General features: G+C 47.3%; 52 protein-coding genes and 1 other RNA gene (2 of these 53 cut by a window edge). 19 read left to right on the top strand and 34 right to left on the bottom strand.

The window, feature by feature from the left end:
- From ACYVGO_RS16420 to ACYVGO_RS16400, 5 genes are all read right to left on the bottom strand, one after another.
- On the bottom strand, positions 1-1,328 hold the 5' portion of the coding sequence (locus ACYVGO_RS16420; RefSeq protein WP_460970207.1) for a dihydrolipoyl dehydrogenase family protein. The gene continues 22 nt to the left of window position 1, outside the view; the window shows 1,328 of its 1,350 coding nt (coding positions 1-1,328); its start codon is at positions 1,326-1,328; its stop codon lies beyond the left edge, outside the window.
- A gap of 122 nt (positions 1,329-1,450) precedes the next feature.
- A complete protein-coding gene (locus ACYVGO_RS16415) occupies positions 1,451-3,082 on the bottom strand; it encodes an ABC-F family ATP-binding cassette domain-containing protein (protein WP_142772306.1) in 1,632 nt (543 codons plus the stop codon).
- A 145-nt stretch (positions 3,083-3,227) separates the two neighbouring features.
- A complete protein-coding gene (locus tag ACYVGO_RS16410) occupies positions 3,228-4,307 on the bottom strand; it encodes a formylglycine-generating enzyme family protein (protein WP_460970206.1) in 1,080 nt (359 codons plus the stop codon).
- Between the two features lie 196 nt (positions 4,308-4,503).
- Positions 4,504-6,102, bottom strand: a complete 1,599-nt coding sequence (locus tag ACYVGO_RS16405) for a sulfatase family protein (protein WP_460970205.1) — start codon at positions 6,100-6,102, stop codon at positions 4,504-4,506.
- 121 nt (positions 6,103-6,223) lie between these two features.
- A complete protein-coding gene (locus tag ACYVGO_RS16400) occupies positions 6,224-7,153 on the bottom strand; it encodes an EamA/RhaT family transporter (protein ID WP_460970204.1) in 930 nt (309 codons plus the stop codon).
- Positions 7,154-7,246: 93 nt separating this feature from the next.
- Here ACYVGO_RS16400 and ACYVGO_RS16395 point away from each other — a divergent pair, with 93 nt between their 5' ends.
- Together ACYVGO_RS16395 and ACYVGO_RS16390 are read left to right on the top strand one after the other, a co-directional pair.
- Positions 7,247-7,918 (top strand): outer membrane beta-barrel protein, encoded by a 672-nt coding sequence (locus ACYVGO_RS16395; RefSeq protein WP_460970203.1) that lies wholly within the window; start codon positions 7,247-7,249, stop codon positions 7,916-7,918.
- Between the two features lie 74 nt (positions 7,919-7,992).
- Positions 7,993-9,120: a serine hydrolase domain-containing protein gene (locus tag ACYVGO_RS16390; RefSeq protein ID WP_460970202.1), complete on the top strand. Its 1,128-nt coding sequence runs from the start codon at positions 7,993-7,995 to the stop codon at positions 9,118-9,120.
- A 200-nt stretch (positions 9,121-9,320) separates the two neighbouring features.
- Here ACYVGO_RS16390 and ACYVGO_RS16385 read toward each other — a convergent pair whose 3' ends face one another.
- Positions 9,321-9,929, bottom strand: a complete 609-nt coding sequence (locus ACYVGO_RS16385) for a MarR family winged helix-turn-helix transcriptional regulator (protein ID WP_460970201.1) — start codon at positions 9,927-9,929, stop codon at positions 9,321-9,323.
- 102 nt (positions 9,930-10,031) lie between these two features.
- Here ACYVGO_RS16385 and ACYVGO_RS16380 point away from each other — a divergent pair, with 102 nt between their 5' ends.
- The 3 genes from ACYVGO_RS16380 (at position 10,032) to ACYVGO_RS16370 (ending at position 11,943) form a co-directional block, all read left to right on the top strand.
- Positions 10,032-10,400 (top strand): VOC family protein, encoded by a 369-nt coding sequence (locus ACYVGO_RS16380; RefSeq protein WP_460970200.1) that lies wholly within the window; start codon positions 10,032-10,034, stop codon positions 10,398-10,400.
- 318 nt (positions 10,401-10,718) lie between these two features.
- Complete coding sequence (locus tag ACYVGO_RS16375) at positions 10,719-11,258, top strand: GrpB family protein (protein WP_142772294.1); 540 nt, start codon at positions 10,719-10,721, stop codon at positions 11,256-11,258.
- Positions 11,259-11,388: 130 nt separating this feature from the next.
- Complete coding sequence (locus ACYVGO_RS16370; protein WP_460970199.1) at positions 11,389-11,943, top strand: hypothetical protein; 555 nt, start codon at positions 11,389-11,391, stop codon at positions 11,941-11,943.
- Between the two features lie 112 nt (positions 11,944-12,055).
- On the opposite strand, the gene ACYVGO_RS16365 is transcribed toward ACYVGO_RS16370, so the two are convergent.
- Positions 12,056-13,231: an NAD(P)-binding domain-containing protein gene (locus ACYVGO_RS16365; RefSeq protein ID WP_460970198.1), complete on the bottom strand. Its 1,176-nt coding sequence runs from the start codon at positions 13,229-13,231 to the stop codon at positions 12,056-12,058.
- 255 nt (positions 13,232-13,486) lie between these two features.
- Between ACYVGO_RS16365 and ACYVGO_RS16360 the strand changes: the two genes are divergently transcribed.
- Positions 13,487-14,242, top strand: coding sequence for a hypothetical protein (locus tag ACYVGO_RS16360; protein ID WP_460970197.1), 756 nt, complete (start codon positions 13,487-13,489; stop codon positions 14,240-14,242).
- Between the two features lie 246 nt (positions 14,243-14,488).
- Here ACYVGO_RS16360 and ACYVGO_RS16355 read toward each other — a convergent pair whose 3' ends face one another.
- Positions 14,489-15,232 carry an EcsC family protein gene (locus tag ACYVGO_RS16355; protein ID WP_142772291.1) on the bottom strand — a complete coding sequence of 248 codons (744 nt, stop codon included), beginning with the start codon at positions 15,230-15,232 and terminating at the stop codon, positions 14,489-14,491.
- A gap of 107 nt (positions 15,233-15,339) precedes the next feature.
- Between ACYVGO_RS16355 and ACYVGO_RS16350 the strand changes: the two genes are divergently transcribed.
- Positions 15,340-16,059 (top strand): murein L,D-transpeptidase catalytic domain family protein, encoded by a 720-nt coding sequence (locus tag ACYVGO_RS16350; protein WP_142772290.1) that lies wholly within the window; start codon positions 15,340-15,342, stop codon positions 16,057-16,059.
- Here ACYVGO_RS16350 and ACYVGO_RS16345 read toward each other — a convergent pair.
- The 4 genes from ACYVGO_RS16345 to ACYVGO_RS16330 form a co-directional block, all read right to left on the bottom strand.
- Positions 16,029-17,252 (bottom strand): L,D-transpeptidase family protein, encoded by a 1,224-nt coding sequence (locus tag ACYVGO_RS16345; RefSeq protein ID WP_460970196.1) that lies wholly within the window; start codon positions 17,250-17,252, stop codon positions 16,029-16,031. The two genes, ACYVGO_RS16350 and ACYVGO_RS16345, sit on opposite strands and share 31 nt — an antisense overlap.
- A gap of 112 nt (positions 17,253-17,364) precedes the next feature.
- The gene (locus ACYVGO_RS16340) at positions 17,365-17,610 is read right to left on the bottom strand and encodes a hypothetical protein (RefSeq protein ID WP_142772288.1); all 246 of its coding nucleotides are present in this window, start codon (positions 17,608-17,610) and stop codon (positions 17,365-17,367) included.
- A gap of 76 nt (positions 17,611-17,686) precedes the next feature.
- Positions 17,687-18,280 (bottom strand): fasciclin domain-containing protein, encoded by a 594-nt coding sequence (locus tag ACYVGO_RS16335; protein ID WP_460970195.1) that lies wholly within the window; start codon positions 18,278-18,280, stop codon positions 17,687-17,689.
- A 216-nt stretch (positions 18,281-18,496) separates the two neighbouring features.
- Positions 18,497-20,896, bottom strand: coding sequence for a gliding motility-associated C-terminal domain-containing protein (locus ACYVGO_RS16330; RefSeq protein WP_460970194.1), 2,400 nt, complete (start codon positions 20,894-20,896; stop codon positions 18,497-18,499).
- A 427-nt stretch (positions 20,897-21,323) separates the two neighbouring features.
- Here ACYVGO_RS16330 and ACYVGO_RS16325 point away from each other — a divergent pair, with 427 nt between their 5' ends.
- Together ACYVGO_RS16325 and ACYVGO_RS16320 are read left to right on the top strand one after the other, a co-directional pair.
- Positions 21,324-22,115, top strand: a complete 792-nt coding sequence (locus ACYVGO_RS16325) for a DUF1801 domain-containing protein (RefSeq protein ID WP_460970193.1) — start codon at positions 21,324-21,326, stop codon at positions 22,113-22,115.
- Between the two features lie 18 nt (positions 22,116-22,133).
- On the top strand, positions 22,134-22,553 hold the full coding sequence (locus ACYVGO_RS16320) for a DUF1801 domain-containing protein (RefSeq protein WP_460970192.1): 420 nt from the start codon (positions 22,134-22,136) through the stop codon (positions 22,551-22,553).
- 97 nt (positions 22,554-22,650) lie between these two features.
- Here ACYVGO_RS16320 and ACYVGO_RS16315 read toward each other — a convergent pair whose 3' ends face one another.
- The 3 genes from ACYVGO_RS16315 to ACYVGO_RS16305 form a co-directional block, all read right to left on the bottom strand.
- Positions 22,651-23,925 (bottom strand): RNA polymerase sigma factor, encoded by a 1,275-nt coding sequence (locus ACYVGO_RS16315; RefSeq protein WP_460970191.1) that lies wholly within the window; start codon positions 23,923-23,925, stop codon positions 22,651-22,653.
- A gap of 21 nt (positions 23,926-23,946) precedes the next feature.
- Positions 23,947-24,354, bottom strand: coding sequence for a DUF1761 domain-containing protein (locus ACYVGO_RS16310; protein WP_142772283.1), 408 nt, complete (start codon positions 24,352-24,354; stop codon positions 23,947-23,949).
- 87 nt (positions 24,355-24,441) lie between these two features.
- Entirely contained in the window at positions 24,442-24,795 is a 354-nt protein-coding gene (locus ACYVGO_RS16305; protein ID WP_460970190.1) for a YciI family protein, read from the bottom strand.
- 209 nt (positions 24,796-25,004) lie between these two features.
- Between ACYVGO_RS16305 and ACYVGO_RS16300 the strand changes: the two genes are divergently transcribed.
- Positions 25,005-25,472, top strand: a complete 468-nt coding sequence (locus ACYVGO_RS16300) for an FKBP-type peptidyl-prolyl cis-trans isomerase (protein WP_142772281.1) — start codon at positions 25,005-25,007, stop codon at positions 25,470-25,472.
- Positions 25,473-25,595: 123 nt separating this feature from the next.
- The gene (locus ACYVGO_RS16295; RefSeq protein ID WP_460970189.1) at positions 25,596-26,546 is read left to right on the top strand and encodes an L-threonylcarbamoyladenylate synthase; all 951 of its coding nucleotides are present in this window, start codon (positions 25,596-25,598) and stop codon (positions 26,544-26,546) included.
- Positions 26,547-26,559: 13 nt separating this feature from the next.
- Here the strand turns inward: ACYVGO_RS16295 and ACYVGO_RS16290 are convergent, their stop codons facing one another.
- The 5 genes from ACYVGO_RS16290 to ACYVGO_RS16270 form a co-directional block, all read right to left on the bottom strand.
- A complete protein-coding gene (locus tag ACYVGO_RS16290; protein WP_460970188.1) occupies positions 26,560-27,633 on the bottom strand; it encodes a phosphotransferase family protein in 1,074 nt (357 codons plus the stop codon).
- Between the two features lie 67 nt (positions 27,634-27,700).
- The gene (locus ACYVGO_RS16285; protein WP_460970187.1) at positions 27,701-28,429 is read right to left on the bottom strand and encodes a porin family protein; all 729 of its coding nucleotides are present in this window, start codon (positions 28,427-28,429) and stop codon (positions 27,701-27,703) included.
- A 176-nt stretch (positions 28,430-28,605) separates the two neighbouring features.
- Positions 28,606-29,235, bottom strand: a complete 630-nt coding sequence (locus ACYVGO_RS16280) for a response regulator (protein WP_460970186.1) — start codon at positions 29,233-29,235, stop codon at positions 28,606-28,608.
- Positions 29,236-29,307: 72 nt separating this feature from the next.
- A complete protein-coding gene (locus tag ACYVGO_RS16275) occupies positions 29,308-30,570 on the bottom strand; it encodes an acyl-CoA dehydrogenase family protein (RefSeq protein ID WP_460970185.1) in 1,263 nt (420 codons plus the stop codon).
- Positions 30,571-30,590: 20 nt separating this feature from the next.
- Positions 30,591-31,535: a 1-aminocyclopropane-1-carboxylate deaminase/D-cysteine desulfhydrase gene (locus tag ACYVGO_RS16270; RefSeq protein ID WP_460970184.1), complete on the bottom strand. Its 945-nt coding sequence runs from the start codon at positions 31,533-31,535 to the stop codon at positions 30,591-30,593.
- Between the two features lie 67 nt (positions 31,536-31,602).
- Between ACYVGO_RS16270 and ACYVGO_RS16265 the strand changes: the two genes are divergently transcribed.
- From ACYVGO_RS16265 to ACYVGO_RS16245, 5 genes are all read left to right on the top strand, one after another.
- Positions 31,603-32,628: an RluA family pseudouridine synthase gene (locus tag ACYVGO_RS16265; protein WP_460970183.1), complete on the top strand. Its 1,026-nt coding sequence runs from the start codon at positions 31,603-31,605 to the stop codon at positions 32,626-32,628.
- 85 nt (positions 32,629-32,713) lie between these two features.
- The gene (locus ACYVGO_RS16260; RefSeq protein ID WP_142772275.1) at positions 32,714-33,166 is read left to right on the top strand and encodes a GNAT family N-acetyltransferase; all 453 of its coding nucleotides are present in this window, start codon (positions 32,714-32,716) and stop codon (positions 33,164-33,166) included.
- 149 nt (positions 33,167-33,315) lie between these two features.
- A complete protein-coding gene (locus tag ACYVGO_RS16255; protein WP_460970182.1) occupies positions 33,316-35,574 on the top strand; it encodes a transglycosylase domain-containing protein in 2,259 nt (752 codons plus the stop codon).
- An 11-nt stretch (positions 35,575-35,585) separates the two neighbouring features.
- Complete coding sequence (locus tag ACYVGO_RS16250; RefSeq protein ID WP_142772273.1) at positions 35,586-35,957, top strand: hypothetical protein; 372 nt, start codon at positions 35,586-35,588, stop codon at positions 35,955-35,957.
- 279 nt (positions 35,958-36,236) lie between these two features.
- Positions 36,237-36,581, top strand: coding sequence for a Fic family protein (locus ACYVGO_RS16245; RefSeq protein WP_460970181.1), 345 nt, complete (start codon positions 36,237-36,239; stop codon positions 36,579-36,581).
- Here ACYVGO_RS16245 and ACYVGO_RS16240 read toward each other — a convergent pair.
- Together ACYVGO_RS16240 and ACYVGO_RS16235 are read right to left on the bottom strand one after the other, a co-directional pair.
- Positions 36,565-36,717 (bottom strand): hypothetical protein, encoded by a 153-nt coding sequence (locus ACYVGO_RS16240; protein WP_460970180.1) that lies wholly within the window; start codon positions 36,715-36,717, stop codon positions 36,565-36,567. The genes ACYVGO_RS16245 and ACYVGO_RS16240 overlap by 17 nt on opposite strands.
- Positions 36,718-36,793: 76 nt before the next feature.
- On the bottom strand, positions 36,794-37,426 hold the full coding sequence (locus tag ACYVGO_RS16235; RefSeq protein ID WP_460970179.1) for an NAD(P)-dependent oxidoreductase: 633 nt from the start codon (positions 37,424-37,426) through the stop codon (positions 36,794-36,796).
- A gap of 365 nt (positions 37,427-37,791) precedes the next feature.
- On the opposite strand from ACYVGO_RS16235, the gene ACYVGO_RS16230 reads away from it, so the two are divergent.
- Entirely contained in the window at positions 37,792-38,787 is a 996-nt protein-coding gene (locus tag ACYVGO_RS16230) for a PDDEXK nuclease domain-containing protein (RefSeq protein ID WP_460970178.1), read from the top strand.
- Between the two features lie 110 nt (positions 38,788-38,897).
- Here the strand turns inward: ACYVGO_RS16230 and trmD are convergent, their stop codons facing one another.
- From trmD to ACYVGO_RS16170, 12 genes are all read right to left on the bottom strand, one after another.
- On the bottom strand, positions 38,898-39,572 hold the full coding sequence (gene trmD / locus ACYVGO_RS16225; RefSeq protein WP_142772270.1) for a tRNA (guanosine(37)-N1)-methyltransferase TrmD: 675 nt from the start codon (positions 39,570-39,572) through the stop codon (positions 38,898-38,900).
- On the bottom strand, positions 39,562-40,146 hold the full coding sequence (gene rimM / locus ACYVGO_RS16220; RefSeq protein WP_460970177.1) for a ribosome maturation factor RimM: 585 nt from the start codon (positions 40,144-40,146) through the stop codon (positions 39,562-39,564). The genes trmD and rimM overlap by 11 nt, the downstream gene beginning before the upstream one ends.
- Positions 40,147-40,294: 148 nt before the next feature.
- On the bottom strand, positions 40,295-40,999 hold the full coding sequence (locus ACYVGO_RS16215; protein ID WP_142772268.1) for a 30S ribosomal protein S16: 705 nt from the start codon (positions 40,997-40,999) through the stop codon (positions 40,295-40,297).
- 157 nt (positions 41,000-41,156) lie between these two features.
- Positions 41,157-41,634, bottom strand: an RNA gene (rnpB, locus tag ACYVGO_RS16210) — RNase P RNA component class A.
- Positions 41,635-41,765: 131 nt separating this feature from the next.
- Positions 41,766-43,418 (bottom strand): RagB/SusD family nutrient uptake outer membrane protein, encoded by a 1,653-nt coding sequence (locus ACYVGO_RS16205; RefSeq protein WP_142772267.1) that lies wholly within the window; start codon positions 43,416-43,418, stop codon positions 41,766-41,768.
- 27 nt (positions 43,419-43,445) lie between these two features.
- Complete coding sequence (locus tag ACYVGO_RS16200) at positions 43,446-46,637, bottom strand: SusC/RagA family TonB-linked outer membrane protein (protein ID WP_460970176.1); 3,192 nt, start codon at positions 46,635-46,637, stop codon at positions 43,446-43,448.
- A 791-nt stretch (positions 46,638-47,428) separates the two neighbouring features.
- Positions 47,429-48,844 (bottom strand): DUF4403 family protein, encoded by a 1,416-nt coding sequence (locus tag ACYVGO_RS16195; protein ID WP_460970175.1) that lies wholly within the window; start codon positions 48,842-48,844, stop codon positions 47,429-47,431.
- A gap of 121 nt (positions 48,845-48,965) precedes the next feature.
- Positions 48,966-49,988 (bottom strand): Smr/MutS family protein, encoded by a 1,023-nt coding sequence (locus ACYVGO_RS16190; RefSeq protein ID WP_142772264.1) that lies wholly within the window; start codon positions 49,986-49,988, stop codon positions 48,966-48,968.
- A gap of 125 nt (positions 49,989-50,113) precedes the next feature.
- Positions 50,114-50,896 carry an ethanolamine ammonia-lyase subunit EutC gene (gene eutC, locus ACYVGO_RS16185; RefSeq protein ID WP_460970174.1) on the bottom strand — a complete coding sequence of 261 codons (783 nt, stop codon included), beginning with the start codon at positions 50,894-50,896 and terminating at the stop codon, positions 50,114-50,116.
- 83 nt (positions 50,897-50,979) lie between these two features.
- Positions 50,980-52,359, bottom strand: coding sequence for an ethanolamine ammonia-lyase subunit EutB (locus ACYVGO_RS16180; RefSeq protein ID WP_460970173.1), 1,380 nt, complete (start codon positions 52,357-52,359; stop codon positions 50,980-50,982).
- A 64-nt stretch (positions 52,360-52,423) separates the two neighbouring features.
- Positions 52,424-53,770, bottom strand: a complete 1,347-nt coding sequence (eat, locus tag ACYVGO_RS16175) for an ethanolamine permease (RefSeq protein ID WP_460970171.1) — start codon at positions 53,768-53,770, stop codon at positions 52,424-52,426.
- Between the two features lie 94 nt (positions 53,771-53,864).
- Positions 53,865-56,375 carry a phosphocholine-specific phospholipase C gene (locus ACYVGO_RS16170; protein ID WP_460970169.1) on the bottom strand — a complete coding sequence of 837 codons (2,511 nt, stop codon included), beginning with the start codon at positions 56,373-56,375 and terminating at the stop codon, positions 53,865-53,867.
- 66 nt (positions 56,376-56,441) lie between these two features.
- Here ACYVGO_RS16170 and ACYVGO_RS16165 point away from each other — a divergent pair, with 66 nt between their 5' ends.
- Complete coding sequence (locus tag ACYVGO_RS16165; RefSeq protein ID WP_460970167.1) at positions 56,442-56,930, top strand: EamA family transporter; 489 nt, start codon at positions 56,442-56,444, stop codon at positions 56,928-56,930.
- Between the two features lie 81 nt (positions 56,931-57,011).
- Positions 57,012-57,671 carry the start of a helix-turn-helix domain-containing protein gene (locus tag ACYVGO_RS16160; RefSeq protein ID WP_460970165.1) on the top strand. The gene runs 1,815 nt beyond the window's last position, so the window shows 660 of its 2,475 coding nt (coding positions 1-660); the start codon lies at positions 57,012-57,014; its stop codon lies off the right edge, out of view.

Below are 57,671 nucleotides of genomic sequence, written 5' to 3'. Positions count from 1 at the left end.
AAATCCGATCCATGTGTAGGATACGCAAACAACGTTTTTCCCAGATCTTTTGCCGAGATACCATGTTTCATGGCCAGCGTGAACAGGTTGATGAGTTCATCGCTACCGGAACCCAGTAGATGCGCTCCCAGAATCTGATCGGTTTCAGCGTCGACCAGCGTTTTGAAGCCTGTGAATTCCTCGTTAATACGTCGGCTATTATACCAATCCGTCGTTTCCTGAAAGGTCACCTTTACGTTTCGACCCTGTTCTTTAGCCTGTTCTTCCGTCAGGCCAACCGACGATAACGTTGGTATAGTAAAGACAGCCGATGGAACCGGGTCATTTGTATAGGTTTGCTTATTTCCATTCAGGATATTTTCCGCCACAATCTTGCCTTCATAGGAAGCCAGTGGCGTAAGGGGTAGTCCTTTGTCAGATGCATCTCCGCAAACATAAACGGCCGGATTCGACACGCTTTGCAGGAATTCATTGACGGTTACCCCTTTTTCATTCACCTCAACGCCAGCCTTTTCTAATGCCAATTCGGCCACATCGGCAACCCGACCAGCTCCATGAACAACCAATTGGGTTGAAACAGCGTGAACTTTCCCCTTTTGCTTATAGGCTACGGTAAGCTTACCCGCTTCGCCTTTTACGTCGGTTACACTGGCTTCCAGTTCAATCTTAATTCCAACTGCTTCCATTGCCTTCACCAACAGCTTAACTAAATCAGCGTCGAATCCTTCCAATGGCCGTTTACCCTGGTGAAGAATCGTTACGTTTGATCCGGCACGAGCCGCTACATGCGCAAATTCAAAAGCAATGTAGCCTCCCCCAATCATGACGATTTCTTCTGGAAGATCAGCAAGTTCCATAAAACCGGTACTATCGGTCAGTAATTCTTCCCCAGGAATACCAAGTGGTTTTGGTCGCTGACCGGTAGCAATGACAATGTGCTTCGCTTGTAGGACATGATCATCAACACGAACCGTGTTTTCAGATACGAACGTAGCCGCTCCATGAAAGATGACAATCCCCTCATCAGCAAATTGCTTTTCTGTTCGTTCCGGTACCGACTCTACGAATGTTTTTTTGAATTGAATGAGGTCAGGCCAGTTGATAGACGCCTTGCCCTGAACCCCTTTGCCAACCAGTTGCTCCGACCGGGCAATGATTTCGGCGGCTCCCACCAGTACTTTTTTAGGATCACATCCCCGCTGCGAGCACGTGCCGCCAAAGGGTAATTTATCAATAACGGCCACGGTTTTACCCGCCTGACGAGCGGCTTCCGCAACTGTTTTTCCGGCCGAGCCCGTACCGATAACAACAAGATCAAACGACTGCATAGAGTAATGACTGGTAGCTTTGTAGGGTATAACTACCAAACACACCTCAGTGGCTAAAAAGAAAATGGATAATCCGGCAAATTTGGCGGATTATCCATTTTCTAAATTGGTTATATTATGACTTACGCTACCGCTGCATACAGTTCCTCACGCTGCGCTTTCACGCGTTCGTCGGTAAGGAATTCGTCGTAGGTCATCAGTTTGTCGAGGATGCCCGCTGGGGTGATTTCGATGATGCGGTTAGCTACCGTCTGTACGAACTGGTGATCGTGCGAGGTGAACAGAATCGGTCCTTTGAAGTCAATCAAACCATTGTTAAGCGATTCGATGGATTCGAGGTCAAGGTGGTTGGTGGGTTCGTCGAGCATCAGGAAGTTAGCGCCCGACAGCATCATTTTCGACAGCATACACCGCACTTTTTCACCCCCGCTCAGAACGGTTGCCTTCTTCAGCGATTCTTCGCCCGAGAACAGCATCCGGCCCAGGAAACCCCGGATAAAGCTCTCGTCTTTCTCCACCGAATATTGCCGTAGCCAATCAACTAAGTTGAGGTCGGTTTTGAAGAATTTCTCTTTTTCAGCATCCGTCGGGAAATACGACATGGTGATCGTGACACCCCATTTAAACGAACCTGAATCAGCCTTGCGTTCGCCCGCCAGAATATCCATTAAGGCCGACACCGCCAGTCCGTCGCGACTAAACAGGAAAATCTTGTCCTGCTTATTCATGGTAAACGACAGATTTTCAAACAGTTTCGTACCGTCTTCAGCCGTATAGGTCAGATTTTCGACCGTCAGAATCTGATCGCCGGGTTCGCGTTCTGCTTTGAAGTTTACGTACGGATACTTCCGGGATGAAGGCTGAATATCTTCGAGCGTAAGTTTTTCGAGCAACTTACCCCGGCTCGTCGCCTGCTTGGATTTCGATGCGTTGGCCGAGAAGCGCCGGATAAACTCTTCAAGTTCTTTACGCTTATCTTCCGTTTTCTTGTTCTGATCCTGGCGCTGTTTCAGAGCCAGCTGGCTCGACTCATACCAGAATGAGTAGTTCCCCGCAAACAGCTTCACTTTGCTGAAATCAACATCCACAATTTGGGTACAGACCTGATCCAAAAAGTGCCTGTCGTGCGAAACCACAATAACCGTATTGTTGAAATTTGCCAGGAAATTTTCGAGCCAGCCTACCGATTCTACATCAAGATTGTTGGTCGGCTCGTCAAGCAGGAGTACATCGGGATTGCCGAAGAGCGCCTGAGCCAACAGAACCCGTACTTTTTCTGAGCCATTCAGATCGCTCATCAACGAATAATGCAGGTCTTCTTTGATGCCCAGACCCGATAGTAGCGTAGCCGCATCCGATTCGGCATCCCAGCCATTCATTTCGGCAAACTCTGATTCGAGTTCGGCTGCTTTTTCGCCATCAGCATCCGTAAATTCTTCTTTTGCGTAGAGGATATCTTTTTCCTGCATGATGTCATACAGGCGTTTGTTGCCCATAATGACCGTTTGCAGCACCGGAAACTCATCGTATGCCGACTGATTCTGATTCAGCACCGACATCCGCTCGCCGGGTGACAGGGACACATTACCCGTTTGGGGTTCAATTTCGCCCGACAGAATCTTTAATAGGGTTGACTTACCCGCTCCGTTAGCGCCGATAACGCCATAACAGTTGCCGGATGTGAATTTTATAGTTACGTCGTCGAAAAGCACCCGCTTACCGTAGCGAAGTGAGACGTTTTGTACCGATAGCATGACGTGATTTTTCGTTCAGATTGAACTGCAAAGATACTAAATTTTAGCGGGATTCTGGGGGAGTGATAGAACGCAGATCTGTATGATCATTATGATTTACACGGATAAAAATCATAATGATCGTACAGATCCGCGTTCCATTCTTTTACTTATCCCGCACGCAGCGAAACCCAAGATTATTACTCCCGCTACTTACTTCACCTTTACCCCGACTACCTGCCTTATAACGAATGCAATACTCATCGCTACACAGGAACGAGCCGCCCCGTTGCACACGCTTCACGGCACCGGGTTCGTCGAGATCGTAGCTGTCCGATGGGCCTTGCGGGTCATTTTTGACCAATTTTGTGTAGTAGTCAGGCCGATAGAAATCCTGGCACCATTCCCACACATTGCCATCCATGTCGTACAAACCATAGGGATTAGCTGGGAAAGATTTCACGGGTGCAACACCCACAAAGCCATCTTCGGTCGTGTTATGATCGGGGAAACTGCCCTGATAGATGTTAGCGACCCATTTGCCGGTAGGCTTTAACTCATCGCCCCAATAGTAGGTGTGGTTGCCTTTGCCACCCTGGGCGGCAAATTCCCATTCGGCTTCGGTGGGCAGGCGTTTCCCGGCCCATTTCGCGTAGGCAAGGGCGTCGTCGTAACTTACATGAATAACGGGCTCGTTCTCATGGCCTTTTATAGAACTGTTTGGGCCTTTAGGATGCTGCCAGCTTGCGCCTTTTACATATTCCCACCAGCGTAACGGATTTTCCAGCGATACTTTCTGAGCAGGTGGCGTAAAAACAGCCGATCCTGGTACGAGTTGCTCAGCCGGAACACCCGGATAGTCACTCGGATTCAGCGGGCGTTCGGAGATGGTTCTGTAGCCTGTTGCCGCGACAAATTTGGCAAACTCGGCATTGGTGACTTCATGCTCGTCCATCCAGAAACCTTTTACAGTAACCGAGTGAACCGGCCGTGCATCCGGAAATTCATCGGCTCCCATCAAGAACGTACCGCCCGGAATCAACACCATCCCGGCCGTACTACCTGCTCCCGATCCGGTACCAGTGGCTGCATTTCGAATAGCGGCCGACCGAGACGGCATGCCTTTTGCAATGCAGGCTGCCGCAGAGTCGGCCGCAGCCTGTTCTTTCGATGCCTGATTCGTTGAATTGCATCCGGCTAGAAGTGTAAATCCTACTAAAACAGCTATAACATATTTCCCACACATATCAGTTATTCAATTAGCGGCTAAACACTTACCACGTTTAACAGCTAGAAAGTGATCTTTTCAGTTTTTTGTCATGGCTCCGGCCACCCGGCTCGACGCAAGGAGAGATCTCAAGCTGGCCGATTTGATATCTCTCCTTGCGTCGAGCCGGGTGGCCGGAGCCATGACAAAAAAACGAGATAAAAAACTCCGCTTATCAAAGCTTACTCTCAAATAACTTGAGCGCTTCATCATCTTTGTATTTCACGATCTGCTCTTTCAGCTTCGTTTTCAGCGAGGCTGTTATGGCTTCGTACCCCTTCGCGCCATAGAGGTTCTTTAAATTCTGAGGGTCTTTCTGGATGTCATACAACTCCCAGAAATCATCGGGGCCGTAAAAACGAGCCAGGGTGTAACGATCAGTTCGTAACCCAAAATGGGGAGCTACGTGGTGTGGCTGCGGGTATTCGTAATAATGGTAATAGGCCTGATCGCGCCAGCCTTTCTTCTGCCCTTTCAGCAAGGGCAGAAACGATTCACCCTGAATATAGTCTGGGATAGCGGTGCCGGTTAAATTGAGTAGCGTGGGTGCCCAGTCGACATTGGAAACCACCTGCCGAACCTGGCTACCGGGTTTGATGACGCCTGGATACCGAATAACAAAGGGAGTTTTTAACGATTCTTCGTAGATCCACCGCTTATCGAACCAACCGTGTTCGCCCAGATAAAATCCCTGATCTGACGTATAAACGACAATCGTATTTTTCGCCAGTCCGCTTTTATCCAGGTAATCGAGCAACTTACCAATGTTTCGATCCAATGAATTTGCCACCGACAGGTAATCTTTCATGTAGCGCTGGTATTTCCATTCGACTAACGCTTTACCGCTGAGTTTCTTTTCGTCAAACTCTTTACTGATTTTGTTTTCGTAATATTCGTAAAATGGCTTTTTCTGCTCGGGGGTAAACCGATTATAGGAAGCCATGGCCCCTTTGGCGTCATAATCGGCATGTACCTTTAAATCATTCTTCAGGAGCATGGTCTTATCAATACTCATGTCCTGTTTTTGTGCCGCCGTACGTCCTTCGTACTTGTCATAAAACGTAGCGGGTAGCGGAAAGGTGACGTTATCATAAGCGCCCAGATCTTCGATGGCCGGTAACCATTCCCGGTGCGTCGCCTTATGACCCACGACCAGAAAGAATGGCTTTGAGGCATCCCGGTGATCAAGCCAGTCGGTGGATAAGCTCGTTACCACGTCGGTAACATAGCCCATGCGTCGGGTTGTCTTATTATTGGAATCGACAAAATCGGAATTGTAATAACTACCATGTCCCGGTAGTATGTTCAGATAATCGAAGCCATGTGGCAGGCTCCCCAGGTGCATTTTGCCAACCCAGGCGGTCTGGTAGCCATTTTTTTGCAGCTCCTCCGTAAAAACGGGCTGATTGATATCAAACACTTTCTCATTGAATTTATAGCCATTCCGGTGCGAAAACTGGCCTGTCAGCAACGTAGCCCGGCTAGGCCCGCAGATGGAATTGGCTACCACATTGTTATATAGAATGGCGCCTTCGCGAGCTATTCGGTCGATGTTGGGTGTTTTAGCCAATTTACTTCCATAGGCACTAATGGCCTGGGAGGTATGATCGTCCGAAATAATGAAAATAATGTTAGGGGGTACCGGTGCGCCGGAGCGGGCATTCTGGCGGGCTGGAAGGGCAGCTTCTGGATTTTGGATAGCACAAACCGAGATGGTCAGTAAGGCCAGTACCAGTAATGGGCCAGATAGGGAGTAGAAACGTTTTGTTGTCATGTAGTTAAATGCAATAGTCGCAAAAGAGTCCACTAAGAATACAAAGATTACCTGTTTCTTTGCGTTTTTATGGATATGATAAGCGCTGGCATCCCTGTTTTTACTTTCTGAAGCACCCTCTTTACACAAGTGCTGCCAGCTCCTGCCATGAGATCAGCCCAATAGCCAAAATGGCTAGCGCCAGGCCAATCTTATTCGCCGTTGAGAGCTGCTCCCGAAAAAACAAAGCGGCCACGAGGGCAGCCAGCACAATTACTCCGATGTTGTAGAGCGGATACACAAAAGCGCCATTGCTGCCAAAGGCCGACAGGGCTAGCAATAGCGTATAGAAACTCAGAAAATTGGGCACACCTAACGTAACTGCACCAATCAGGTTGCGCGGCTGAAAGGTTTCTTTGCCCTGAATCAATCGGATCACCAGCATCAGCAAACCGGCGACAATGGCTCCCAATACCATCGTTAGGGTTACCTGAATAGTTTTATCGGCCGACGGTATGTAATGAATATTCATGTAGTTGATCATGGTGTTAGTAGCTCCGTAGAACAAAAACACCGCAACGGGTAATAATACATTAGCGCCTAGCCGACGCGAAGTTGACGTCGTTGGCAAGTCTGACTTAGCAACTGGCGATTCTTTTTTATAGGTACTCAATCCCACAGCAATTACAGCCATTACCAGGCCCAGGTAGTTCAGTGCATCAAACATTTTGCCGCCCGCTTTAAAAATGAACAGACTGAAACAGACTGGAATAACCAGAGATAGGTTGTTGGCCAGCGACGTAGCCGTGATACCCATGCGCTGGGTGGACGCCCCCGATAGCAGAAAGGTCAGAATAAAGCCAACACCCAGACCGAAAGCCAGCCAGGTCCAGGTTTGAGAAAAATCGATTGAGAAGGATTGACCAGCGGGCAACAGCAACAGTCCCGTCAGAAAGCAAACCGGATAGTTGAAGACGATTGCCTGAAACGTATTGACATCGTAGCGCGGAAACACCCGAAAATTCAGCAGCAGCAGCACCGAAAGCACGATGCTAAGACCTAAAAAGAGCATGAGCGTAGTTGTGGTCTGGTAATTTTGGGGCTAAGTTAACCGGTCGATTCGGTTGTAAGTGTATCTTTCCATCCCTCAACTGGCCGTTTTACGATGAACAGGAAGCTGACTTTTCTGGTTGCCCTTTTCTTTTGTTCAATTAGTCAATCGTTAGCACAGCAGACGCTTTCGGTTTCGGCGACGCTATCGCCAACATTTTCCCACACCTTATACAATTACCGGTACTTTTATCCGGAAAGCGATGGGCAGATTGTGGAGCCTGTCTATATAAGTGGCAGTCGCTGGTCAACGGGATATTCAATTGGTGCATCGGTGCACTATACCTACGCACCCGGCTGGTCGGTTTCGTCGGGTATCTGGTTTCAGCAACTTTCCCTCCGACAGGCGCGACAGGCAGTAGCGGGCGAAGGTACCGTTTCACTACGAAATCGGGTTATTCGCTTTCCTCTGCTCCTGAATTATTATTCCTCGACCCAGCGTCTATCACCTTATTTTTCGGTAGGCCTGTTTGTCGATTTGCCAATAACCTCACGCGTGGTTGTCACGCGAACCGGTGAGTCAACACAATATCTTCGGCTCCTATCAACTCCCCGACCCATTTTTCATGGAATGCTGGGTGCCGGGGTCCGGTATAAACTAACGAGTCGGTACACACTCATAGCGCAACCCACCTGGACCTACAAGTTTGGGCAATTAGGAGGTGCCAGCACAAATGATTCATCAGTTGAACTTAGCATACAGACGCAGCTGGCTTATACATTTTAACAGATTGGCAAATAACTGACGCAACAATAGGCTACTCGTTGACTCTTTTACGCATAAACACACTTCCCTGGCTTATGAAAACGCGTTTCTGGCTTTCCCTCAAAACTAGCGTGCTGGTGATGCTGACCTGGTCTACAGGCCCAATGGTTCAGGCTCAGAACAAGCTGCCTGATCCCCAGCCCGCCCAGGTTGACCAGTTCATTACCCGTCATATGGATAGCGCCAACGTGCCGGGCCTATCGATAGCTATTATTCGCGCGAATAAACTTGTCTATAGCAAAGGCTACGGCCTCACTAAAGCCGACTCAACGCAACGGGTTACATCGGCCACCATCTTCGATGCGGCTTCGTTAAGCAAGCCCGTATTCGCATACGCCGTACTACAACTGGTGGAAGAGCGCTTGCTTGATTTAGATAAGCCGCTTTATGAATACCTCCCCTATCCAGACGTTGCTGCCGACGAACGGTACAAAAAGATTACAGCCCGAATGGTATTGAGCCATCGGACGGGATTCCCGAACTGGCGTAAAAACAGGCGATCATCGGAACTAGCCATGCGCTGGGCACCCGGCGAACGCTTTGGTTACTCGGGCGAGGGCTTCGTTTATCTGCAAAAAGTGGTTGAAAAAATTACCGGAAAACCGCTGAATGACCTGATGACAAAACGGGTATTTATTCCCTTGCAAATGACCCGCAGTAGTTACGTCTGGCAACCCACGTTCGACGCTAATTTTGCTTACCCGCACGATCAGGAAGGGAAACCAGAACCCAAATACAAATCCAATCAGGCCAATACAGCCTATTCTCTACAAACTACCGCCGACGATTATGCCCGGTTTCTACTGGCTATCTTAACGCCCAGGGGCTTGACAGTAACGACAGTGAACCAGATGCTGACATCTCAGGGGCGGTTACCCAAAACGTTTTCAGGCACATCTGATTTACTTTCACCAACGCTGAGCTGGGGATTAGGATTTGGCTTGGAACACAGCCCGAAAGCCGATTTTTTCTGGCACTGGGGCGACAACGACACCTACAAATGTTACGTAACCGGCTGCGCGAAAAGCCAGGATGCCGTGGTCTATTTCACCAATTCAACCAACGGCCTTACATTGATCGGCGATATAACCCGCCAGTTTATGGGATTCGACCCAACAACGGTTTCGTTTTTGGGCTATAAGCCTTATAGAAAGGGGCAATAAGCATGTAGGCTGTAGCAAAATGCACGCCCCGAAGGCGGGTTTGAAGCCCAACCAACACCATGTTCTGTCAAGCAAACCCTCGAAAGCTTTAATTTTTTCCATTGATTATCAGGTCGTCAAAAACACACAACACATCCGAGACAGGGTGTGAAGGGGCACCTGGCTGTAGGGTGATGAAAGAACCACCCTACAGCCAGGTGCTATCCATTTTCGTTTTTTTTTTTATCCTCTAACCACTGTTTGGCAAGCGAAGCTTCAACGGGCTGTAGCAATTGGATGCACAGCTGTACTTGTTCTTCGGCTAATCCGCCAAAACACATTTCGTTCACTTCACTCAACTTTTGGTAGCAGGCGGCTAATACGCTTGCCCCTTCTTTGGTCAGCTCTAACCGCTTAGTCCGCTTATCTAGCTTATCACCCTGTTCTACGATTAGTTCAGCTTTCTTTAATCGGTCGAGAATCAACAAGCCTGATGACAGCTCGTTGAAATTGGCCAAAATGACATCCGTTTTCTTTGGAGTTGACGTATTGGCAATGGAGTTGAGGTATAAAAACTCGTCGAACGTACTGATACCGCAGTCCTTAAAGGCTCCCATAACATATAGATTATGAAGCCTGGCAATCCTACCTACCAGCTTCGTGAGTATGCTGGCGCTGTCAGGAGGAACGGGAGATTGCCAAAAGGTAACCTTTTTGGTTTTCTGCTCCTGATTAACCAGGTAGTCTTGACAAAACTGGCTTAGTCCAGCCTTGGGGTTTTCTTCCTCATACTTCGCCCATAGGTTAATCAACTCCACAGTCTTATTCATATATATCATATTTGATGTAAATATAATAAAAAACAGCACCAATGATTAAATATAATTACAAATGCTGTAAATTTGAACAAATAACATCATACATGATATAATATGGAAGATTTAAAAGTAAAGGGTTTAACAGGGATAATCATGTCATCGCCTGAGCCGGACCGGTTAGTCAAATTTTACAACGAAGTGTTAGGTATCCCATTGGCACTTAATCGTCATGGGAACACGCCCGACCATTGGGAGTGCGATTATAATGGCATCCATTATGCTGTACTTAAACGAAAAGTGAACGAGCAGCCAAACGAGAATATCGTACTCTCTTTCGCTGTGGATGATATAGAGCGTTTTATAACCACACACAACATTAAGATGATTCATCCTATTATGGACTTAGGAGATGGAGCTTATATAGCTAGCTTCAAAGATCCTGATGGCAACATACTGCGCTTTTGGATGGACAAGAAGCAATAATAACAGATAAACTTATGAAGTGGCACAACCCTCCATCTGGATCTGATGCGTATTAGTCAGACAAAGGGGCTGATTGTACTAACTTCATAAGCTATTAGGCCGATTTTGTGTTTCGCTCCGCGTGGGGTTATTTTCGGGTGTTCAGTCGAGTTACGTCCTCACCAGCACCTGGCAACACGATGTATATCGTGTTGCTTTGGCTACTTAGTCTATTACAATGAAAACAAACGCTAGTCCCTCATTTGACGGGGCCCAGAACAATGTGCTGGCTTATGCCTATTGAAGCAAGTTGGCGGGTACTGCAATTTAAACTAAACCATGTTGATTCAAGACTATACAGCGGATTGGCTAACAGATTTCAATGAATTAAAAAAAGTACTCCATGAGGCTTTATTTGATCTAACCGTTTCCATAGAACACGTAGGTAGTACCTCAATTCCCGAATTAGCCGCAAAACCAATTATTGATATCGATCTAGTTTTTAGCAGCAGGCTAGAATTTCATGAACTAACCAAAAGATTAAGAAAAATTGGCTACTATCATAATGGAAATCAAGGCATTCCTAATCGGGAAGTGTTTAAGCGAGACACAATTACTGCAAAACATCCCGTATTAGATTTCATCAGCCATCACCTATACGCTTGCCCAACAGATAGTGAAGAATTACAAAAACATATTTTATTTAGAGATTATCTTAGTAGAAATAAAGAAGCGAGGATTTACTATCAAACGTTGAAATATGAAATTGCCGACGAAGCGAAACAAGACCGAAAGAAATATGCGCAATTGAAAGAACGTAAAGCCAGCGATTTCATCAACCACATTATTGAAATTGCCAAAAATACGAACGCTACCTAGTGCATTGGCAATAGAATTGAGTAACGAATTGCAAACGAGATATATCCAGAGCGGTTTTTTATAAACAAACCAACATATATCATCGATTCTTATAGTTGCGCAAAGCCACAACCGTTAAATTCGTTCAATCATGGATGTTCGACTTGCCCTTTTGGCCGTGTGCCTTTGTTTCAGTCAATGCCGCCAGCAGGGAAATGCCCCTACTCCCACTGAGTTGACAATTAAATTTGTTGACGAATTAAGGCCACAACTCGTAGGAACCTGGGAGATTCGGCAAGCTCAGGTCAGTCATAAGAATCTGGTTCCGGTCTACTATTCAACGGGGATCACAAAAGACACACTCCTTCAGGATGTAGCAACACTTAACCTGTGGCCTTCATCGGAAAAACAGATTGATGGCCGCATTCTTGAACTAGAAGGCACCCTACAGTTTCGAGCCACGGAGTACCCAATCAAAGCTAAACTGTGGCCGCGTCAAAACGACCCCAAGTCAAAAGGAACACTATTTTTAAACTTTGCCTATAAAGAATCCGGCGTTACCCTGATACCTCAGGAGGTGGATTATCTGCAAAGTATTGGCCTGATCGGTGATAATTTCTCCGTTGAAACTGTTTTGGGTGAACCCACAATGACGTGGCGAGGCTTAAATCGCGCTATTATATCTGCAAGTTTTTACAGGAAGTGATGCTTTGGCCAACTAGAACTAACCACTAAGCCTTGACTTATGGGATCGTGGTACCCAGAGTGGCTTATAGTGTGCTTCCCAGATTACACGTACCTAATTAAAGAATGGGCACTCAGGCTTTCGCGCTGGGTAGCTGACGTTTTTCAATTGATACAAGGGCCTGGCCAATCAGTTGTGCAGCCGTGCGTACAGCTACCGTAAAGCCAAAGAAAGGTCCGAACGATTGACCAGCCGGAAAGCTACTAAAATACAGGCCTGAGATGCTGCTTTGGAAATTCAGGTCGAGTAAGGGGAATCCGTTCCGGGTAACCAATACATCCTGGAGCGATGCCGACAAAAAAGGCAACCGCGCCACATTGACCTGATAACCAGTCGCCAGTATGACTTCATCGACGTCAATCTGCTCTCCGGAACTCAACGTTATTCGTAGCGAATGGTCAGGTTGCAGAATGGCTGATACAACCTCCGTGCGCGGATGCAACGTTATGCCAGGCAGGCAAACACGCTTTTCGAGCCAGGGCTCTACTTTTAGCCGTCCTTCGGCCCAAAGCTTGTACCGATATTGATCCTGCTCCTCAGCCGATAACTCACGAAACCAGCCCGGTTGGTCAACCATGTGTTCGACCAGGGTTTCAACCCACGACCAATCCGCTTCCTCAAAACGGGGTGTATCATGGCGGTAACTGATGTGAGTATGCGAAGCACCCGCTTCCTGTAACAAAGCCGCCGACTCAAACGCGCTTTGTCGTCCACCAATCAGCAAAACCCGCTTACCCTTATACACATCCATGTCAACGGCATCGCAGCTATGCTGGTAACGCCCCGCTGGTAATAGCGTCACCAGAGTAGCGGGAGAATGAGCAAAATATTGAAAGCCAGTGGCGATCACCGCCTGCTTCGCCCGAACGGTATTGCCGTTATCCAGTTTGGCCACAAACCCGTGTTCATCCTGGCTTAACAGACAAACATAGCTTGGTGTCACGGAAATGCCGGCTTGCTGTCTGAACCAATCCATGTAGGCAATATATTGTTCCCTGGAAATGGGATCTGTCGACAATCGGGAAGGGTAATGACTAGTCAGAAAAAGGTCGATAGTCCAGTGGTGATCTGGGTCGAGGTACCAATTGACATTGGACCGGAGCAACATGCCCGTTGGCATATGCTGCTTCCAGAATTCCATTGGTTTACCCACGATTTGGTAATCGTGCCGACGCTTCTGAAAATAAGCAGCCAGCCCAAGACCAAAAGGACCTGCACCAACAATGAGCGTATCGGTTGACTGATTCATAAGAATGGTTTAAGGCTTTAGGCAATCTGTGTTAAAATTAATAAATAGCAGGAGTCATGTGGGCTATCTACAAAAAGACACTGCGGAACCAAACGATTAAAGAAATTGCGGAGTCAGAAATAAAATTCACCAACACGATCCAGACACATGGATACTCAAGGGTCACTGTCAAGACGAGCTGTCGTTAAAAGCTCAATTTTCGGATTTCTAACAGCTTCCATCCCGAGCATAGGTTTTTCAAAAGGGGTGGTCGATTTGGATTCAGAAAAAATCATTGCTGAGGAGCCTTTACGTCGGTATCCTGCCATTGAAGATGATGTTGTTGCCGAAGTAGTGGGAGCTTCTCATTTCAACCTTGACCGGGTGAAAGTGCTCGTAAACCAACGCCCTGAACTGGCAAGGGCAACGTGGGATTGGGCTTTCGGTGACTGGGAAACAGCCATTGGAGCCGCATCGCACGTAGGGAGAAGAGATATTGTCGAATTTCTACTGAGTAAAGGGGCGCGCCCAGATCTATTCACCTATGCTATGCTGGGAAGCTATGACACAGTAAAAGCGATGGTAGAAGCCACGCCCGGCGTCCAGCGTATTACTGGTCCACATGGCATTAGCTTGTTACAACACGCAAAAAATGGTCTCCGAGCCGATGGACTTACGAATGAGCAAAAAAATACTAGCAGCAAGCTAATTGACTACCTGGAGGGGCTTGGGAACGCCGGGTACCAGGAAGTAGATATTCCAATGGAGGCCGTCGAGAAAGAAAAATATCTGGGCGATTATAAGTACGGGGAAGGCTCATCAGATGGATTTAGTATCAAAATGAATCTGCGAAAATTACTATCATTGGGGAAGTTAGGGAAATCGGGCGGTGCTTTGTATCAGAAATCCAGAAACGTATTTACGTACAATGGAACCCCGTCTGTCACGATAACTTTTGATATCGTGGATAGTAACGTACGTTCATTAACCATTCAGGAGCCAACCCTTACACTAACAGCCAGGAAAGTTTGACCCGTACCAACAAACTCAGCTTACACGAACTAACCATCAACCTGTACGCAACTCGAGAACAGCTTACTTTTTATACAAGGCAGTCGTCGTACTATGCTTACGGCTAGCGCTCGTCCTTTTTATACAAGGCAGTCGTCGTACTATGCTTACGGCTAGCGCTCGTCTAATTTAGATTCTAGTTTGGCAAAGCACAGGTGGGAGTCTGTTCGTGTATCATGTCAATAAGTAACTCACACCTGCCAGACACTACTGGTTTGCCAATAAGGCAGGATTTTCGGCGAGTAGTCGCATCCGGTAGGCATTCATAGCAGTGCGGCCAAGCTGATTTACAAGTCGGTAGTTGACCACAACGCCAACAGCAGCGCCAATACCCGGAATCAATTGCGCCATTTTGGCCAGATCAATGTAATCGCGGTACTCCTGTTGAAACGTCAGCCAGTCGAACTGGTTGATGTCTTCAGGCAGTTGGCGGCTATGTTCCGGCCAATTGGCAATGTAATCGTAAATTATCTTTCGGCGCTCCTGGCTCGAAAAGGCCAACTGGAAAATATAAAGGATATAGACCCGTTCGCGGTAATCGCTCACCGAGAACCCATACAGACCGGCAATTTCGAATAGCATTTTCATCTTCAAACTAAGCAGTATCGGGAAATCGGCCATGCTGAGCCAAAACCCACCTGCCCCCGTAACACCTCCTTCGGCAGCGCTCGTTTTCCGGTAGAAATCAATACGTCTGGCTACAGCGGCATCACGCTGAGTCAGCGTTTGGCCTACTACGGGTGTACGGGTAAGAAATTCCGCCCCAAATAAAACAGCTCGCGTCATTTGCTTGATTGTGGCCGTAATAACGGTATGTACACGATCGGGAATGATCCGATTAATCCGGTGCTGAAGCGATGTTGAGAGCCGTCCGAAGGCGGATGGCGGCTTTTGCATAGCCTGTTGCCAGCGAACCAGTTCGTTGCGGACAGCTTGTTCGTAAGCGGTCATAAGGTGATTATTTTAGAGAAAAGTTGTATCTTCATCGAATTAAAACAGGTATGAGACTGTTATCATTCTACATCCTCATAAACCCATAAACACGCCTATTTGTCGGTATGAAGAATGTTCTTTTGCTTCTGGTTGGTTTAGTAGTTATTTATTTTGCCAGCACCGGATCCAAATCTTCCCGTAACGTTGTTATAGCAGCCCCAACCGCGGCCCCAAAAACGGTTAAATCTGTTGGTCGCCTTGCTGTTTATGATGAGCTTAACTTAAGCCAGACTGGTTTGCAGCGAACTGTTTTCGAATATGCCCTGCGCGGCTGGCAGAAAATAGATTCTGCCAAGTCTATGCTTACCATTGTTGACCTGAGCCAGCCATCAACCCATAAACGGCTATACGTTGTTGATTTGTTCAATAAAAAGCTGGTTTTTAACACCTATGTTGCACACGGGCGTAACTCTGGTGATTTAACTGCCAATCAATTTTCGAACACCCAATCGTCGTTCCAGAGCAGCTTAGGCTTTTACCAGACGCTCAATACCTACATGGGTAAGCATGGCCTTTCGTTGCAGTTGAAAGGCCTGGAAAAAGGCTTTAACGACAATGTCTATAATCGGAACATTGTGCTACATGGTGCCGATTACGTTTGCGAAGATATCATTCGCAAAACGGGCCGACTTGGTCGTAGCCAGGGATGCCCAGCCGTCCCTTATGCCGAATCCAAAGGCATCATTCAGGCTGTTAAAGGCGGTACATGCCTGTTTGTCTACGCGCCCAATCCCGATTACCTGAAGCAATCGGCTTATTTATCCAGCCCATACACATCCTTGTAAAATCGAAGCTTCCCTGTTGCGTCCACATCGGCAATGTTGTAGGTGATGAAGACCGGAAACGGCTTTGGGATAGGTAGTGTCCGGGGTTTCTGATCAATCAAACATTTATCCAGAAACGCTTTATCGAACGTTTGGGCGTCCAGAACCAGGTTAGCTAATTCGACCGGCTTCTGTACCCGTACGCATCCATGACTGCGCCAGCGATCGCTGGTGAGCTTGAACAAGTCCCGACTATTGGTATCGTGCAGATAAATGGCCAACGGATTTGCCAAGTTGAATTTTAGCAAGCCCAGTGAATTCTCACAGCCCGACGCCTGACGAACCCGATACGGGAAATTAGTTGTCGATAAACCATCCCAGTCAATTTCCTCAGGGTCAACTTCCTGATCTCTCTCATCCAGTATCTGGAGATTTTGATTGTAGATAAAGGCAATATTCCGCTTCATTCGAGGCAGCATTTCGTCCAGAGCGATATTGCGGGGCACATTCCAATAGGGATAGGCCACAATATCCTGAATATACGTTGTCATGCAGGGGGTTCGCTTATCGGGTTTACCAGCAATAACCTGCATAGGAAGTAGCCGCTTACCCGTTCGGTCAAAGACATTTAACTCACCGGCGGGAATATTGACAACAACAAACTTATCGGCATCGAAGCGATTGACATACCGATAGAAGTTCAATGTTTGCCGAATCACCCGCAATGAATCGGCCATGGCCGGATTTGATTTAGCTAGTTTACGAAGCCGACTATAATGGCCCACCAATTGGTTATAGGGCCCAAACGGAGCAAGTTTTGCCAGTGATTCGGGCTGGCTGGCCCCATCCGCATTTTTGGCCCAACTTGAGTCTACGGCCTCCTTTAATCCACTAAATTCCAGTCGGGAAGGCTTTTTACCGTAGCGAATTTCCAGCAGCAAATCGGCCTGTTTTGCCTCTATTTCGGTGACCTGGTTTACCGATTTAACCCCAAATCGAGTTGTATCGACCCCAACCGAATCGGCATACCGGCATAGTTCATGCAGGGCGAGTAAAGCTTCTTTCGTCTCCTCTTCCGATCGTTTACGCGCCTGTTCAACCTGCGTCCGCTCCTGCTTTACCGACTTTTGTTTAAAAAACCATTTACCTACAAAGAACAGGATGACCAGACCCGCTACCACTGCAATGCCAATTCCAATCCTTCGTTTATCCATTCGTATCGTTGAGTATTACTATGTATAAAACGAAGCAGACTCGCCATTGTTTTTGGCAGACTATTCAGGCAACAAAAAGGGCAACTCTGTTACGGGTTGCCCTTTTTGTTGGTTAGCTATAGGCTGGCTTGTCAATATCCGGTTTGGGATTGGGATTTCGGTTTGGGTGTGTCACGCGCACATTGGCTGCTAACTTATCGCCATCCATGTAGTCTTCTTCCAACGCGTCTGGTTCCAACTCCTCGGCATCAATCTGACTGCCAGGCCCACTGGTCCCTTCAACTGACTGATTAGCAAGACCTGCGGGCGAAATAGCCTGCTTAGCCCGGATGATATCTTCTTTCTCCTGATTTTCCATAACGCTTTCCGTGTCAAGTGTCTATCGAACCTTTAGTCTATCAAACCAGTAAACTAACGTATTGTTTGCAAACAACTTATTTCCCACCTGCTGTTGGCATCAGCACCGAATCAATCGAATACACCATCCCATTGGTTGCTTCGGCATCCGACTGATCAACGGTTGCGGTGTTGCCCGCTCCGTCCGTAATAGTCAGCGAATCGCCCTGTTTACCAACGGTTAGTGTTCCGCCCGTCACCGTTTTTAGTTTCTGTCCGTCCTGAAGCTGGTCGGCAGTGTATTTACCCTTCACAACGTGATAGGCCAGCAGTTTCATCAATTTTGCTTTCGCTTCTGGCTTCAATAAATCGTCCATTGTTCCAGCGGGAAGTTTATCAAATGCTTCATTTGTGGGCGCAAACACCGTATAAGGGCCTTTGCCACCAGCTTGTTCCGTTAGGCCAGATGCGCGCAGAGCTCTGAATAAGACCGTGTGATTGGCAGATTTGGCCGCACTGATAGCCAGGTCTTTACCCGTTGTCGTATGACTTACTTTGGGCATAGAGTTTGCATCTGAGGTAGTGGTAGTGGTTTGTCCTGCCGAATTCTGAGTTTGCGCACTAACAGACGCAAACAGGCCGGGGAGTAGCATAGATGCCATTGCCCAGCTCAAAAAGAGTTTCCTGTTCATGTTAATTGAGTATAGTTAGAAAATGAAACCTACGACTCATCGCACCGACAAGCCCGAAGCAACCCGCTCCGATTTATTGAGTAAACGGTAGGCTAGCACTTGTAAATTGCCCAAAGGCTTAGAATTTGAGCGAAAGGGACAAAAAGGATTGCGGTTTCATAGGCCATATCCTGGAGATATGGCCTATGAAACCGCAAGCCTTACTTAACTAGTATACTAATGAATAACGGTTAACTGCCCCCGATACGTGGTATCTAGCGGGCCGGTTCCCGTACGGATTTGGTAGGTATAGACCCCCGCCTGAACGGGTTCCTGCTGGTAAGTACCATCCCAGGGCTGGGTATATCCGCGTGAGAAGAAAATCAGTTGGCCCCAGCGATTGTAGATGGAGACTTCACTTTGTGGAAACGAGCTGATGTTTGGAATCACCCATACATCATTCTGCCCATCCGCATTAGGCGAGAAGGCTGATGGGAAATAAAGTAATGTGGCTACGTCAACCAGAATGGACAATTTATCCGTACAACCAGCCTCGCTCATGGCCGTCACCTCATACAAGGTCGTTTCAGATGGGCTGGCAATTGGGCTACTTACATCCGGCTGGCTTAAATAGGTAGCTGGACTCCACTGGTATCGACTGATGGGCTGGTCAGATCGGGTCAGGAGTTGAACACTCTGCCCTTTTGCTAAAATATACGTAGTCTGACCGGTTAAATTAACACTGGGCAACACCTCAACCCAACGATTCTGCTCGGCCAGGCATCCTTTGTCTGATGTAATGGTATAGGTCAGCTCATGACGCCCAACACCTGCTTTCATTGGATCGAAGCGGCTCCCCTGAACGCCCTGCCCTGTATAGGTTCCGCCAGTAGGTTGGCCCGTCAAGGCAACGGTAGCGTTACTGTCAAGGCAAACGGATGCTATAGAATCAAATTGAATGACTGGACGGGCATACTGGGTGAGTGTAACAGGAAGCGATGTAGCGGTACAACCGGTTGGTGCGCTAACCGTAACCTGATAGTTTCCAGCCTGTTTTACCACGAGCTGACTTGTTGTATCGGTAAGTTTATTGCCATTTTGTTGCCACTGGTACTGATAACCAGTCGTATTCCCAGCCATAAGTTGAATGGTGCCATCAGTGCAAAACGTCAACGACGACGGCTTGATCTGAGCCGTAGGGCGTGGCTCAATGGTAACCTTTACACTATCTTTTCCTTCACAACCCATATCAGCGATTCTGGCAAATACGCCGTAATTGCCAGCCTGATATATCTGTAGCGTCGCCTGCTGGCCCGCAACATCTTTCCCATTATACTGCCATCGGTATTTATAACCTGGTTGCCCATCGGCCTTTAGCACAAGTGTATCCCCTGCACAGTAAGGCTTTGGCGTTGTTAACGATACCTTGACCGAAGGAGCAGTTGTAAACGTAACCTTAACTGCCTGCGAGGTGGTGTCATTCGCGCACGCTTTCGCCTGGCTTTTTACGACGGAATAAACCCCTGGTGTTCGTACCTGTAGAGTATCGCTGGTAGAACCGCGGAGACTTGTACCGTCTTTCTGCCACTGATAGGCCCAGTCTGAATTTTTCTCGACAGATAGCACCAACGGCTGACTACCGCACCAGGAAAGATCGGTCGCTACTTTTCCACTGGTCATCACAACGGCTGGAGGGGGCGTATTTTTTGAGCAATCCACAACAGGTAGTTGAAAATCCCGTCGTACAACGCCAATACGCTCACCGTTCCTGAACTCCTCACATTGCACCGTAAATAAATAGAGTCCCTGGGCAGAGGCCTTAACACTTAACTTCCCCGTATTTTGATCAATACTTAGCGGTGGACTTCCCGGAATAATATTGGCTAAGCTGTACCCTGGCCCCCAATTAATGGTTGGGTAACTATTTCTGGGCGTTTCATCCGTATAACCAGGCGCTAACCTGGTTGTGTATCCATTCAGGGGTGTTACAAGCGAGTAGCGCAGTTGATCTCCATCTGCGTCAGTTGCTCCTGCATCGAAGGTGAAGGGTTTATTGATACAGATATAATCCCCATTAGGCACTCGGAATTCAGGGGCAGAATTAGTAACGTTTATGCCCTTTTTCAACATGGGCGGAAACTCCAGATAAAATGTCATGGCTACCCCATCTACAGCAGCCGTGTTCACATTCGTGAGGGCATCGTTTCGGCAACACCGCTCCCAAACGATGTAGTAGCCACCTGGATCGGTATATAAATTGGGATCGAACTGATGGTTATCGTAATAACGGGCTTGCGTAAAGCTTAATTGCCGAAGGCTGGCACAGGCAACATTATTGAACGTGAGCGGTAGAGTTTCTTTAATGTAAAGGGTAAGTCGTTCAATCAAGACAGGGTTCTGCTTCCGGTAAATCCGTAAGATCACAAAGGCATCCCGATTCCCGGAAACCGTTTTATTTTCATCTAAATACTGATTTAGCTGGATTCGAAATAAACCAGGCTTTGTGCCAACGGCACGCATACTCATGTCGCCCCCGATAATGTGGTCTGCCTGAGCGCCTACCGACAACAGCCAGGCAATGATCAGCAACAGACCTGTTCTACCTCCTCGAACCATTCCTCCACTCGCGACTTGCATAATACCCGTACCTGCTTTTTGGATTCAATAAGCCATCCTCAAAAACTTGCAATGAATATACTCACACTTCCGGAATAGGCCTATAAACAGTCCACTTTCTATTATTGAGTGGTCTTGTGGCACAAGGTGATCAGGCTATTTGGTAAGCCACAGGACTGTTTACTTAGAAAAAAAACCTTTTGCAATCAGGTATGGAATCAATAGCCAGAGAAGGCCTTTGACAAGAAAGAAGAGAAAACCCAGCCAGCCAACTCGCTTGAGCCAAAATTTGAACCGCTCATTCATATAGCAAAGATAAGGATTTTCATTTGTGAGTCTTTCGGTTGATCCCTACAGCCCGGAAATGTAAAAAGGCCAGGCAAGGGAATAGAATTTGGGTAGAGATCGGCAAAAAACTACCTTTTACTACGTCAAAAGCATAGTGACTATGACAACCAATATGACCGATATTGATGCGTATATCGCAAGCTTTCCACTCCGCACGCAAGACCTATTGAACCAACTGCGGTTAACCCTGAACCAGGCAGCTCCAGACGCAGAAGAAACCATCAACTATGGCATGCCGACGTTAACCTTAAATGGTAATCTGGTTCATTTTGCCGCCTTTAAACAGCATATAGGATTCTATCCGGCACCAACAGGCATCGAAGCCTTCAAGAGTGAACTCGCTGGTTATAAAGGAGCCAAAGGGTCAATTCAATTTCCAATCGATAAACCGCTCCCTCTTGACCTTATTGCCAAAATTACCAGATTCAGGGTGACAGAAAATCTGGAACGGGCAGCACGTAAAGCCATACAGAAAAGCTCAGCAAAGCCCAAAAAACGCTCCGACCAGGAACAGGTAACCGAGCATATTCAACAACTCGATCCTGAAATTGGCCAGCTTGTTGAAGCACTTAGGCAAGTCATTCTAAGCACCGACCCCGAAATTGGTGAACGGATTAAATGGAATAACCCAAGCTATTATTATACAGGGGACATGAAGCCATTTGACCCCAAAGAATATAAACGGGAACTGGTGGTGTTCAACCTGCACAAAGGACGAGTGATGCTGGTTTTTCCCAGTGGAGCCAACGTAAACGACTCAACCGGGCTTCTTGAAGGAGATTATAAAGACGGTAGACGAACAGTAATTTTTAAGGACATGGATGACATTCGTTCAAAAGAAACCCAATTGCAACATGTCATAAAGGAGTGGCTGAAACTCGTAGAAAGGTAAATCAACAACTACTGGACGATGGCAAAAAATAAAACGACCGAAACAGAAAACAGCGTAACTGACTTTATCAATTCGATTGCCGATGAAGGGAAACGGAAAGACTGTTTTAGTATTATTGACCTCATAAAACAGCAAACGGGACTTGACCCAAAAATGTGGGGACCTAGTATCGTTGGTTTTGGGAGTTACCATTATATCTATGCCAGTGGACACGAAGGGGATGCGCCACTCATAGGCTTTTCGCCTAGAAAAGATGCAATTACATTTTACCTTTCGGCCTATTTTACGGAAAGAGAAGAGTTACTGGAAAAACTGGGGAAACACAAAACCGGGAAAGGCTGCGTATACGTTAAAAAACTCGAAGACATTGATCTGGATGTCCTTAAAGAGCTGATTGACCGGTCTACAAGTCATATACGAACCACTTATTCAGCTTGACATAAGTCTGCTCTAGTGCTTTAGTCAGATAGATTTTTTTGATTCTATGCCCCCTGTTGTCTCTGACGATCAAATGCTTATTTAAAATACAAGTGAACTAGTCCGCTTGCAGTCGGCTTAGTTTTCGTTCGATCAGTGCCTTTTCAGCTATGGATGTCGTTAGCTGAATAGCCCGCTGGTAATGAGTCCGGGCTGGTTCCGGCTGTCCATTCTGCTCGTACAAATCTCCCAGAATAGTGTGGTAATGATGCATGGAGTCCAGGCCCGATAGTGTCACTACCTCATCAATAGCTACTCCTGGCCCCTTCACGTTTGCGACCGCTACAGCACGATGCAGCGCAACAACGGGCGACGGTTTTCGCATCATCAGCATATCATAATAGAGCAGTATTGTGGGCCAATCAGTTGTTTCATAGGACGAAGCGATACAATGTTGCATGGCAATACCGGCTTCAAGATGATACTCACCTGGCGCTGGCCCTTCGGCCGAACGATTCAGATACAAATGACCGCGCCGAATTAAATCCTGGTTCCAGCGGCTTCGATCCTGATCGGCCAGTAAGATAATGCCACCCGCATCATCAGTACGGGCATTGAACCGGGCAGATTGAAAACACATCAGTGCCAGCAAGGCATCAACGGCGGGTTGCTGGGTCTGTGGCGTTTGGGTGAGCAACAGGCCTAATCGCATGGCTTCCTGGCACAGATCCTGGCGAATCAACTGGTCGGGATGCGATGAATTGTAGCCTTCATTGAATAGGAGATAGATGCTTTTCAGAATCGAGTCCAGGCGGGGTGCCAATTGTTGCCCCATTGGCACTTCGAGCCGGATCTCCTCCTGCCGAATTTTCTCTTTCGCGCGGTAGATGCGTTTTGCGATGGTCTCGTCGGTGGTCAAAAATGCCCCGGCAATCTCCCGAACACTCAGCCCACAAAGAATTTTCAGGCACATAGCCATTTGTGACTCAATGCCAATAGCTGGATGACATATGGCAAACAGCATCCGTAACTGGCTATCGGTAATTTCGTCGTCGAAGAAATAAACGTTGCCCATTATTTCGGTGGCTTCCTGTTGGTGCAGGTACTCGACTTCCGGACTAATCTGCCGCAATCGGGTTTCACGCCGAACTACATCTAATGCGTTGTTTTTTGCCACCCGGTAGAGCCAGGCGCTGGGATTATCAGGAATTCCCTGAAAGCGCCAGCTTTGCAAGGCTTTTACCATGGTATCCTGCACAATATCCTCAGCCAGATCGAGCCGGTCAAAACCAAGCATACAGGTTAACACGGAGGCTATTCGTCCTGCTTCATGCCGAAACAGATGGGCAACTAGTTGGTTGGAGTCAGTTAATGAAGAAGGGATATCAGGCATTAGGGTCTCTCAGCTCATAGTTTAGCGCCAGGCTCCCAAAATTAACCCCATAACCACAAAACTAACTGTTACGTATCCCCCATGAATGAGCATATATCGAGTGGTTTTCCGTTCAAACTGCCCAATAACAAATAAAGACATGGTTACCCAGCCAAAGCCCGCTAAAAAACCAGCCATTGCCCCCCAACTTGTTGTGGTCTTACTGTCATTTAAAAACATGGCCAGATTGAAAGCCATCACCAATGAAAAAAGGAACGTTAGACTAAACAATTTCAGCATGTTACTCTGCCTCAGTTCGTGTTCAGAAAACTTATTTTCAGCCATCCAGGGTTTACCAAATAAAAAGGCAGAATACCATAGGCCACCAATTAAAAAATTAGCCAGTGTAGCCACTAAAATAGCTGGCCAGTTAAGGGTTGAAATATCCATAAAAATTTGCGTCAGGAACGATACAAGTTTACGTTTTATATGTACTGAGAGTCCCCCCTTTTTTGAAAAAAAGAGGGGACCCAGGCCTTACTCGAAGTTAATGATTGGCCGAACTTCTACAGTCCCATCGGTCTCGAACATAGGGCATCCATGAGCCAGCTCAACAGCTTCATCTAAGGAAGCCGCGGTTAAAATCAGGTAACCGCCTACAATTTCTTTCCCTTCGGTAAATGGGCCATCCGTAATAACCTGCCCGGCCTTGGTCATTTGTTTGCCAACAGGCGCCAGTGCATCTGTACCGATCAGTTTGCCCTGAGCTGCTATTCCTCCTATCCAGTTGTTCCATTTTTGAATCTCGGCCTGCATGGCATCAGGCGACATTTCGGCGAAGGCGGTTTCCTGAGAATAAGGCGAATGGAATACAAGCATAAATTTGTCCATTGTAGTTGATTGGTTATACTGGTTATGAATTTGTTTTCGTCACTTAGACGAACGACAATGCTTAAATCGGACAACGATTGAAAAAAAAACATTAATTAATCAAACTTATCAGGGCTAAGAGACCTTATGAATTAAATCTAAAACTCAAGAACCATTGCAACTTCGCTGGATATCGGTAAGGGATCGACACAGCGCAAAAGAAAACCGGTATGAATATTACAAAAAACAAAGTAGCCGCCATCCATTATACCCTGCGGGATAGCAGTGGTAACGTGCTGGATTCCAGCCAGGGTAGCGATCCGTTATATTATCTGCATGGGGCTAACAACCTTATTCCGGGTATGGAAGAAGGTCTGGAAGGCCGCGTAAAAGGTGATCATCTCCAGTTAGATGTAACACCGGAAAAAGGATACGGTAAGCGCGATCCGCAACTGGTAGAAGCTGTACCTCGCCGGGCATTTGGCGGACAGGAGCTTGAAGTAGGAATGCAATTTGAAACCAACGAAGGTCAGGTTGTTACCATAACCGAGGTTGGACCCGATACAGTAACCGTTGACGCCAACCATCCGCTGGCTGATCAGAATCTGTATTTCGATGTTGAAGTGCTGGACGTTCGGGATGCCACCGCCGACGAGCTGGCTCATGGCCACGTTCACGGCCCCGGAGGGCATCATTAAAAAAAGGAGAAAGGAGGAGGGGGACGAAAGGAAGGAAGGGATTCATGCGTCAGCAACCCTTCCTCCCTTTCGTCCCCCTCCTCCTTTCTATCCCCTTTTCCCCTATCTTTGCGCCACGAAGTCATGGCACAGATTGGTACGGATACACGGGCAGCAAAGGCATTTTTAGAAGTGGGAAATGTGGTGGGGATCCCTACCGAAACCGTTTATGGACTAGCAGGTAATGCATTCAACCCAGATGCGGTTCTAGCAATTTTTCGGGTAAAAAACCGGCCCTCTTTCGATCCGCTGATTATACACACGGACTCACTCGATAAACTCGATCAGTTCGTAACTAACATTCCTGAGCCAGCCCGTAAACTGGCAGAAGCGTACTGGCCCGGTCCACTGACACTGCTCCTCCCTAAGCGCGACCTGATTCCTGACCTGGTTACAGCAGGTTTACCCAACGTTGCGGTTCGTATCCCGAATCACCCCCTTACGCTGGCTCTGCTACGTTCGCTCGATTTCCCACTGGCGGCTCCGAGTGCCAATCCATTTGGGTATATCAGTCCAACCACGGCGCAACATGTTGCCGATCAACTGGGCGATCAGATTCCCTACATTCTGGATGGTGGCCCGGCAGGCGTCGGTATTGAATCGACGATTGTTGGCTTTGAAAACAACAAAGCCACTGTTTTTCGACTTGGGGGAATGGCTTTGGATCAGATTGAGAAAATAATTGGCTCCGTTTCCGTGCAAACGCATTCGACCTCAAATCCGAAGGCTCCGGGCATGTTGAGCAGCCACTATGCTCCCCGAAAACCGCTTATTCTCGTATCACCCGGCGAAACTCCACAACCTAGCGAACGGGCCGGGGCATTGGTTTTTCGCGAAGCCTTTGGCGGCTTTCTCCCTGAAAATCAGCGTATCCTCTCCCCCACTGGAGACCTCAACGAAGCAGCCAAAAATCTCTTTGCTCATCTGCGTGCCCTGGACGCGTTACCCATCGACGTTATTTATGCTGAGCCCTTACCCAACGAAGGGCTAGGCTGGGCCATGAACGACCGCCTTCGCCGGGCGAGTGTGCAGTAAGGGTCAAATTCTCCTACACTTCCCCACTCCCAATAGATCCTACGGCCTTACTAGCCAGTTCCATAATCATTGGCAACAAATGACCGAAGCGGTCATCCTGGCTATGCCCCTGTTTCCAACGAGCGTAGATTTGCTGCGCAATCACGGCGTTTTTGTATAGCCCAAATACATAGTAGAACAGAATTTCGGTCAGGTCACGACCACTTTGGGCAGCGTAGCGGGCTACAACTTCCTGCCGGGTCAGATTCCCCGGAAGCCACGTTAGGTTGAAGTTTCTATAAGCTGGACTATCGTTCGCTTCTGACCAATAGGCTAAGGTGGCACCTAAATCCATAAGTGGATCGCCAACAGTCGCCATTTCCCAATCCAGCACGCCTTTGATCAGGGGAATCGGATCGCCTGTAGATTCATCGGCAGCCAGCAGCACATTGTCGAATTTGTAATCATTGTGCAGAAAAGCGGGAGCCTGTTCAGCAGGATAGTTCTGTTGCAGCCAGTTGCCAACCTGATCCATTGCGGGAATTGAGTCGGTTTCGGCATTTCGGTACCGTTTGCTCCACCCCTCCACCTGGCGCTGTACGTACCCTTCGGGTTTACCTAACTGACTTAGGCCCGTTGACTGAATATCCAGGTTATGAATAGCTACCAGATTATCAACTAAAGCCTCTGATAACTGCCGCATGCGCTCCGGATCAAGGGTAAGCGTTGGCGCCATCGACGCCCGTAGTATCACGCCCACCACGCGTGTCATAATATAGAATGGCACGCCCAGCACATCCGCCGATTCGCAGTAAACGATTGGATCCGGGATTTTATCGTAATGCCCTTTCAGCAACGACAATACCCGAAATTCCCGGCCCATATCGTGCCCCCCTTTGATGTTGGCCCCAGCGGGCGGTCGGCGGAGGACATATTCCTGCCGTTCCGTTTTGAGCCAATAGGTCAAATTGGAGAACCCTCCCGAAAACTGCCTGATTTCCAGCACTAGTCCTACTTCTGGTGCCTGTTCATGCAGGTATTCGTTTAAGCGATTTATAGCCAATTCTTCGCCCTGACGAACTGAGCGGGGCATATCGGGACCAAGCATGTTCTGCAGGGTGTATGGTGTATGATATAGGTTCGCGAAAATACATACATCATACACCTTTCCCCCCCTATTTCTTTTTAAATTTATCCACGATTTTAGCGAGTGGATAGCCTACATTTAGGCTAATAGCCCGGTTGTAGGCTTTGTCATCATCCGGACCAGATGGTCCCGATTCAATATTCGTTAGCCCCAATTCATAGCCCAGTCGTATACGCAGGCTGTTAGGAAACTGATAGCCTGCCGTCAGGGCTAAACCTGCATCGAATCGCTTAAAACCACCATTGCCACCAAAGGCTGGGAAACTAGATGTCTGCCCATTGAAGGTAGATTTAAAATTACCCGAAAGTCCATAAGCGAAATAAGGACCTAAGCCACCAAACAATTCGCCCTTATTATCAGGCAAATAGTGTCGATACAGCGCATAAACAGGGATTTCAAGGTAAAGCAAATGTGTCACATCTGTACCAAAAGAGTCACTCACCTTATTGCCTTTCCGAATTAATTGTACCCCAGGCATAAGGGCGAAATGCTCATTATTGAAGAATGTCGTAGGCCTCGGTGGGGCATAAGCTGATCCAAGTGATAAGTGGTTACCGGTGCTGGCCAGTAAACTAGCGGATGGCAGTTGGCGATCGTGTTGTCCCACTGGGCTACTTGGCCCACTATACCCTTTATCACCATACATATAAAACATAGCGATATTAAAGCCTAATTCATCACCATCCGCATCATTACCGCCGGTGTAGGAAGGGCCTTTAAACTGATTTTTAACCAGATCAGCAGAGGCCTCTGTCATAAGAAAACGACAGGATTGATACGACAATGCAATTGCTGACAGAACTAATGAGCGAAAAAATGTAGTTGCGTTCATGGGCATATGTGGCAAAAGAAAAGTGAGATAAGTACCCAAATTTCCCTTCCAACACGCAGCCATTCAATAGTTAGTGCTAACCATTTTAACCAGTATCGTACTCAAACCAAGCCCTGTTCTTTGGCAAAATTGAGTAAACCAATTGGCGTATCGATGCCCAGCTTGCGGGCTATATTTCGGCGATGCGAATTCACGGTAAATTCACTAATGAACAATCGCTCGCCAATTTGCCGGGTCGAAAAGCCCTGTACAATGAGCCGTATAATTTCGACTTCCCGTTTCGTAATCTGGTACTTGATCGTGAAATCGTCAATTAATAACTCGGGAGTAGACGAAGCCACCACTTCATCTGGAAACCAGGTTGCGCCAGCACCCACGGCTATAATCGCTTCTTTCAGAACACTGGAACTGCTGGTTTTTAACAGATAACCATCGGCCCCCAGCGATTTGATTTCTTTTATCAACTTGGGCTGGTCGTAGCTGGTAAAGATGATAACTTTTAGATGAGGCTGCCTTTCTTTCAGGATCGTCAGAGTCGAGATACCATCCAGATGCGGCATGTTCAAATCGAGTAGCACCATATCGACTGGTTGTTTTAGCAGGCGATCCATTAATTGGCGACCATTGGTGACAGAATCCAATAATACCACATCGTCCATTTCCTCAATCACCGCCCTTACTCCGTCAATTAATAATGGGTGATCGTCCGCTATGATTAGTCGTATGGGCATACTATTTCTGCTTAGTAAACAATTGACCTGGTGTGTATGAACTACGTTAGCACTATGTGGCGAACCCGCGGTTTATAGTTGTTCAGCCGTCATTAGCTGGCGAAACTGACGCAATTCTTTCGCTTTCTGTTTGATATCCAGGCCATATTTTTTCAGGATATTGATAGCCAGATTTTGCTTATGTACTTCATCGGCTCCGTCCCAGATGCGTGCACCCCGCTCATGCCGATACATAGCCGACAGCACGGTATCGTCTGTAACGCCCAATGCACCATGTACCTGAATAGCCCGGTCAAGCACTCGTAGAAACGCGTTGGCAACATAAAACTTAATAGCTGAAACAGCGTCGCGAACATTGCTCACACCAACCGTATCAATCATGTGAGCTGTATTAAGAACATATAGTCGGCTAGCGTCAATTTCAGCGCGGCTTTCGGCAATGAAATCCTGAATAAACTGTTTCTCGCCCAGCATCACACCGTCTTCAATTTCCCGGGTAGCTGCCCGTTTACACAGGAGATCCAGTGCTTTTTCGGCATTACCAATCCAGCGCATGCAATGGTGAACGCGCCCCGGTCCAAGCCGCTCCTGCGCCAGCCGGAAACCCATTCCTTCACCTGCAATCACGTTCGATACCGGCACCCGACAGTCAGTATAACTCACTTCGGCATGACTGAACCAGCCTTCACCAGCTTCCCCAAACACGGGAATATTTCGTTCGATGGTAAAGCCGGGCGTATCAGTCGGAACAATGATCATACTGGCTCGTTGGTGGGGCGCTGCATCCGGATTGGTAACTGCCATCACCACAGCAAAGGCAGCTCCATCGGCCGACGAGGTGAACCATTTACGGCCGTTGATCACGTATTCATCCCCGCTTCGAACGGCCATCGTTGCCATTCGGGTAGGGTTTGAACCGGCGAAATCGGGTTCGGTCATTGAAAAACAGGAACGAATTTCACCTGCCATCAGGGGCTTCAAATAGCGTTCTTTCAACTCGTCGGATGCGAATCGGTGAAGCAGCTCGGTATTTCCGATATCGGGAGCCTGACATCCAAATACATAATGCCCAAAAAACGGTGCATGGGCCAGCGCTTCACTGATCTGTCCGAATTCACAAAGAGTCAATGCATGCCCGCCATCTTCTTTTGACAGATGAAGCCCCCAAAGACCAGCGGCTTTAACCTGTTCCCGTTTCTGATCGAGAATAGGGATCAGTTCAGCTAGTTTGTTGTGCGAGAAGCCAGCTTCAAGCGGAATCAATTCCGTTTCGACAAATTCGCGAACCTGTGCCAGCAAGGGTCTGACGCGATCGGTAGTGAAAATCGTATCCATATCAGCAATTTATGGGATTTTTACCGATTGACCACATCTAACACTTTACTCCTTCCCTGCAACCCACCTGTGTGCACTGCCACTACCGTGGTGCCCTCTGGAAAGAATCCGTTTCGGGCAAGGTCGTAGATGCCATAGAGCATCTTTCCGGTGTAGACCTGCTCCAGCAGTACGCCCGTTTTCTGTTCAACTTCATGAATAAAGCGCATCAGTTCTGGCGTGGTTTTGGCATAGCCACCGAAGTGGTAATCGTGAATAAGTCTGGGGCAAGCTTCCCCTTGGCCATTATGGTGTGACAAGTGACCAGGCGGAAGCTTGTCCCAGACAAGGCCTTTCAACACAACAAACCCCATCACCTTCGTTTCTGCGGGTGCCGATTGCGCCAATCCCGCTACCGTACCTCCTGTGCCTACCGGGCAGCATACATAATCGGGTGCATAACCCAGTTGAGCCACTAGTTCGGGAATAAGCTCTGCCGAACCCTGAATAGCTAACTCGTTTGTACCTCCCTCTGGCAAGATGTAACAGGGGCCAAATTGCTTCGTCAACTCAGCGAGGAAATCGGGGTCTTCTTTGCGCCGATAGTCGGCCCGATTAACAAAGTGCAGATGCATTCCGCTGTCTCGACAAAACTGAAGGGTTTCGTTAAGTGGTTTTCCAGCTAATTCGTCGCCCCGAACAACGCCAATCGTTCGAAAGCCAAACACCTTTCCTGCCGCAGCAGTAGCGTACAAATGATTCGAGTAAGCTCCGCCAAAGGTGAGTAGAGTAGTTAAGCACTGAGCGCGCGCTGCCAATAAATTATATTTGAGTTTACGCCATTTATTGCCCGAAACTTTTGGGTGTAGCAGATCGTCACGCTTCAGCAGCAGTCGAATTGAAACGGGTTCAGGAAATGGGGTATCAAGCAGTTGAACCGGTGAGTTACCTGCCAAATGAGCTAGCCGCCGGGCAAGTTCGTCCATAATCCGTAGTTTTGTATCGTACAAACCTATAAAGTTTGAGCAAACCTTATAGGTTTACGTTGAGAAAATGGCAGAACTAGACGACGAACTACCTGAAGAGGACGAATTATACGAACACCACCGTATTGTGGTGGATAAAGGCCAGGGGCTGCTGCGGATTGATCGATTCCTGATGGATCGGCTGCAAAATGCAACCCGTACCAAAATTCAGGCGGCTATCGACGCAGAGTCCGTTCGGGTGAATGATAAGCCAACCAAAGCCAGCTACAAAATTAAGCCGTTGGATGTCATTACGGTATCATTGGCCCATCCGCCCCGTGATACGGACGTTAAGCCAGAGAACATCCCACTTAACATTGTCTTTGAAGATGATGAGTTGCTGGTACTCAATAAACCAGCGGGTATGGTAGTCCATCCCGCCCACGGCAACTGGGATGGTACGCTGGTGAATGCGCTGGTCTACCATTTTCAAAACCTGCCCACCTCGCGGAATGGAGAGATCAGACCCGGTCTGGTGCATCGGATTGACAAAGATACGTCGGGCCTGATGGTAATTGCCAAAACCGAATTTGCCATGACGCACCTGGCCCGGCAATTTTTTGAGCACAGCATTGAACGGACGTATAACGCCCTGACCTGGGGCATTCCCGAGCCTGCGGATGGTACCATTACCGGCTTCATTGGCCGGTCGGTAAAAGACCGAAAAGTGCAGGTGATTTATGACGATGAATCGAAGGGGAAATGGGCCATCTCCCATTACAAAACCTTGGAAGCGCTTCGCTATGTTGCTTTAGTACAATGCAATCTGGAAACGGGCCGTACGCATCAGATTCGGGCCCATTTTAAGCACATCGGTCATCCATTGTTCAACGACGCCCTATATGGTGGCGACCGAATTTTACGCGGGAATCCGGTTGGGAGCTACAAAGCATTTGTAGAAAATGCCTTCAAACTACTGCCCCGACAAGCCCTTCATGCCAAATCATTAGGCTTTACCCATCCCCGTACCAAAGAATGGCTCCAGTTCGACTCAGACTTGCCCGACGATTTTCAAGCCGCCCTTACGAAGTGGAGGAAGTTTGTTGGGGAGTGAGTGCAGTTTGTTAATTGAGTATCTTGCATCTTATTTCACTTAATACACTTACTTACCACTACACTTATTATACTAACCCGATACAATGATTTCAATCCGCCCTGGCACCCTCGAAGATATACCGGAAGCCTTCGCTTTAGTTATGGAACTGGCCGTTTACGAACGTGCTGCCGATCAGGTTACCAACAGTGTTGAACAAATGGCCCTGGATGGCTTTGGACCAAATCCTCTTTTCGGGATGATTATGGCTGAAGACTCCGATAGCAAGAATATCGTTGGTATGGCCCTCTACTTCTATCGGTATTCCACCTGGAAAGGCAAACGTTTATATCTGGAAGACATCATTGTAACCGAAGCTTTTCGGGGATTTGGCGTCGGAAAACTCCTTCTGGACGCTACAATTGAGACCGCCCGCGAAACACAATGCACCGGTATGATGTGGCAGGTATTGGACTGGAATGAACCCGCTATTGGCTTCTACAAACAATTCGGCACCCGGTTCGATGACGGCTGGACAAACTGCCATTTAGATTTTTAAAAATGGAGTAAAGGCAGGAAGGGGAAGAAAGGGAGGAGAGGAATGAAGATATAGAAAATCGACAAAAGAATAGTACATCCCTTTCCTCCCCTTCCTCCCTCTCGTCCCTCTAATTCCCTATCTTTGCGGTTCGAGAATAGTGACTAAGCATGACGTATCGTCAACGAAAAGCCCTGCGTATCGCTGGGTGGATAGTTCTGAGTATTTTTTTATTGGCCTGTGTAGGTGCCGGGATTGCTTATTTCAAGCGCGAAAGTTTATTAAAAACCGCCCTTGAACGGGGAATTCGCAAGGCAAAGCGGGATTATCACCTGGATGTACGCATCGGTTCGGCTAAATTTACCGGCCTGAGTTCGCTTGCATTTACGGATATTTCAGTTGTGCCCGAAAAACGCGATAGCCTGGCGCGTATCCAACGGGTTGAACTGGCAGTCCGGTTTTGGCCATTACTGGCAGGGAAAATCGGGTTGTCGGGCATGACACTCGAAAACGGTCTGATTCAGGTCATCAAACGTGACTCGCTGACGAACATTGACTTTCTGTTGCATAAGAAGCGCGATTCAACAGCCACTGATGAGCCCTCAACAGAAAGTACGAAGCGCACCAATCTGGCCGACGTAACCGAAAATCTGATCGATAATATCCTATCTAAAATTCCCGACGATCTGAATATCAGCAATCTGGAGTTTCGGGCTATGGATAATAATGATACGCTCAGTTTGCTTACCCAAACGGCTGTCATTAAAAATGAAGACGTTAGCTCGACCCTGAAACTAAATGGCAATCAGGCAACCTGGCACGTTACCGGTACTGCTGACCCCGCTGACCGGGAGTACAACCTGGCTTTATATGCAGAAGGCCAGAATGGTCGCCCAAAGCCCATTGAGCTTCCCTATATTCAAAAAAAATTCAACTTAGTACTCCAGGCAGATACCCTTCGGGCTGAACTCCATGATGTTGACCGCTCCGGGGGCGAGTTTCGACTCGAAGGAGCAGGTTCGGTTCGAAACCTTCGGATTAACCACCCGGCTATTGCCCGTACCGATGTACTGGTTCCGCTGGCAGCCATGGATGCCCACCTGTTCGTTGGCGAAAATTATGTCGGCGTTGATAGTTCGTCGACATTGCATCTTGGCCAGGTGAGCGCCCATCCGTTTGTAAAATATACGCTTAAGCCAACGAAGATCTACGAGGTACAGCTGCACACGGGGCTTATAGATGCTCAGGCGCTATTCAATTCGTTTCCACAAGGCTTGTTTGAGTCCCTGGAGGGCATGAAGGTAGCTGGCAAACTAAAATATGATGTAGCATTTCAGCTTGATTCATCCCTCCCCGATTCGGTAAAATTTGACTCTGGATTAACTTCGGAAGGCTTTCAGATTCTGCAAATGGGCCGCACTGATTTTGCGGCTATCAACCAGCCATTTGTGTACACCCCCTACGAGAAAGGTAAGCCCGTTCGGAATATCATTGTCGGCCCCGAGAATCCGGATTATACCCCAATTAATCAGATTTCGCCTGATCTTCGTAATGCCTTGTTAACCTCAGAAGACTATAATTTCTTTACGCACAATGGGTTCAACGAAAAAGCATTCCGGGTGTCGATTGCCACAAACTTTAAGGAGAAATCATTCAAACGAGGGGCCAGTACGATTTCGATGCAATTGGTCAAAAACGTCTTTCTGAGCCGTAACAAGACACTTTCGCGTAAAGTCGAAGAAATCTTGATTGTCTGGCTCATTGAGAATCAGCACATCGTTCCGAAAGAGCGGATGTATGAGGTTTATCTGAATATCATTGAATGGGGTAAAAATATTTATGGCATTGGCGAAGCAGCCCGCTACTATTTTGCCAAAAGCCCTTCCGATTTAAACCTTGGTGAAAGCATTTTTCTGGCTTTTGTGGTACCTCGCCCCAAAGCGGCTTTAAACTGGTTTGTTCCAGACGGAACCCTTCAGGTTCGTAATGTACGGGGTTACTTTAAACTAATTGGCCGTATTATGGCCCGGCGTGGGCTGACCACTCCCGATTCAGGAGCCTATGGTTTTTATAACGTTCGATTACGCGAAGGGCTTCGTCGACAGGTATCCCCAATCGATTCATTATTCCAGGGTGATAGCCTGATGACAGACCCAGTAGATACGGATGTAGACGATGAAGACGAAGGCGGCACCGGTATTGGCAACTTTTTCCGTCGGCTCTTTAAGGGTAAGAAGAACGATGAGAAACGTAACGATGAAGAAGCCACCACTATTCAACCAGAACGTCGGGCTGTTCCTGATGTAATCACGAATGAACCCGCGCCAGCAGATACCGTTAAAACCCGTAAGCAATTACGCCAGGAACGGCGCGAACAAAAAAGACGAGAGAAGGAAGCAAAAAAGGCGCTGGAAGATAGTAACCCATAACAGGAACTCCTATGAAAGCATTGATTCGATTGATCCTGATTGTTGTTGTCCTTGGCGGTATTCTTCTTTTCGTGGTGTCAAAACTGAACCATACGTCGCTTACGCCCCAAACGATTGATTTAACTGTGGACTGTTCTGAAGTCGACAATGTACTGGTGACATCGACAGTAAACGTGGTGGTCAAGAATTTGTCATCCCGTTCTCACAAGGACGTGTCGGTAAAAATCATTGCCTTCGATGAAGCCGGGACGGCACTCAAGGAAAAATTCACAACCTTCAGCCGCACCCTGGCCCCCAATAGCAGCTTCGATAAGCCAGTCACGTTACCTGCCAACACGAAGCGCTGTGACTGTACAATTGTCAGCTCGCATCCGGTGAAGTAAGTTAGTAAAGGACTTTTGGGTTATGAAGTACCAAATCCCACATGACCAAAATGAATTCCTACCGAATCAACTTGGCCTGAATTCGGCGGAAGCAATTGCCTTGGCGGAGTTTGATGGATTCCTAAAGGCAGAAATTATATTGACTGACGAACTAACTAATCGAACCAGATTCTCAAGTGGTTATAAACAGAAAGTTCATAAACTAGCCTTAGGCGAAGTTTATTCGTTTGCAGGTAAAGGCGGGATGTCAATTTATCAAAAGGCGGATTTATTTTCCCGATGGCTCAGTTTTTACCAGCCGTAATGGCTTCATTTGAAACTGATATTCTAGCGAAACTCCCTAATCGCTACTCGGCTATGCATCAGCTCATCCATGATTTGGCTGTAGTTCATGCTGAACTGTTATTTATTCATCCATTTCGGGAAAGGAATGGCCGGACAGCACGACTAATAGCGAATTTGATGTGCCGAAAACAGGGACTAAACGCTCCGCATTGGGAAAAGATAGAGCCTAACGAGGGAGCCAGTATCCGTTTTGCCAATTATGTAATGGCCGTGCAACGTGCAGCCGATCAAGACTATGCGCCGATGAGGCAAATCATCGAAATTATTTTCCCAACGTAGTTTCTGCTTTTCGCAAGGCAATAGCTGCCTGTTCTGTTGAAATAGCTATTTTCTCAATACAAAAGGAAGCAATCGCTGACCGTAAAATATCAGATCGAATAGCCGATATGGTTGCTTTTTTTTCTGTTGATTTCATTTTATAAAGATAAGATTTTTAGCGCTCATGTCGCGTCTGAGGTATCCTTTTTCTAACACCTAAAGTTAGTAAAGGCTTATTTTCCGGTTATCGTTACGGCCTTACCCAGATACTGGTCATTATCAAGTTGATCTAGTAGGAAAGCAGCTACATCGGCGCGACTAATTTTGGGTATCGAAAATCGTGGAAATGGCAAATGCTCTCCAAGTCTAATTTTGCCTGTAAGAGGGCCATTGGTAAGTCGGGTTGGGCGCACAATTACCCAGTCAAGTTTGCTTGTTCGGATGGCTTGTTCCTGTTTTTCCTTTTCGGCAATAACTCCGCTAAGCAGTGTTTTTATAACTAGTTTACTTGGTAGCGATGCCTCTTCGTAGCTCGTCCCAACGCCCAATGACGATACAACCAATAGTCTACGAACGCCAGCCTGCCGCATAGCCGCAATCAGGTTTTTCGTACCATCGGCCACAGCCTCATCATGCTGGCCGGGTCGGCTACCGAGCGCACATATAACCACATCCTGCCGACGCACGGCATGCAATAGTGTTTGTGGGTTTAGCACATCGCCCGTTTCAACGGTTAGGTTCGGGTGCTTAATGGCTAGTTTAGCGGGATCTCGTACGAAAGCCGTGACAAAATGACCGCCCTGAAGAGCTTGCTCAATGATTTGTAACCCGGTCCCACCTGTGGCACCCACGACTAGCAATTGCATAAAAAATGGCTGATTTTGGTATAACTCTAACCCAAAATTCACTGTAATGTTACAAAGCTACTGGCTAGTAATTTTGTAAATGTCCACTGCGTATTAGTCTCGCCTTACTTATACGAGTCTAGTAACCAAACCAGCTTTGGTGCTATTAAGCTTACTATTCTAAGTTAAGTAATACATTTGAGAAGGAATACTCGTTGCTATGACGGCCACGAAAGTTGAACTCAGCCGACTAAAAGCTGAACTAGCCTCTGTAGAAGCCCAAACAAAGGCTAATTTAACCGAATTGGGCCTAAGAACGATTACCCGAACTACCTCTTGATTAATCCATGACTATCAACCAGTTGATACTAACTCTAAGTTGATATATGGCTGATCTATCTGACCAATTTACCGAAGTTGTTACCTTAATTCATCAGGCTCGAAGCCGGGTTATGCAGAGGGTCAACGCTGATCTGATTGACTTATACTGGTCTATCGGAGCATACATTAGCCGCAAACTAGCTGCTAGTGAGTGGGGCCAAGGTGTGGTGAAAGAATTAGCAGCCTATATCCGTCAGCAACAACCTAATACAAGCGGTTTTTCTGATAAGAACTTATGGCGAATGAAGCAGTTCTATGAAACTTACGTTAATGCTCCTGAAAAACTCTCAACAGTGTTGAGACAAATTTCCTGGTCGGCACACCTGCACATTATGAGCCAAACGAAGACTGCTGAGGAAAAACAGTTTTATACACTTATGGCTGCTCAGGAAGGCTATTCTGTTCGTGAACTCGAACGACAAATTGGCAGTGGATTATTTGAGCGCACTATGCTGGCCAATGCACAGTTGCCTCTCGTAGTACGCCAATTGCCCCAAGACGTAACTAATGTATTTCGAGATAGCTACGTACTGGAGTTTCTGGACTTGTCCAATCGTCATAGCGAAGCCGACTTACAGACTGCACTAATCCAAAACCTGCGTAAGTTTCTGCTCGAAGCCGGGCGATATTTTACGTTTGTGGGCGAAAATTACCGCGTGCAGGTAGGTAATCAGGACTTTTACACTGATTTGTTGCTCTATCACCGATCCCTGCAATGCTTTGTGGTGGTTGAGTTGAAAGTAACCGCCTTTAAACCTATTGGTCAGCTCAACTTCTATCTGGAAGCCCTTGACCGAGACCACAGACTGCCTCACGAAAACCCAAGTATTGGCATTCTGCTCTGTGCCAGCAAAGATAGCCAGGTAGTTGAGTATGCGCTCAGCCGTAGCCTATCACCAACACTCGTAGCCGATTATACACAGCAACTGATTGACAAACGATTACTGGCCGAAAAACTGGCTGAACTCTACGCCTATATTCAAAGCGAACAAGTGAACTAAATAGTAAAACTCAACAACCAGGCTTATCTACGACCTCATCACCATTGGCACGTAAAACAACCCATTAACGATCCCAAAGCTTCTACTCTTTCCATCGTATCGACCCGATGTTAATCCAGTAAATCGGGCCGCCTTGCCTGCGTACGTTCAAGGGCCTTTTCGTGGCGCCATTCATCAATTTTAGCTTCATGGCCCGACAGCAGAATATCCGGAACCCGATGCCCTTCAAATTCGGCCGGGCGGGTATATACAGGGGGGGCTAACAGATTATCCTGAAAAGAATCGGTTAAGGCTGATGTTTCGTCGTTCAGAACACCGGGCAATAAACGGATAATGGCATCTGACAACACGCAAGCCGCCAGTTCACCGCCCGACAATACGTAATCACCGATGCTGATTTCTTTGGTTATGAACAACTCTCGGGCCCGCTCATCGACGCCTTTGTAGTGGCCACACAGAATAATAAGGTTCTGTCGTAGCGATAACGAATTAGTCGTTTGCTGATTCAGCCGCTCACCATCGGGGGTCATATAAATTACCTCATCGTAGGCACGGTCGGACTGTAATGCTCGGATGCAATTGGCAATTGGTTCGATCTGCATAACCATACCGGCCCCCCCCCCGAACGCATAGTCATCCACGCGTCGGTGCTTATCGGCGGTATAATCGCGCAGGTCGTGCACAACTACCTCTACATACCCACCTTGTTGCGCCCGTTGCAGAATTGAATGGGCAAAAAAGCTATCCAGAAGCCTGGGGAGACAGGTAATAATATCAATCCTCATCGGTATCGTCCTCGTCGCCGTTCGTTTCTGGCTTGTCTTTAGCGTCTTCCATATAAATTTCCAGAAGACCATCAGGCAGTGCTACATTAAGCTTCTGTTGGGTGCGATCCACCGTTCGAACAATATCGCTATTGATCGGGATCAGGACTTCTTTGCCCTGATAATCCATGGCAATCAGATCCTGCGCGTTCATGGCATATACACCACGTACAATACCCAACTCACCGGCTACGGCATCAACAATTTGATAGCCGACAATTTCGTGGAAGTAAAACCGGGTTTCATCGGTAATGGGCTCCAGTTCATCAAGCGGTAAGTAAGCGCCACAGTTGATTAAACGCTCAGCCTGCTCGATTGTATCGACGTCCTCAAAGGCAATGATTGCCCGGCTACCTTTTACAATGGCGATCGATTCGATAAAGTATGGAATCAATTCCCCCTTCACTTCCAGCAGAATCGATTCCAGATCAGCGTACTCCGCTGCGTTGTCAACGTCCAAAAACAGCACTAATTCACCACTAACGCCGTGCGTTTTGGTGATATGACCCACTTGATAACAGTCGTCTTTTGTCATAATCTAACATAGCTGAAAGCCAACTATAAAGCTATTGAGCGCGGCTGGCCGCGTTACTTACAGAAAGAGCCTGTTCAGAAACGAACAGGCTCTTTCTTAGCAAATTTACCGGAATGCCGAATCATCAGCATTTCGAAGCAGTCGAAAATTATTCCGCAGCTGGTTTTTCTTCCGTGCTTGCAGCAGCAGGAGCTTCTTCGGCTACTGGAGTTTCAGCAACCGGGGCGGCTGCTTCAACAGCGGGAGCGGCTTCAGCTACAGGAGCCTCTTCAGCAACCGGAGCGGCTGCTACTTCAGCTACTGGAGTTTCTTCAACTGCTGGCGCTTCAGCTACAGGAGCTTCTTCAACAGCAGGGGCAACTTCGGCAACCGGAGCTTCCACTACAGGTTCTTCTACTTTGTTTTTCTTGGCGATCGCTTCAGCGCGAGCTTCGTTTACCTTTTTCTCAGCTTCCAGACGAGCAGCACGATCCTGCTCTTTGGTTTGCGATTTGGTATCAGCAGCTCCTGCTTTACGGCTTTGTTTGCCTTCCTGCCAGGTCGTGTATTTCTCATCAGCCTGTTCCTGCGTGATGGCTCCTTTGTTGACGCCTACCTGCAGGTGTTTACGATACATGATGCCTTCATGCGACAATACCGAACGCGCGGTATCGGTCGGCTGAGCACCTACCATAAGCCAATAAACGGCCCGATCAGACTTTAATACGACCGTCGAAGGGTCAGTGTTGGGATTGTACGAACCGATTTTCTCAATAAACCGGCCATCGCGAGGAGAGGTTGACTCTGCAATTACGATGTCGTAAATCGCCATTTTTTTGCGTCCACGACGCGCTAAACGAATTTTAACACTCATTTGTGCTTGTTTGGTTTTGATGGGAGACGCATCCCCCTTGTAAAACGTGGCCGCAAAGGTACAAAAAAAGTTTGAGGTTTGTAGTTTAAAAGTTTGAAGTTATGCTATCAACTTCAAACTTTTAAACTACAAACCTCAAACAATACTAAAAAACCCTTCCCAATACGAGTCTATAAGCCGGGTTCTGTCCTCCAAGTAAGCCTCTCGGCTCATCAGATGGCTTATCATTTATCTGGGATGGTCGTCACCGGCCACCTCGTTCGACCTACCCGCGTCGGCATCCGGATTTCTCCGAAACGGGAACGGGCCGCCCCACATCCGACGCTTATTTGGTCTTTCAGCCCCTAAGGTTTATCCTGCCCCGCCGGTCGCCCGTCGGGCGGTAGGCTCTTACCCCACCTTTTCACCCTTACCCGATTTCAGTGAAGAATGAAGAGTGTAGAGTGAATAGTAACTCTCTAAGAATTTATTCTTCATTTTACACTCTTCACTGAAATCGGGCGGTATATTTTCTGTGACACTGGCTGTCGAATGGTCGTTCCCAACCATCCTCCTTCCCGTTAGGAAGTAGGGTGCCCTATGCTGCCCGGACTTTCCTCGCCCAATTGCTCAGACGCGATAAGCCAACTCGTATTGATCAGGGAGGGCAAATATACGATGATGGTGGTGGTTTCTCAACACACTAAAAACTCCCGGATCGTAGTGATCTACTACAGATACCGGGAGTTTTTAGTTAATCTGTTATTCGCTTCAGACAGTTATCCAATTAGTTTGTTTTTGGATTTTTCGTTGCTGCACTGCCACTAACTGGTGGATTATATGCGATTTCATTATCGGGCACATCCCAATAATCCAGATAACCATAGTTGATGGTTGCCTTAGTACTTACAACACCCGTGCGGCTTAGGGCAACAGCATTGGTCCGTCCTGTCTCCAGTATGCCCCAGCGCCGTGCGTCGTAGAACGCTAACGCCCGGAACAACAAACCAATCCGTCGTTCCCGACGCAGTTCTTCTTTGGCGGCATCAAGTGTCAGGCCTGTTCCAGCCACAGCGGCCAGACCAGCTCCCTGTGCCTTACGAACTTCGTCGATCAGCGCAAGTCCATCCTCAATTTTGCTTGTGTAAATCAACGCTTCCGCTTTCATTAACTGATTTTCTTCGTACGTGCTAGCCAGGTACAATTCGGTACCACCTGCATTCGTATTTGAATACGTAATAACAGAGGCACTACCTTCTGAGCCAACTGCTCCCCGGTTAATCAGGTTAAAACGGGTAAAGAACGCATTACCCCGTGAGGTTTCTCCGATGTATGCTGAGCTGCGTTGTTGGAAATTATTAGACAAGCGGAGGTCGCCCGCTTTAAAATCCTGAATCAACCGTTCAGAAATTTTATAGGTGTTGTTAGCACCTGTTGTTTTTGCCGATACAGTGCCCGTCGTCGGCGCCAGGAAGTCGCCAGCCGCATTGGAACGACCCGTAAAGACAAAGTCAGTAGCTAGTACGCCATTATTAGTAAGCGTCAGAATGTCGGCCCATTGAGCCGCAGTCATTGCATTAAGCCGCGTATTGACCAGGATATTCCGGGCTTTCATCGTATTGATATTGCGCACCCACATGGCTGGTGTTAATATCCCTCCTTTGCCAACCCGGTTAAAGCTCGGAATTAAACCCGTCATTGTTGCCGTATAATCGGCACTGGCCGTTAAGCCACCCAGAATTTTAGCTGCTTCATCAAAGTTCTTGTTGGCTTCTGCAATCATGGCTTCTTTCGTTACATAATTGCCATTGGTGCCGTTCAGTGCTTCGCCATTTGCCTTATTGTTAATGATGCCCGCATAATACATCGAGCCAATCCGCGAGTAGGCATAGCCTTTCCACCAGTAAGCCCAGGCTTTTAAAACGCCTTTTTTGGTATCGACTTCGCCCGAGAATGTAGTTGCATCAATGTTAGCTAACAGTGTATTAGCCGCATTGTTCATGTTGTACATGTATGCCCACTCATAATAGGTTGAGTTTTGGAAACCCGTCGAGTTAACATTCGCTGTGATTCGAAGAAAGTCGATCTGCTTGTTCGGCGAGTTTGGATTCAGCAGAATGCTACCATCGTCGAGCGTAACCTGATTGGGGGCGCCAATCTGATTAATAAAGACGTTGGCAATGTCTGTTCCGATCACATCCCCCATTAGTTCGTGGTTACCAATAGCTCCCGACCAAAAGTAACCCGGAACGCCATCGTAGTATTTTACATCCTTGAATCCAGTAATGTAGAATCCTTCGCCAAACGAGATCAGACCTGTTTCGGTTTTCAACGCTGGAGAAGATGGCTGGTTTGGGTTCTGAACGTCCAATTGTTCTTTACAGGACGCCATAAATCCGGCGAACACCAGTGTTAAAGCATATATTTTTAACTTATTCATACGATCAGTTTTTTGAGATGGGGTTCCTTAAAATCCAAAGTTTAAAGAAGCCTGGTACGACTTAAAGTTCGGCATCGTGCTGTGATCCGTTCCACGGTCCCAAGCCGAGTTCGACGTTCCGGAACTGATTTCCGGATCGAAACCCGTATAGTTGGTAAGCGTCCAGAGGTTACGTCCCGAAAGAACCAATTGAAGTCGTTTAACAGCCGGTATCTTGAACGCTTTAGCCAGATCAACGCCAATAGAAATGTTTCTTAGACGCAGGAATGAAGCATCTTCGTAGAAATAATCTTTTGTACCGTTGGCTGTACGCTGGGCATAAACACCCCGATAAAAGGCCGTCCAGGCACCCGTTTGTCCATCAATAGTAAAGGGGTTCGCATATTCACTGTGAATACCATCCCGATACATCCACTCTTTGGTCTGGTTGTAGAGGTGACTACCATTGACCCAATCAAACTGAACACCAAAGGTGAGGAAGTTTTTGAACGTAACGTCGTTGATAAACGACATGTTAAACTTTGGGTTTGGATCGCCAAAACTGAATTTGTCGGCCGTAAAGTACGGCTGCTTGGTTGTTTTATTAACCACATATCCATTGCTGGCCAGGGTATACTGTTCCTGATCTCCCACGGGAATAAACGGAGTGCCATTCGGACCTAGCTCGTTAACGCTATGGATTGATTTATAGCCGTACAACTGACCGATTTTCTCACCTGCTTTCAGAACATAGTTTGTGCTTCCGGCATTGGATGTAACAACAATCGGCGCATCTCCGCGAACAGCGAGGATTTGAGAGCTCTGTTTACCAAAGTTGATCGTTGTATTCCATTTAAAATTGGAGCCCTGATAAACCGTCGAATTTAACGACATCTGAAGCCCATTCGAGCCTAAGGTGAAGGCGTTATCTGTCAACTTTCCAAGTCCGACAGAAGGGGCCACATCGACCTGGTAGATAGCATCTTTCGTTTTCCGATCCCAGTACGTAGCCGATAGCGCAATAGCATTTAACCAGCTGCTGCCTTTAAATAAGCTGAATACCATGTCGGTACCAATTTCTAATTCTTCTGATACTTCTACGCCCAGGGCTGGATTGCTCTGTTGGTTGGCATAGTAGAACGCTGTTGTGTTACCTACCGTTGTTGGTGTAATGGTCACGTAGCGGTCAAACGGTTGGGGCTGAATACCTGCCTGTCCATAAGCGGCCCGGAGCTTTAACTCAGGCAAAAAGCTATTTACAGGGCTATTTTCCCAGAATTTAAGAGCGGATAAACGCAGATAAGCATCGCCACGGGGGAAGGTAAAGGGCTTGGAACCCTGACCAAATGCTGACGAGTAATCACTTCGGAAGCCGCCCGAAAAGCCGGCAAATTCACCGATTTCAAACCGTTGGTTAATCAGATAACCATACGTGATAAATGGCTCCGAATAATCGCGGTACACGCGCCACGAGGTTGTATTGGCCGCATTATATGGTGTATACGCTGCGGGCAATCCAATAGCTGCGCTGGTATACTCTTTCACCTGACTATTACGCCAGTCAAACAAGGCCTGCGTAGACGATTTGATGGGAATGTTCAGGTGAAAATCCTCTTTAAAATCAAAGGTAGCCGTAGCGGTAGCCAGGAAGTTCTGGAACACTTTGCTGTTGGTATACTTCGTCAGATCACCCGTATTCGTGGTATTATAATTCGAAATATAATTCGTTGACCCCTGCGTTAACCAGTATTTATTATTGGCATTATTGGCCTGGTTCGCATATTCCAGATCACGGTTTTGAGTCTGGAAATTAAGCCCGTATTTCAAATCCAGATCAACATACTTCGGAAACTTATAGTTAAGGTTCAAATTCTGAATGATGTCAATCTTATTATCATTATTGCGGGTATAAGCCTGACGATATGATGGGTTCGATGCGTTGATCCCAATCGTCTGGTTCATATTGAGCGGAATAGACCCATCTGTAGTGGTCAGGTCGAAATCAGCTAATGGATACGCATTCAATAAATTATACAGAATGGTTCGATCACTGGACTTCAATGTGCTTTTTGTGTAGGCCAATTGCGTGATCGAACGAAGGGTAAGCCCTCTCGCCAATTGTGCACCAATGTTAGCCGACAGGTTGCTCCGATCCCAGTAGCCGTTGTCCCGAATATTACTTTCCTGGTGGCTATTGGAAGCCGACAGACCAAAGTCAGCCTTCGCACTTCCGCCGGTGATAGCAACACTATTGTTTATAGTGTTGGCTGGCTTGAAGAAATAGTCAAAGTGATCGTGATATTGCAGGTTAGCGTTGTAGGGCTTGCTATTCGTAGCCGTTGGATCTGTCGAGTTATACTGGACATTCTCCGAATAAATCCCATTTACGGCATCATATACAATTGGCTTTCCTGACGAACCGATGATATTGTTGCTGGCATCGGTAGCAAACGCGTGGTATTGTGCTTTGCTCACACCACCGTTGTTTAAATAGGTGTTTACGGCAACGCTCGACGAAAAGTCGATGTTCATCTGACCGTTTTTACCCTTTTTGGTAAACAGTTGGATAACCCCATTAGCGCCCTGAGCACCATAAATGGTAGCCGCAGCAGCACCCTGAACGACTTCAACGCGCTCGATCGAATTTAAATCAATGGTTTGAAGGCTGGTAGCGCCCATCTGAATCCCATCAATCAGAATCATTGGTTGTGTACCGCGGTTAATCGTATTAATACCACGTAGCAGGATATTTACATCTGCACCAGGTGTACCACTCCGGCTGGTGATTTGCGCACCCGGAATTTTACCAATCAGGGCCTGATCGACAGAGGCCGAAGGCGTTTGCGGTAAATCTTTTCCAGAAACCGATTCAACCGAAATAGCAATTTTGCGCTTGTCGGTTGCAACGCCGACCCCGGTTACCACTACTTCAGCAAGTTGCTTGGTATCCGTTGTTAACTTAACATCCACAACCGAACTCGCGCCTAGGGCAACTTCCTTCGTAGCCATGCCAATGAAGGAGAATACTAAAGAACCTTTTGCAGGAGCAACTAGTGAGTAGCTACCCTCACCGTCAGTGACGGACCCAACTGTGGTCCCTTTAACAACTACCGATACACCCGGCAGAGCGCTGCCATCTTCAGCAGAAAATACTTTACCAGTAATTTTTCGGTCCTGCGCCCAGAGACTTACGCAGGTTGAGCACACCAACAGGAGGCTCAACAGTAAATTTTTCCTCATATACAAGTTATTGTTGATTAAGTTATACTACTCAACTAAAACGATTCTTCAAAAGTAGTTGGTGCAATGTTAAATTCAAAAGCTTCACATTGAAAATATTATATATTTCTTCAATTTATATCTTAGGAGGTTTTCAGAATATAATTCTTATGTAGCTACTAATACAGATTATTATTACGAAAATACCATATAATTTGAAATTATAAATCAATTATTAGCCTTGTATACAATTTAGTTAAAATTTAAATTATCTTATATTTCATAGCACTATTTATAAAAAATATCCAAATATATCGTCGACAAATAAGCACTATACTACTCACTAAAAATAAGTATTTATACTCAACAAAATAACAATTTTTATCTCAAACCAAAGAATTAATTGAATTTTAACAGGATTTTAATCTAAAAATTTTGCAATTAACTAAATCAACTAATATTGTACTTCATATAGGCCTATATACATACATTATCACCTCCACATTGCTTGGATTGGCGAACGCTAGTCAATCCAAGCAATGACTCTACTTATCTAGGTATTATTATAAGTCAATTGACGGGTAAACTTTGGCATTGGTTAACATATAGTTGCTCCTTTCTGTCCGAATGATTCAGAGGAAGGTTTAGACGAACAGGTTCTGGGGCCAATCAATCAGGCCTTATTAACGATTAATCAAGCTTATAAAACAAAAAGGGCTGTCTGGATCATGATCCAGACAGCCCCTCATAAAACGAGTACAATTGATAATCCTGATTCTAGAAGCATCCAGGTGCTCTCAGGCTTAGGTCTATTAAAGCCCCTCCACTTTCACATCAATCCGGCCGTGGGCGTTCACAACCGCGAGTAGGGCAGTTGGCGTTAAATAGACCTGATCGGGTCTGATTTCATCAATCTGCCCATTAATAACAACACCTTTCACTAACTGATTATTTTTGAGTTGCTGTTGCAATAACTTCTGCATATCGGCAATCTGCGAGCCCACCGGAATTGTGAGCTGCTTTTCAAGCGTTCGGGCAAAGGTGCCTTTCAGTAGCCAACCCGCCGACCGTGCCAACACATTTTTCGTATCTAAGTCGAACTGAAGGTCTTTCAGGGAAATGGTCTGGTCATGGGCATCATAGTATGGGCGTCCACGCAGGTAAATATCGCCGTTGATCGTTCCTTTAAGGCCAGCCTTAATAATCAGGTTTTCATTCTGACCGTATAAGTCCATACTTGTGATAGTGATGGTATAGCGATTATCACTGAAGGAAAACGATTTACCTACGAATTCTTCGGCGGCAATTTTTGCTACTTCAGGATAGCTCGCTTCGCTCAGCAGGCCAATCTGAAAATCATCCTTCACCAACGAAACGACCGTCAAATCGGGCAACGACACCGCTGGGTGCACCTCCGGCCTGGCACCCGTAGTTGTGAGGGTGTATCCTTCAATCCCAATTGTCGCCCGGATCACCCGCCCTTCAAACCGCAAAGGCGTAATAAGGACTCGTTTGGGAACAATTTGCAGATAGGTTCGGTATTTTTCCGACAATAGATAAGGTTGGCGAAGCGTATTCCAGACCTTTAGAACGGGGGTACGGAGGTCCACATTCCGACGTACCTGCTGATCGATGGTTTTAGTAATGCTGCCCAGATTTTTGTCGATCATACGCCCTACGAAATTCGTTATCGGAATATTCACCCCAATCACGTTTACCGTTGGTCGACGTACCCACCCGTAGCCATCCGCCTGAGTTTGGGTATGAACCGACCAGTCTTTATCGAGATCGAACTTGGTTTTGAATCGTAGATCAATTTCGAACTCAGTTTCTTTATACTGTGTGAAACCTAAGACAGATACACCCGCTTTAGCCCAGATCTTTAGTGGAACGGTAAAATGAAACAGGCTATCCTCCGCTGTAACGAGAATAGTACCCCGCTTCCAGACTTTCGCCATGAACTGATCACGGTTATTATCGTCCAGACTATTATCCTCGTAAATAAGGCCATTGACCTGGGCGTTAATTTGCCGCTCAACATCACTTAGCGCAATGGAAACAGGAACGTGGACGGTCGATAAAAAGCGTTCATTTCGGACTTCCATTTCGGTAGTGTTGTAGGCTTCTTTAGGCGCTTTAGGATTCAGGTGATTACTCGATGGCTGGCTGCAACTTAGCAGGAAAAAGGTATAAAACAGAGTTGCACAGAGTAAAATCAGATGGCGCAAGGCTCTGGCCTTGTGTCTGCTATTCGCCGGCCTCTGGCCGGTCAAGCTCAGTATCAGTATAAAATCGGCCAGAGGCCGGTGAATAGCAGACACAAGGCCGGAGCCTTGCGCCATCCAATAACTACTTAATCGTAACCTTCGTGGCACCATAGCCAAATTTCTGTTTCTGAGCGTCTTCAAAGAATTTAACATTCGGATGCTTTCCCAGTCGTTTGTGTAGTTCTGTTCGTAAGGAGCCGCTGCCAACCCCATGAATAAACGTAATGTCGCTCATGCCACTGGCGATTGCATTCTCCAGGGTTTTCTCAAACGTATCGAGTTGTAGTTTTAGCAAATCGGCCGGTGTACGGTTTCCAGCGCCTTTGGGTAGCAGTTCCTCGACGTGTAAGTCCACAATTGCCGTTGGCCGTTCAATTGAAACGTCCGCCAGTTCTGCATTCGGTTTGAACATTTCAGCCTTCAACTCCTCGGGACGAATGGTTATGGGCTTCGGTGGGTTGATAGGCGGGCTTGTTACTGCTTGAGGTTGCTCAACCGCTTCATCCAACTGCGTCAGAAAGCCGGGCTGATTCAGGACAGGAAGTGTTGTTTTATGTTTAAAAAACGTAGCGGCTCGTGCTTTGAACCGTTTGATCAACGGTTGCCGTAACGATGATTTTCCAGCTCTAAACCACAACCCTTGCACCACAAATGTTGGCCATTCCTCAAATTTGGCGTGTGCATACAGATCATTCATTTTCTGCTGCGATTTGGGCTTAAGTACTCCACTGTGTACTCCCCGAAACTGTACTCCTCCCCCAGCACCTGCCGACTCTTCGCCTAACACGTACGGAAACTCCCAATCGGTATTGTTGATCAGGTGTAAGGTATATTCACGATCGTTAACCGGTGCAAAAGCCAGATATATACCCTGGTTGGATACGATTGTCGGCGGGGCCGGAGCCACCGTTTTTTGTGGGGCATAAACGCTCGTTTTTAGCAAGCGTTCGGCTTCCATAGGCGATACAAGCACTAATTCTGAACGCATAACCGGAATACGGAAACCGTCTTCAATCTCTATTTCAATCATACCGCCCGGCAAAAACCGCGATACTACCCCCTGTTCTTTTGCCCGTAGCAGCCGGACTTTATCACCAATATTCATAATCGTTGTTCGTCAAGAGTCCATAGTCAATCTAGTTCGAATGACTATTTCTGTTCAAAAGTATAACGCATATACACAGAAATAGCTTCCATCAGGTTTAAATCATTTTGAGAGGGGTTTGCGTACTAACTATTCAATAGGATTCTATCCTGTTCTGGGTCGCCATTATCTTTCAAGGCAACACCCGTAATTTGTAAGCGAAACGCCGACTGGATGAGGTACATGAGTTTGTCCACGGCAAAAGCGGGTGGCAGCCCCTGCTGGCGAATATTTGAAATACAGTTCCGCCGTTCATCCGTCAGGCCGGGTTGGGGACCATAGGTAATGTATGCACCCATGCTGTCAAAGGAGCTAAGGCCAGGCCGTTCACCAATCAACATGATAGCCAAGCGAGGGTTTAGAATTCCGCCAATTGCATCTGTAATGGCCACACGACCTTGGTCTACGAGTAGGATTGGAGCCAACGCATAACCTGCTTGCTGTGCTTTTTCAACCAATAAACGCACGACAGGCACCGCATTTTCCATAATGGCTGTCGCTGAAAGACCATCAGCGATGATAATACTAATATCGGCAGAAGGACTGTTAAGTTGTTGCAGTTGTTCGGCAGAATCGGCGCTTAATAGACGACCCAGATCGGGGCGCTGTAGATAGATATCCCGGTTCTCCGCCTGACTATGAACCGTATGAATAGGGAGACCCGCACCGGATAAATCAGCCTGTAAAGCGGCCATATCTAAACTGGAGTATACAGCATCTTTGGCATGCGCATGGGCCATTTTAAACTGTAGCGATTCCTTTAGCGGGATAGAAACCCCCGTTTTGCCAAGCGCAATCCGAGCAGTTGTATATGCTTTCAGGAATTCCCAGTCATCGGCTTCAATACCTGTTTTTTTCAGTTCGTTCATGCTAATTAGCGGGGAGCTGGGAGCATGGTGCTGGAAGCATGGTGCCGGGAGTTTAACCTAGTCCCTTGCACCTCGCTCCCAGCTTAGCTCACTAAGGCCGTATAAAATTGTTTTTGTGCTCCACTCGATAGTCTGTTTCCCAACGAGTCCATAATGCCCTGCCGGAGTAGCCAGTTTTCAAACTCGGGAGCTGGTCGCAGGCTCAGTATCCGCCGGATATAAAGTGCATCGTGAAAAGACGTCGACTGGTAATTCAGCATAATGTCATCGGCACCGGGAATTCCCATGATAAAGTTGATCCCGGCTACACCTAAAAGCGTCAGCAGTGTATCCATGTCGTCCTGGTCAGCCTGGGCATGATTGGTGTAGCAAATATCCATACCCATTGGCAAGCCCATCAGTTTGCCGCAGAAATGATCTTCAAGCCCGGCCCGTATAATCTGCTTTCCATCAAACAGGTATTCAGGACCAATGAAGCCCACAACTGAATTGACCAGAAACGGGTTGTACTGCCGCGCAACGGCATACGCCCGCACTTCGCAGGTTTGCTGATCGACGTTATGATGCGCTCCAGAGGATAAAGCACTGCCTTGTCCTGTTTCAAAGTACATAATGTTGTTACCAATTGTACCCCGTTTTAAAGATAAACCCGCTTCATAGGCTTCCTGCAACAGCGACAGACTAACGCCAAAACTGGCATTTGCTTTCTCCGTACCAGCAATAGATTGAAAAACAAGATCGACAGGTACCTGCTGTTCAATAAGTTGAAGCGTGGTGGTAATATGACTTAATACACAACTCTGGGTGGGTATGGAAAATCGCTCCCGTATTTCATTAATCATATACAGCAAGCGCGATGTAGCCGCCGGGCTATCCGTTGCCGGATTAATTCCAATCATGGCGTCACCACTCCCGTAGAGCAGTCCATCAATAATACTGGCCGCTATGCCTTTTGCATCATCCGTTGGGTGATTGGGCTGCAATCGAACCGACAGGTGGCCCTGTAATCCCTGCGTATTTCTGAATCGAGTAACTTTTTCGCATTTCTTTGCCACTACAATCAAGTCCTGATTTCGCATCAGTTTTGAGACGGCCGACACCATTTCTGGCGTTAGACCCGAAGAAACCTGCTGAAGCATGCCTGTATCGGCCTCATCGCTTAGTAGCCAATCGCGTAGGTCACCCACTGTAAAGTGGCTGATTGGTGCAAACGCAACGTTGTCGTGGGTATCAATAATTAGTCGTGTAACATCATCCGTTTCATACGGAATCACCGTTTCAGTCAGAAAAGTGACCAGCGGCACATCGGCCAGAGCCATTTGAGCGGCTACCCGTTCTTCATAGCTCTCGGCGGCTAAGCCCGCCAGTACATCGCCAGAACGCAGTGGACTCGCCCTGGCCAGAAGTTCTTTCAGGTCTGCGAATCGATAGGTAAAGCTGCCAACAGTGCATTGATAGGCCATTTTTGGTATTAGCTAAATTTTACCCCAACCCTTCCCCTTGAAATAAGGGGAGGGGCTAAGCTAATTACTCAACATGACTTTGACTTACGATCATCTCTCCCTCCCACTCTTGCTTGATTTTCTGATATCGGCCTGACATGTAAAATATGGCCATGATCAGGACTAGCCCCCCAAAAAATAGCAGACTCAACCAGCTATAAAAATAAATCATAGCCCCTAAGGTCACAACCGCCAATAGTAAGGCAATAGCCGGGAAGATCGGATAAAAAGGTGCCTTAAACGAACGCGGCATGGCGGGCTGCGTTTGCCGGAGCCGGAACAACGACAGCATACTTACTATATAAACGATAACTGCCCCAATGGTTGACAGAACAACTAACTTACTGGTATCAAGCGAAATGAGGGCAATGATCCCGAAGATAGCCCCAACTACTAATGCCCAGACGGGCACTTTCCGGGTTTTGCTCACCCTGGCCAATCCATGAGGTAGGTAACCGCTTCGGGCCAGCGCGAAAATCTGCCGGGAATAACTGATAATGATACCATGAAACGAAGCGATCAACCCAAACAACCCAACACTAGCGAAGAATTTTGTAAGTGGATTTTGGCGACCTAACACAATAGCAATAGCTTCCGGCATGGGGTAATCAAGGTGGTCCAGATTTTCCCAGTGCGTAATACCTCCCACACTAATCATAACGGTTAAAGCCAAAAACGTAAGGGTCAACACTGCCGATATGTAGCCTTTAGCAATGGCGTTTTTTCCATCTTTCACTTCCTCGGCTACCATGGCCATACCTTCGAGGCAAACAAATAACCAAATAGCGAACGGTAATGCCGCAAAAACACCTGGCCAGCCAAACGGCATCGGATTGTGCAGAAACGTATCGAGACTGGAATACGGGTACACGACGCCAATAAAAAGCAATAACTCGCCAATGGCGATGATTGTCATGATCAGCGAAAACCAGGCCGCTTCTTTAATGCCCAGCAGATTGATGAAGGTAAATACCACGAAGGAGGCAACCGAACACCAGACTACCGGAACGGCAGGGTACAAAAAGTGGACATAACTCCCGAGTGCCAACGCAATAGCCGGTGTAGCAAACAGAAACTCAATCAGGGTTGCATAACCAGCTACCAACGCCCCTATTGGGCCAAAGGCTTTCAGGGCATAGGCAAATGGGCCTCCAGCATTCGGAATGGCCGTTGTAAGTTCGGTAAAACTGAAAATGAATGTAAAATAAAGCAGCGTGATCGCCAGGGTAGCAATTAGCAGGCCCACTGTTCCGGCCACGCCCCAGCCATAATTCCACCCAAAGTACTCACCCGAGATAACCAGACCAACACCAATAGCCCACAAGTGAATGGGACTCAACGCCTTTTTTAATGCCTGAGATTCGTTGGTCATATGGGGAATATATATTATGTAAATGGATAATGAATAATTACGAGCACGCGGCTCATTATCCATTTTACATTATCCATTATTCATTATCTCAGTCCTACACTTTGTCCGATTTACCAATGAGTGGATCACTGAATCCAGTCTTGCCCGTCTCAACCCGACCGGCATAGCGTTGTTCAAACGCATCGAAACCCGCTACTTTCACACTGAAATCGTACCAATTGTGGCTACTTTTCAGGTTGAGTATCACGCTCTGCTGGGCGCCCTTTGTCCCCGATTTATCCAGTGTTTTTTGTTCACCTTTAGCCTGGTACGCGTTATCAACCAGTTGCACCTGATACGTTTTCTGCAAATCCGTATTTTTGAGTTTTACCAGCACATTGCCCGTAAACTGTTTTTTTATATCCTGCTCATACCCGCAGGTAATCTCAATAGCGGGGTTGCCTGATGCACCTTTAAACGCACGCATGAACCCATTAGGGCCATATACCCGTAACTCGTACGGCTCAGTCAACGGCAAGGAATCGGTGAGTTGATCACCAGCCACAACGGTGTACGAGCGAATGTTTACATCGTCTTTTAAAACCTGATACACCTGAAATGGGGCACCAACGGCCTGTTTGCCAAAGGCGTCATTTTTAGCCGCCAGCGTCAGCATAAATGCGTTGCCATCCGTACGTCCGTCAGCATAGAGTTCATACGGCAGGGCATTGGCTAACCGGATGCCTTTTTCCTGAGTAGGCAAATGCTCAGAAGCCCCCGGGTCCTGATTGATCTGGCGAATTTCTTCGGGGCTGAAGGCTTTGTAGCCCGTTGGCACCGGCTTGAATTGGGCCTTGTGTATACTTTCGATAAAGGCATCTTTCGCAACAAAGGCTGGCAATTTTATCTTTTCCCCCTGATAAGGTCGGAAGGCCGACGAGAGGTCGCCACAAACGGTTCTGCGCCAGGGGCTAATGTTGGTCTCTTCTAGTTTCTGGCCTTTTTTATGACTCAGGAATTTTTCCAGAAACTGAAGCGTAGAGGTATGATCGAATACTTCTGAACAAACATATCCCCCCCGACTCCAGGGCGAAGCAATCACGAGCGGTACCCGAAAGCCGAGACCGATTGGCCCTGTACGTCCTTTATTCGGGCGTTTATTTTCCTGCTCCTGCGTTACAAACTCCAATCGCGTATCAATGCCTTTACTGGTTAATCCCGATTCAGGTTGGTCTGGATGAGCCGGAACAAACGGCGGCACGTGGTCGAAATACCCATCGTTTTCGTCGTAAGCCAGAATGAAAATCGTCTTTTTCCAGATGTCGGGATTCTGTGTCAGAATATCCATTACCTCCGAAATGTACCAGGCACCGTACCAGGGCGCACCCGGATGGTCGGAGAAGTTTTCGGGGGCAATCAACCAGGAAACAGTAGGTAGCTTTTTATTTTTAACATCCGCCCGGAACTGGTGCAGCACATCCCCTTTAGGTACATTGACCGTTCGTTTTGTCTCCCCATCCTGGTACGCTAATGGAGCCAACGAGCGATAATTAGGGTCGTTCACATTGGTGGTGAACGCCTTTTCATGCAGGTTCCTGGCCTGCTGAGAGAGCTTTTTGTAGGCCTCGGGCGTGTAGTTGACTAAATCGTCTTTAATAGCTTTCAGCCACTGCTGTTGATTGGCTAAATCCCGCTTGGTTTTTGTGTAGTCTTTATCGGTTTCGGGCAATGCGCTCAACTTGGCTTCCAGTGCCTGTATGCGCTCGGGAAGGATAGTTACCTGCTGCTGAATAAAGGGATAGTAAGCCGAATGAAAGCGAACATGGTACTGCGAAAACCACTCGATGGGATTATCAGTAAAATTACCGAGCCAGTTATCAGCCTCCCCTTCCAGGCCGGTTGGCAAGCTGATTTCGTTCTGGTACACCCGCCAGGAAATACCCAGATTTTCCAGGCGCTCTGGAAAGGTTGTCCAACTCACCTCTGAATCATAATCCACATTTTCGTTGCGGACATTCGCCATTGCGGTAGGATCGCGGGGGTCACGCAGGGTGCCCGTCCAGAAATACAGGCGGTTGGGGGTAGTGCCCGTTAGTGATGAACAGAAGTTCTGATCGCAAACGGTAAAAGCATCGGCCAATGCGTAATAAAATGGCAAGTCCTCCCGATTGTAATACCCCATCGTCAGGGGCATTTTGGCGTACTCCTTATTACCTGACTTCTTGGAATCCAGCCACTTATCCTGCTTCCCTCCATTGCGGGCATCTACCTGATTTTCCCAGGAATGCGGTAGAGAACTCATCCAGGTCGCCTTTGTGTCCTTGATATTTAGTCGAAACGGAGCATAGGTTTCCTTGGCTGCGTTGGTCTGCAACCAGACTTTATTTTTATTGGGCAGGTCAATGGCTCTGGGATCATTGAAACCTCGTACGCCCTGAAGCGTGCCATATGTATGATCGAACGAGCGGTTTTCCTGCATCAGAATCACCACATGCTCTGCATCCAGAAAGGTAGTGCCTGGTTGGGGATCAATAGCAAACGCCTTCTGAATTGACTCGGGCAATACACCTGAAAGCCCTGTTGAGAGCAAAGCTGCCTTTTTTAAAAACTCCCGTCTTGAATCCATTGTGTTCAGTAACTGTTTATCAAGATACTGCGAATAGGCCGAAAAGTACCCATTTTAACCTATTTTTTGCTAGTATTTAAATCATTTCAGCTCACTTTTGACTTTATAAGCTATACGTTCTTCATCAACGCCATGTGGATTGTCTTTGCCTTGTCAGCCGCCTTATCAGCCGCTATTGTGGTTACGCTATCTAAAGTAGGTGTCAAGCATGTGGATTCAAGCCTGGCCTTCGCCATTCAATCAGTTCTTATTCTGATTGTTTCCTGGGGCGTGGTTATCATGCAGGGCAACTTGCCCGATGTGGCCCGCATTGACCGACGAGTCTGGATTTACCTGATCGTTGCGGGCGTGGTTACCTGTCTGTCGTCTCTTCTTTCATTCCGGGCCCTCAAGTTGGGGAATGCTTCGCAGGTATCTCCCATAACCAACTTTTCATTAGTGTTCGCCGTCATTCTGGCATCTGTTTTTTTGAAAGAAAAAATAAGCTGGCAGGTGGCTATTGGTGCCGTATTAATGGCCGCAGGAGCCGTGATGATTGCTGTAGCCAGGGAGTAGCTAACGGTAGACCGATGACGATTAGACTAAGAACTCGTCTACAAATCGAGTATCTTTGTTCATTATCTCCAGTGCGTTTTTATGACCGTTTCCGTAAACGAAAAGCTTGACCTCGCCCATAACTTTGTCCTGCATACCAACCAGAATATTTTCCTGACCGGTAAAGCTGGAACGGGTAAAACAACGTTCCTACAGCAGATTAAGCAGTTGAGTGCCAAGCGACTTGCTGTAGTAGCCCCAACGGGTGTAGCCGCCATCAATGCGGGTGGGGTTACGATTCATTCGCTCTTTCAGCTTCCGTTTGGTCCATTAACGCCGGGTACCACTCAACGCGAAGGCAAGAAATTCAATAAGGAAAAAATAAATTTACTCCGTACACTCGACCTGTTGGTGATCGATGAGATCAGTATGGTTCGGAGTGATGTGCTGGATGGGATTGATGAAGTACTTCGGCGGTACCGGACCAATTCAGCCCCCTTCGGTGGTGTTCAGTTATTGCTGATTGGCGATATGCAACAGTTGCCGCCCGTTATAAAAGACGAAGACTGGGCATTATTAAAACCTTACTATGATACTGGCTATTTTTTCGGCAGCAAGGCCCTTCGGCAGACGTCCTACGTTCCCATTGAACTAACGCATATTTACCGGCAATCCGATCAGCGTTTTATTGATTTGCTTAATAGCATTCGCGAGAAGACCGTTACCCGGGCACAATTGGATAATTTGAATCAACGCTATATC

Source organism: Spirosoma migulaei, assembly GCF_054776855.1.
Note: the sequence above shows the minus strand (reverse complement) of the source record. Positions and strands in the feature narration are given on the sequence as shown.

Coding starts and splice junctions, on each gene's coding strand:
- ACYVGO_RS16300 (WP_142772281.1), top strand. CDS start 25,005: ATGAATATTACAAAAAACAAAGTAGCCGCCATCCATTATACCCTGCGG.
- ACYVGO_RS16325 (WP_460970193.1), top strand. CDS start 21,324: ATGACAACCAATATGACCGATATTGATGCGTATATCGCAAGCTTTCCA.
- ACYVGO_RS16295 (WP_460970189.1), top strand. CDS start 25,596: ATGGCACAGATTGGTACGGATACACGGGCAGCAAAGGCATTTTTAGAA.
- ACYVGO_RS16370 (WP_460970199.1), top strand. CDS start 11,389: ATGGATGTTCGACTTGCCCTTTTGGCCGTGTGCCTTTGTTTCAGTCAA.
- ACYVGO_RS16365 (WP_460970198.1), bottom strand. CDS start 13,231: ATGAATCAGTCAACCGATACGCTCATTGTTGGTGCAGGTCCTTTTGGT.
- ACYVGO_RS16310 (WP_142772283.1), bottom strand. CDS start 24,354: ATGGATATTTCAACCCTTAACTGGCCAGCTATTTTAGTGGCTACACTG.
- ACYVGO_RS16330 (WP_460970194.1), bottom strand. CDS start 20,896: ATGCAAGTCGCGAGTGGAGGAATGGTTCGAGGAGGTAGAACAGGTCTG.
- ACYVGO_RS16375 (WP_142772294.1), top strand. CDS start 10,719: ATGTTGATTCAAGACTATACAGCGGATTGGCTAACAGATTTCAATGAA.
- ACYVGO_RS16400 (WP_460970204.1), bottom strand. CDS start 7,153: ATGCTCTTTTTAGGTCTTAGCATCGTGCTTTCGGTGCTGCTGCTGCTG.
- eutC (WP_460970174.1), bottom strand. CDS start 50,896: ATGAACGAACTGAAAAAAACAGGTATTGAAGCCGATGACTGGGAATTC.
- ACYVGO_RS16410 (WP_460970206.1), bottom strand. CDS start 4,307: ATGTGTGGGAAATATGTTATAGCTGTTTTAGTAGGATTTACACTTCTA.
- ACYVGO_RS16290 (WP_460970188.1), bottom strand. CDS start 27,633: ATGCTTGGTCCCGATATGCCCCGCTCAGTTCGTCAGGGCGAAGAATTG.
- ACYVGO_RS16320 (WP_460970192.1), top strand. CDS start 22,134: ATGGCAAAAAATAAAACGACCGAAACAGAAAACAGCGTAACTGACTTT.
- ACYVGO_RS16275 (WP_460970185.1), bottom strand. CDS start 30,570: ATGGATACGATTTTCACTACCGATCGCGTCAGACCCTTGCTGGCACAG.
- ACYVGO_RS16215 (WP_142772268.1), bottom strand. CDS start 40,999: ATGAGTGTTAAAATTCGTTTAGCGCGTCGTGGACGCAAAAAAATGGCG.
- ACYVGO_RS16270 (WP_460970184.1), bottom strand. CDS start 31,535: ATGGACGAACTTGCCCGGCGGCTAGCTCATTTGGCAGGTAACTCACCG.
- ACYVGO_RS16230 (WP_460970178.1), top strand. CDS start 37,792: ATGGCTGATCTATCTGACCAATTTACCGAAGTTGTTACCTTAATTCAT.
- ACYVGO_RS16405 (WP_460970205.1), bottom strand. CDS start 6,102: ATGACAACAAAACGTTTCTACTCCCTATCTGGCCCATTACTGGTACTG.
- ACYVGO_RS16395 (WP_460970203.1), top strand. CDS start 7,247: ATGAACAGGAAGCTGACTTTTCTGGTTGCCCTTTTCTTTTGTTCAATT.
- ACYVGO_RS16250 (WP_142772273.1), top strand. CDS start 35,586: ATGAAAGCATTGATTCGATTGATCCTGATTGTTGTTGTCCTTGGCGGT.
- ACYVGO_RS16235 (WP_460970179.1), bottom strand. CDS start 37,426: ATGCAATTGCTAGTCGTGGGTGCCACAGGTGGGACCGGGTTACAAATC.
- ACYVGO_RS16260 (WP_142772275.1), top strand. CDS start 32,714: ATGATTTCAATCCGCCCTGGCACCCTCGAAGATATACCGGAAGCCTTC.
- trmD (WP_142772270.1), bottom strand. CDS start 39,572: ATGAGGATTGATATTATTACCTGTCTCCCCAGGCTTCTGGATAGCTTT.
- ACYVGO_RS16385 (WP_460970201.1), bottom strand. CDS start 9,929: ATGAATAAGACTGTGGAGTTGATTAACCTATGGGCGAAGTATGAGGAA.
- ACYVGO_RS16190 (WP_142772264.1), bottom strand. CDS start 49,988: ATGAATATTGGTGATAAAGTCCGGCTGCTACGGGCAAAAGAACAGGGG.
- ACYVGO_RS16415 (WP_142772306.1), bottom strand. CDS start 3,082: ATGCTATCGGTACAAAACGTCTCACTTCGCTACGGTAAGCGGGTGCTT.
- ACYVGO_RS16340 (WP_142772288.1), bottom strand. CDS start 17,610: ATGGAAAATCAGGAGAAAGAAGATATCATCCGGGCTAAGCAGGCTATT.
- ACYVGO_RS16205 (WP_142772267.1), bottom strand. CDS start 43,418: ATGAATAAGTTAAAAATATATGCTTTAACACTGGTGTTCGCCGGATTT.
- ACYVGO_RS16305 (WP_460970190.1), bottom strand. CDS start 24,795: ATGGACAAATTTATGCTTGTATTCCATTCGCCTTATTCTCAGGAAACC.
- ACYVGO_RS16315 (WP_460970191.1), bottom strand. CDS start 23,925: ATGCCTGATATCCCTTCTTCATTAACTGACTCCAACCAACTAGTTGCC.
- ACYVGO_RS16255 (WP_460970182.1), top strand. CDS start 33,316: ATGACGTATCGTCAACGAAAAGCCCTGCGTATCGCTGGGTGGATAGTT.
- ACYVGO_RS16350 (WP_142772290.1), top strand. CDS start 15,340: ATGAAGAATGTTCTTTTGCTTCTGGTTGGTTTAGTAGTTATTTATTTT.
- ACYVGO_RS16170 (WP_460970169.1), bottom strand. CDS start 56,375: ATGGATTCAAGACGGGAGTTTTTAAAAAAGGCAGCTTTGCTCTCAACA.
- ACYVGO_RS16200 (WP_460970176.1), bottom strand. CDS start 46,637: ATGAGGAAAAATTTACTGTTGAGCCTCCTGTTGGTGTGCTCAACCTGC.
- ACYVGO_RS16245 (WP_460970181.1), top strand. CDS start 36,237: ATGGCTCAGTTTTTACCAGCCGTAATGGCTTCATTTGAAACTGATATT.
- eat (WP_460970171.1), bottom strand. CDS start 53,770: ATGACCAACGAATCTCAGGCATTAAAAAAGGCGTTGAGTCCCATTCAC.
- ACYVGO_RS16280 (WP_460970186.1), bottom strand. CDS start 29,235: ATGCCCATACGACTAATCATAGCGGACGATCACCCATTATTAATTGAC.
- ACYVGO_RS16380 (WP_460970200.1), top strand. CDS start 10,032: ATGGAAGATTTAAAAGTAAAGGGTTTAACAGGGATAATCATGTCATCG.
- ACYVGO_RS16240 (WP_460970180.1), bottom strand. CDS start 36,717: ATGAAATCAACAGAAAAAAAAGCAACCATATCGGCTATTCGATCTGAT.
- ACYVGO_RS16355 (WP_142772291.1), bottom strand. CDS start 15,232: ATGACCGCTTACGAACAAGCTGTCCGCAACGAACTGGTTCGCTGGCAA.
- ACYVGO_RS16345 (WP_460970196.1), bottom strand. CDS start 17,252: ATGGATAAACGAAGGATTGGAATTGGCATTGCAGTGGTAGCGGGTCTG.
- ACYVGO_RS16335 (WP_460970195.1), bottom strand. CDS start 18,280: ATGAACAGGAAACTCTTTTTGAGCTGGGCAATGGCATCTATGCTACTC.
- ACYVGO_RS16285 (WP_460970187.1), bottom strand. CDS start 28,429: ATGACAGAGGCCTCTGCTGATCTGGTTAAAAATCAGTTTAAAGGCCCT.
- rimM (WP_460970177.1), bottom strand. CDS start 40,146: ATGACAAAAGACGACTGTTATCAAGTGGGTCATATCACCAAAACGCAC.
- ACYVGO_RS16180 (WP_460970173.1), bottom strand. CDS start 52,359: ATGGCCTATCAATGCACTGTTGGCAGCTTTACCTATCGATTCGCAGAC.
- ACYVGO_RS16390 (WP_460970202.1), top strand. CDS start 7,993: ATGAAAACGCGTTTCTGGCTTTCCCTCAAAACTAGCGTGCTGGTGATG.
- ACYVGO_RS16265 (WP_460970183.1), top strand. CDS start 31,603: ATGGCAGAACTAGACGACGAACTACCTGAAGAGGACGAATTATACGAA.